We start from the raw sequence: 57,072 nt of genomic DNA, 5'->3' as shown, positions 1-57,072 counted from the left end.
CGGCCGCTTCCGGCGACCCTGAAACCGCCCTCCATCACGCGCAGTTCGTCGAGTGGATGCGATCGGTCGCGCCCTACATCCACCGCTTCAACAACAAGACGTTCGTCGTGGGTTTCGGCGGCGAGGTCGTGCATCAGAACCTGCTCAACGCGCTCGTTTCCGACATCGCGCTCTTGCAGGCCATGGGTATCCAGATCGTGCTCGTGCACGGTTCGCGCCCGCAGGTCGAAGAGCAGATGAGCCTGCACGGCGTGGAGTCCGAGTTCTCGCACGGCATGCGCATCACCAATGCGCGCGCACTCGAATCCGCGAAGGAAGCCGCCGGCGAAGTGCGCCTCGATATCGAGGCCGCCATCAGCCAGGGCCTGCCGAACACGCCGATGGCGCACGCGCACATCAGCGTGGTGTCGGGCAATTTCGTGACCGCGCGGCCCGTCGGCATTCTCGACGGCGTCGATTTTCAGCACACGGGCCTCGTGCGCAAGATCGACGCCGACTCCATCCGTCACTCGCTCGCGAGCCGCAAGCTCGTGCTGCTCTCGCCGCTCGGCTTCTCGCCCACGGGCGAGGCGTTCAATCTGTCGATGGAAGACGTGGCGTCCGCCGCGGCCATCGCGCTGCGCGCCGACAAGATGGTGTTTCTCACCGAAACGCCGGGCCTCTACGACGAAGACGGCGGGCTGATCCGCGAAATGTCGCTCGACGACGCCTACCGCCTGCTGGAAAGCGGCGCGGTGTCGGGCGACGCCGGGTTCTATCTGAAACACGCCATTCGCGCCTGCCGCGGCGGCGTGGCGCGCGCCCACATCATTCCGTACTCGCTCGACGGCAGCATCCTGCTCGAACTGTTCCTGCACGACGGCGTGGGCACGATGATCTCGTACGAGAACCTGGAGAGCCTGCGCGAGGCGTCGCCGGACGACGTGGGCGGCATCCTCACACTGATCGAACCGCTCGAGACAGACGGCACGCTGGTGCGGCGCGGGCGGCACCAGATCGAACGCGACATCGACCACTTCTCGGTAATCGAGCACGACGGCGTGCTGTTCGGCTGCGCCGCGCTGTACCCATATCCGCAGGAGCGCATCGGCGAAATGGCGTGCCTCACGGTTTCGCCGGAGGCTCAAGGCGCAGGCGACGGCGAGCGGCTCCTGAAGCGTATCGAGCAGCGCGCAAGGGCACGCGGTCTCACGCGCATTTTCGTGCTCACCACGCGCACGGAGCACTGGTTCCTGAAGCGCGGCTTCGTGAAGGCGTCCGTGGACGATCTGCCCGAAGACCGGCGCCGGCTCTACAACTGGCAGCGCAAGTCGCTCGTGCTGATGAAGCAGCTCTGAGCGGAGCCGGGACGGCGCGACTGGAACAGCGTGCAATAGTGTGCCTTCCCGCCTCGCCTTGCGCAGCGAGGCAACAGAAAACAGAAACCGGGCCGCCTCGAACACACCGTGGCGCGGCCCCTATACCGATCAACCCGATCCAACACGACATCGCGAGACCTCACCCGCGATCATTCGAATCTCAGGAAGGAGAAGCACAGCATGGCTCGTATGGTTCAATGCGCAAAGCTCGGCAAGGAAGCCGAAGGCCTCGATTTCCCGCCGCTGCCGGGCGAACTCGGCAAGCGCATCTACGAAAGCATTTCGAAGGAAGCGTGGCAGGCGTGGCTCAAGCAGCAGACGATGCTCATCAACGAGAACCGTCTCAACATGGCCGACCCGCGCGCGCGCCAGTACCTCATGAAGCAGACGGAGAAGTTCTTCTTCGGCGAAGGCGCGGACCAGGCGTCGGGCTACGTACCGCCCACGCAGGGCTGAGGGTTTCGGCGCGGCGAGCGGTGTCGTTCGCGTTTGAGGCGGGTCGCAGAGCCGCCGCACCGCGCCTGATCGTCTTCCTCCCTGCCGCCTTAATGGGGCTTACTCGCGGGGCCCCCTCGCGGACCCCACCGAGGTGTTCATCGCGCTGCGGTCCAGCGTCCGCTGGACCGCGCAAGCCTGCCTCCCGGCACGCGCCACGGCCGGCCGGTTTGCACGATCTTCTGTCATCGTGCTAACATGCACCCCGTTTTCAACAGCAATTCACCTTCATTCGCGTTCAATACGCCTACGGGTTCCGTCGCACATGCGTGCACTTCCCGTCGAGCCGGTTGAACTGTTCTTTCAACGGCGCAAGCCAGCCTCCGTCACCTGACGAGCCCGGCAGCGCCATCAAGCGTCTGTTTTCGCATCGCTCCACTGAGCGGCATCGAGCCGCCCTGATGCGAAACCAGCACCTTCGACGAGTGCAATTTCGCGACGATCCGCACGCGGCCCCGGCCACCAGGTCCGGCTTCATGAGGCATCGTTTTTCCGTTCGCTGAACGGGCCACACGCGCGCCGTGACGGCACGCCCCGGCGCGTCGCCTGCCGCAAAACCGTTCGGCCCGCGCGCGGCACTTCTCGCGAAACTGCACTTTTCCGGCAACCGTGGCGGACCGCTCACGCGCTCGGCCGCAGTCACAGGAGTTCAAGACCTTGACCGCATCCACCAACGGCTTCTGGCGAAACGCAGAACGAAACGCAGAAAGCGGCAACAGCAACACCACGCGTCTCACCGTGGACGACATCACTGTCGTCGATCACAGTCTGCTCAAACGCGCGGTCGGCGCCATGGCGCTCGGCAACGCAATGGAGTGGTTCGATTTCGGCGTGTACAGCTACATCGCCGTCACGCTCGGCAAAGTGTTCTTCCCGTCCAGCAGCGCCTCGGCGCAATTGATCGCGACGTTCGGCACCTTCGCGGCCGCGTTCCTCGTGCGGCCCGTCGGCGGCATGGTGTTCGGCCCGCTCGGCGATCGCATCGGACGCCAGCGCGTGCTCGCGATGACGATGATCATGATGGCCTGCGGCACGTTCGCGATCGGCCTGATTCCTGACTACGCGACGATCGGCATTCTCGCGCCCGTGCTGCTGCTCGTGGCGCGCCTCGTGCAGGGCTTCTCGACGGGCGGCGAATACGGCGGCGCCGCGACCTTCATCGCCGAATATTCGACGGACAAGCGCCGCGGCTTCATGGGCAGTTTCCTCGAGTTCGGCACGCTGATCGGCTACGTGCTGGGCGCGGGCACCGTGGCGCTGCTCACCGCGACGCTTTCCGAACGCGCGCTGCTTGCGTGGGGCTGGCGCGTGCCGTTCCTGATCGCCGGGCCGCTCGGGCTGGTGGGTCTCTACATCCGCATGAAGCTCGAAGAAACGCCCGCGTTCCGGCGCGAGGTCGAAGCGCGCGAAACGCGCGAGGCCGCCGACAAGGCTCAGCTGCAACCCACGTTCCGCCAGATGCTCGCGCAGCAGTGGCGCCCGCTGCTGCTGTGCGTGGGACTCGTGCTGATCTTCAACGTGACGGACTACATGGCGCTCTCGTACCTGCCGAGCTACCTTTCGGCGACGCTGCACTTCAACGAGACGCACGGCCTCTTTCTCGTGTTGATCGTCATGGTGCTGATGATGCCGATGACGCTTGCTGCCGGCCGCCTCTCCGACACGCTCGGCCGCAAGCCCGTGATGCTCGCGGGCTGCATCGGGCTCTTCGTGCTCTCCATTCCCGCACTGCTCATGATCCGCACGGGCGAGATGCTGCCGGTGTTCGGCGGACTGCTGATACTCGGCACCCTGCTCTCGTGCTTCACGGGCGCGATGCCCGCCGCCTTGCCCGCGCTCTTTCCGACCTCGATTCGCTACGGCGCGCTCGCGATCGGCTTCAATGTGTCCGTGTCGCTGTTCGGCGGCACCACACCGCTCGTCGCCGCGTGGCTCGTGGATGCCACCGGCAACCTGATGATGCCCGCCTACTACCTGATGGGCGCCTCGGTGATCGGCATGGCGGCCGTGGCGGCGTTGCGCGAAACGGCGCGCAAGCCGCTGCCCGGCTCCGCGCCCTGCGTGGCCTCGCCGGCCGAAGCACACGCGGTACTGCGAGGACACCGCGTGGCCGAGGAACTGGACGACGAGGAAGACTACGCGGTGGCGGTGCGGGTCTGAAGGCCTTGTGACTGTGAGGCGGGTTGCTCGGGGCGGTCGCGCTGGGGGCCGTCGCGTTTGGGTCGTCGCGTTTTAGCCGGCGACGTCTGAACCACCAGCGTTCGAGTCACCACCATTGGCGCCCTCGACGCCAATCCGGCTCACCGTCCACGCACGCGCTACTCGACGAGCCGCGCGAGCGTCGCCGACACGCGGCCTGCCTCGATCACGAGCATCCCTGCCGATACCGGCAGCCTGAAGCGTCGCGGCCCGGCGCTGCCGGGGTTCACGAACAGCACGCCGTCACGCGTCTCGATCACCGGCTTGTGCGAATGACCGGTGACGACGACGTCGATGGCGCGCTCGCCCAGCGCCTCGCGCGCCGCGCGCAGATCGGCGATGTCGTGGACCACGAGAATCGTCCGCTGCTGCACCGTCAGCGTGGTGTGCAGCGGCAACGGTTCCGCCCATGCGCCCACGTCGTTGTTCCCGCGCACGGCGGTGACGGGCGCGATGCCGGCGAGCGCCTCGAGCACCGCGGGGTCGCAGATGTCGCCCGCGTGCACGATCGCGTCGCAGCCCTGCAGATGCCGCAGCGCTTCGGGACGCACGAGGTTGTGCGTGTCGGAAATCAGGCCGATGCGATGGACGCGCGCGTTTCGGGTCGTAGCCATGGTTTCAGCGCAGGGACGAACGATGCAGATCAGGCGGCGTGCGCGCCACCCGGCCTCCGTGACCCAGCCAGCGCTTCGTCATACCCTGCACCAGCACCGACACGAGCGCCGCGCAACCGAACGCCGGCAGCGTGCCGGCATGCGGGAGCAGCGCCGCGGCCACGATGAAGAACGCCGCGAACGACGCCCGCCCGACCACCATGCCGCGCATCAGGCGCGCGACGAAATCCGCGCCGTGCGCGCGCTGCGCCGACACGGCAAGCACGCTGCCGAGCAGTGGAAACACCGAAAGCACGCCGCTCCACGCCGCACCGAGCGATGCCGACAGTTGCGTCACCGCGAGCGTCAACGCGGCGCCCATCGCCATGCGCAGTACGAGATCGGTGCGGGTTATGCGCGCGGCCGGCACGGTGCCGTGCGCACGCGGCAGCCACGTCTGCGATACGGTCACGGCCACGCCGGCCGCGCCCAACGCCCACGCGGCGCCGTCCGGCAGATGCACGAGCAGCGCGGCCACGACGAGCCACGCCGCAAGGCCCGCAGCAAGCGCGAGGGGCCAACGGGTCTCCCAGCCAGGACGGCGGCAGGTCCAGGCATAGGCAAAATTGAACGCTTCGGATGCGGCAATCGCCGCAACGGATGCCGCGCAGGCACGCGCGCCGAATACCGGACCGCGTTCGAGCACGAGCAGCAGCACGATGGGCCCGGCCACCACCGGCAAGCCCGCGAGCCAGCCCGCCACGGCGGGCCCCCAGACGCGTGCGGCCAAGGCCAGCGAAACGAGAAAGGCCGGAACGAGCGCGAGTTTGAGAGCGAGCATCGTCGCGATCCGCGATGAGTGAAGGGAGCGGACGATTATCGCCGATGAAGCCGGGACAGGCTCACCACGCACTCACTCCGCACTCACCCCGCCGCGCCGTGCGCGATGAAGTGCACGGCGAGCCATACGGTGGGCGAGTCCGGCGCTTCGAAGTCCGTATAGACCACGCGATGCCGGCAATGCGCCGGAATGCGCAGGTAGTCGCCGGGACGCAGCGTACGGATCGACGACTCGCCTTCGAATTCGAGCGCCGCGCCGCCCGAGAGCAGTACGACCCATTCGTCGCGCGGATTGTCGTACCAGAAGCCGGGCGGACTCGCCTGCCCCGTGGAAACGATGCGCTCGATCGTCACCTCGCGATCGTCCACGAGGGTGTCGAAGCGTTCCTCGTCGGACGGCGTAGCTGCAAGCGCCGCGAGCGCCCCAAGCGAAGCGAAGTCGAACAGATTGCCCGATTCGGGCTTTCGGGCGCGGGGCATGTCGGGCTGCATGGCGGTCCTCACGTCGGCTGTCACGTTCACTGTTCACTGTTCATTGTTCACTGTTACGTCGGCTTGCATCCCGGTTCTCAGGCAAGCGGCTCGAGTGCGCCCAGCAGCGTGGGTATAAGCTCGCTCACGGTCGGGTGAATGTGCATGGCGCGCATGAGCGCGGTGTAGGGCGCGCGCGCCGTCATCGTATCGATGAAGGTGTGGATCGCCTCGTCGCCTTCGATGCCAAATATCCCCGCGCCGAGAATCTGCCGCGTCTCGCGGTCCACAAGCACCTTCATGAAACCGTCGGTCTCGCCGCGTTCGCGCGCGCGGCCCACGCGCGACATCGGCATGGTCGCGATCAGCGCAGGCTTGCCGCTCGCGCGCACCTCGGCTTCGGAACGCCCCACGCGCGCAAGCGGCGGATCGACGAACACCGCGTAGGCGGGAATGCGGTCGTCCACGCTGCGCGCCTCGCCGTCGTTCGCGCCCAGCAGATTGGCGCGGACAATCTCGAAGTCGTCGTAGGAGGTATGCGTGAAGGCGCCGCGTCCGTTGATGTCGCCAATGGCCCAGACGCCTTGCACGTTGGTGCGCAACTGGCCATCGACGGGCACGATGCCGTGCGCGTTCACCGTGATGCCGGCGGCGTCGAGGCCGAGGTCGTCGGTATTCGGAATGCGTCCGGTCGCGAAAAGCAGATGCGATGCTTCGAGCGTCTGCCCGCCGAGCGCGATGCGCACGGCTTCACCGTTCGCGCCCGCGGGTTCGAGCCGCCGCGGCTCCACGCCGAAGCGGAACTCGACGCCCTCGCGCGCGAGCACCTCCTGCACGCCGCGCGCAAAATCCTCGTCCTCGCGAGCGAGCACGCGAGCGCCGCGCACGATCACCGTCACGCGGCTGCCGAAGCGGCGGAACATCTGCGCGAATTCGAGCGCCACGTAGCTACCGCCCACGATCGCCAGATGCTCGGGCAGCACGCTCACGTCGAGCAGCGAAGCGTTGGTGTGATAGCGCACGCGCTCGATGCCTTCGACCTGCGGCACCGCCGCGCGCGTGCCCGTGTTGATGAAGATTTCGGCGGCTTCGAGCGCGTGCACGGCGTCGCCGCCGCTGTCGTCCGTGCCTTCATTCACGCTCACCGAATGCGGGCCCGTGAAGCGCGCATGGCCCGTGAAGACGGAGACATTCGGGGCTTCTCGCAGCCACTTCTCCACGCCGCTGCGCGACTGGCCGATCACGCGGTCTTTGCGCGCCTTGACTTCGGCAAGATCGACGGTGACAGGACCCGCCACGTGCACGCCGTAATCGGCGGCGTGCCGCACGACATGCGCGGCGCGCGCACTCGCCACATAAGTCTTCGTGGGCGTGCAGCCGACATTCACACAGGTCCCGCCGAATGCGGCCCGCTCGATCACGGCCGTCTTGCGCCCGCTCTTGCCGAGTTCGACCGCGAGCGGCGCGCCGCCCTGCCCGGTGCCGATCACGATTGCATCGAAATGCTTCGCTCTGTCCGCCATGTTCACGTCTCCTCGGAATGGATCGCACGGCCCGGGGCACGCGGCCCGGGGCACGCGGCCCGGGGCGTGCGCGTTGCCCATCGCGTCGCCCATGTTACGCCCCGCTGCGCAAACCCACGCGGCCGGTGTACAGGGTGAGTCCGCAGCTAATACGACGTGCGAAACACATAGAGAGGAGCAAAAAAAGAGCCGCTGCGCGGCGGCTCACAGGGTATCGGTGAAACGACATGGGCAGCCGCTCCACCGTGGGAAGACGATGCATTCAGGCGTGGCAGTGCTCCGCGCCGAACAGTTCGCGCGAGCGTTGCAGCGCGGCGCGTGCGCCCTGCGTCGCGACCATGAAGCCGACCTGGCTCAGGTTGAAATCCGTCGAGACCATCATCTGCATGAGGCTCACCATCGGCAGTACGACGGCCGGCTGGTAAAGCTGTCTTTCGATGAAGTCCCGCATGATCTGCTCCCGATGCACTGCCCTGCGCGGCGCCCGCCCAAGGCAGATACCGCTTTTCGATGGAAGCATTGTAGGGACGCGCAGACCGCGGATAAATCGGCCAGCCGCGAAGTCACTTGTCGCGAAAAGCAAACAATCGGGGAGAGGGAGGAACCGCGAGGGGGCCTGGCCGCGACAGCCCGGAAGTTGGGAGGACCGGCCCACGAAGAGCTTTTCGCAACAGGCTGGGTCGCGTCAAGCAAGCTGCACCAGGCCGAGCCGGGACCCGGATGGCCCGCGGCAGGCCGAGCCGTGACAAGCCCCCACGCCCGACCCGCGCCTTACTCCAGTGGCGCCCCAACAAACTCCGGCAACGCTTCCGCGCGCGCCGAAAACGCCGCGAGCGCGGGATAGCGCCCCGCGTCCACGGCGCCCGGCAGGATGAACTGCGTGAACCGCCACGCCACGGCCACCGTGATGTCGGGTTGCATCAGCCGGTCGCCGGCGAGCCACGCCCCGTTGCCGCAAGCCGCCACGAGCGGCTCGAGCACGTCGTACGCGGCGTGCATCTGCTTCTGCACGCGTTCCACCCACGGTTCGTGCTGGCGTTCCGCAGGACGCAGGTTGCGCTCGTAGACGATCTGGATCGTCTTTTCCATCGCGGCGAGCGCGAAGCCGATCACGCGCAGCGCGGCGAGCCGCGCCTGCGGGTCCTCGGGCATGAGCCGGCGCGCAGCCGGCACCTTGTGATCGAGGTGGTCGAGGATCAGGCTCGAATCGATCAGCAGCGTACCGTCGTCCTCGACAAGCGTCGGCGCCTTCACGACGGGATTGACGCGCGCGAACTCGTCGAAGTGCCGGAACACCGAGACGCTGCGATGCTCGAACGGTATGCCGAGCACGGCGAGCGAAACGGCGACGCGGCGCACGTAGGGAGAATCCATCATGCCGATCAGTTGCATTCCGAGCCTCGCTTGTTGGGAGTTTGAGCGCCGTGGGTTTGAACGTCGGTTGGGTGGCACGGCGGAGGTGTATTAGACCGCACCGCCATGACAACGCGCAACGGCACGGCAGCGCGCTCCCCACACCGCCGTTCCCCACACCGCCGGCGCCCCGCTCAACCCGCCGTTTCCGGCTGAGCCTCCAGCCGATCGGCTCGCGCCTCCAGCCCCTTCGTCAATTCCAGCGCCTGACGCTCGAAGAGCCGCCGATACACGCCGCCCACCGCCCGAATCAGCATGTCGTGGCTGCCCTCCTCCACCACGCGCCCGCGCTCCAGCACGAGCAGCCGGTCCAGCGCGCGCACCGTGGAGAGCCGGTGCGCGACCACGATGGTCGTGCGGCCCACCATCAGGCGCTCCATCGCTTCCTGGATCAACGCCTCGCTTTCGCTGTCGAGGCTCGACGTGGCTTCGTCGAAGATCAGCACCGGCGCGTCGGCCAGGAACGCGCGCGCGATCGCCACCCGCTGGCGCTCGCCGCCTGAGAGCTTCACGCCGCGCTCGCCCACGAGCGTGGCGTAGCCGTCGGGCAACGCGACGATGAACTCGTGCGCATGCGCGAGCCGCGCGGCCCGCTCGATCTCGGCCTGCGTCGCGCCCGGCCGCCCGTACGCGATGTTGTCGGCAAGCGAGCGGTGAAACAGCAGCGGCTCCTGCTGCACGATGGCAATCTGCGCGCGCAGCGACGTCTGCTGGATAGCGGCGATGTCCTGGCCGTCGATCGTGATGCGACCGCCGTCCACGTCGTAGAGCCGCTGGATCAGCTTGATGAACGTCGTCTTGCCCGAACCCGAGTGGCCGATCAGCCCTACGCGTTCGCCCGGCGCGATGCGCACCGAGAAGTCCGAGTAAAGCGGGCTCGCAAGTGCGCCGTAGCGGAACGTGACGTGCTCGAAGCGGATCTCGCCGCGCTCCACCACGAGCCTGCCCGCGCCCGGCCGGTCAACGACCCCGAGCGGCTGACTCTCCAGTGCGACCAGCTCTTCCATGTCGTTGACCGAGCGCTGCAGATTGCGCACGAGCATCCCGACGTCGCGCAGATAGCCTTGCAGCACGAGGAACATGGTGAGCGCGAACGCGATGTCGCCCACACCGGCGTGGCCGCGCATCCACAGCACGAGCGCCGTGCCGAGCATGGCCGCCTGCAGCGCCGCGAGCATGACGTTCTGCACGCCGCCGTTCGCCGTGCCGCGCAGCCAGGTGCGCCGCGTGCGGTCGCGCCACTTGCCGATGATGCGCGAGAGCCGCATTTCCTCGCGCAGCTCGGCGCCGAATGCTTTCACGACAGCGTTGCAGGTGATGGCGTCGGCGAGCGCGCCGCCCATGCGCGTGTCCCACGCATTGCCGAGGCGCGCCGCGGGCGCCACCACAGCGAGCGAAAGAAACGCGGTCACCGCGATGTAGACGACAGCGCCCACGCCCACCACGAGCCCCATCACGGGCCAGTGCAGACCGAGCACGACGGTCGCGCCCACCAGCATGACGACGGACGGCAGCAGCCCAAGCAGCAGCGTGTCGTTGAGCACGTCGAGCGCCCAGATGCCGCGCGTGATCTTGCGCACCGTCGAGCCGGCGAAGCTGTTCGCGTGCCAGTCGGTGGAAAAGCGCTGCACGCGATGGAATGCGCGCGCGGCGATGTCGCTCATCATCCTGAGCGTGAGCGACGTGAGGTTGAAGAACGTCACGTAGCGCAACAGCGCCGCACCGAGGCCCATGCCGACGAGCGCCGCGAAGGCGACGAGCGCTTCATTCGCCGCGTGCAGTCTGTCGTGCACGCCGGCGTGCGCGCCCGCCGCGAGCGCATCGACGAGCCGGCCGGAGAACATGGGCGTGAGCACGTCCGCGAGCGCGGCGACGAGCGCCAGCGCCACGAGCAGCCCCGCGCGCCGCGGCTGCAGACGCCACTGCGCGAAGGTAAAGCCGAGCACGCTTCTGAAGGCGCGGCCACCCAGATCCAGTTTTTTTCGAGTCATATGGGTATGCCGAGGCGCGCGGCGCCCCGGTCCAATCGAGTCAACGGAAGATCGAAAGGCACGGCGAACACGATGCGGGCGCGATGCAGGTGCAATTGACCCACATCGGCCTACGCGTCAGCCATGCTGAATTGCGGAAAATCTTCGGAAAATGCGCGGCCGCTTTCCTGACCTTCTGGAACTTCAGGAGCGGGCCGGGCGAGCGCCGCGACCTATCGTCGTGGTCGGACTGCCGTGACCATGAAAAGGACGGCTGCGAGCGCTGTGTTCATCATCTGACGCCTCCTTTTCATGAAGTTGGGGGAGCTGCGGGAAGAACGCGAAGTGTAGCAGCGGCTGTTGAAACGAGACAAGGCAGCACTACGGCAAGTGCGGTTATTCGGCCACGGGTTCGCGCTGGTGCGCACAGGTGCGCGCAGGTACATACCCCGCACGTGAGTAAAGCGAACCGCGAGCGAGTCTGGATCGCCTGCGGTCAAACTGCGGTCCAACCGCGAGCGAAACTAGGCCGACGGCAGATCGCGCACGTCCGCGATGGGCGCCGAGCCGAACGCGTCGCTCAGCGCGTAGTCGATCAGCTTCGCGGCCGCCGCGTCCGGTGTAGAGAGCGCGCCGCTCGCCTTCAGTTGCTCGAAGCGCTCGATCATCGGAAAGCGCTCGGCGCTGCTTGCGCGGATGGTGGCCTGCATGCCGGTGTCCACCACGCCGGGCGCGAGGCTGCAAATGCGCAGCTCAGCGTTGGCGTCCTGCGCGACGGCGCGCGCATGGTGGTCAAGCGCGGCCTTGGTCGCGCAGTACACGCTCCAGCCGGCGTAGGCATTGCGCGCAGCGCCGCTCGACACGTGCACGATGCGGCAAGCCATCGCGCCGCCCGTGCTCGACGCAATCGACGCAAGCGCGCTCGACAGCATCAGCGGCGCCGCCACGTTCACGCTCACCGCGCGCGCCACCGCGGCCACGTCCTGCGTATCGAGCGGCCCGATCGGCTCCACGACGCCCGCATTGTTGAAGAGCAGCACGAGGTCCGCGCCTGCGACGAAGCGCGCGAGCGCGTCGCCGGACAGCCACGCCTCGAGGCGCGCCGTGTCGGAAAGATCCAGCTCCGTTTCGACGAAGCGGCCGCCTGCCGACTCGCTCGCGAGTTTGCCCGCAAGCGGATGACGGCTGCGCGACACGCCGAGCACGTCGATGTTCCGCTGCAACAGCTGCGTCGCAAGTGAGGCGCCGAGCCCGCGCGTGTGGCCGGTCACGATGGCGCGCACGGGTCCCACGGCCGGGACGCCCGAAGAGAGGTTCGTCATGTCGATTCGAGTCGCAAAAAGGAATGGGGGCGATTCTGCCACGCAGCAAATAAAGGTGCAGACGCAGGTGCAGAACGGCTACAGCGCGGCTGCAGAGCGCCTGCCGACAGCGCCCCGAACCATTTCGGCGATAATCGCAGCCGTTCCCGTGCCGGCTATCGTGTGTCCTGCGTCGCGCTCTGTCCCCATCGGCCGCGCGATGCAGCCACCCGTCGAGCCACTCACGTAGCAATCCAGGTCCCACCACCTTCCGCAACCGTCCGCCCTCGCCCATGAGCAAGACCGCCCGTCCGCCACGCCAGATCGACACCCTGCTGCACGAAGCCGTGGCCCTGCAACAGAACGGCGCCCACGCGGAAGCCGAGGAAATGTATCGCGACATCCTCGCGCAGCGCCCGAAGCACTTCGACGCCATGCAGTTGCTGGGCGCGCTGCTGCTCCAGTCCGGGCGTCTGGACGAAGGCATCGCGCTGCTGAAGAAGGCGGTCTCCATCAACGGCATGCAGGCGCCGCTTCATTCGAATCTCGCCTACGCGTACAACGTCCAGCGGCGCTTCAGCGAAGGGCTCGCGAGCGCCAATCGCGCGCTCGCCTTGCAGCCCGATTTCGTCGATGCGCTGAACAACCGCGGCAACGCGCTCGCCGGGCTCGATCGCCCCGCCGAGGCGCTTGCGAGCTTCGAGCGCGCGCTCGCGTTGCAGCCCGGCTTTGCACAGGCCTGGAACAATCGCGCCTGCGTGCTGCGCGATCTGGCCCGTCCCGCGGATGCCCTCGCCAGCTGCGATCAGGCCACCGCGTTGCAGCCCGCCTACGCCGACGCCTGGAGCAACCGGGCCAATGCACTGAGCGATCTGAACCGGCCCGACGAGGCACAGTCCAGCTATCTGCGCGCGCTCGAACTCTCGCCCGCCTTCGCGGACGCCTGGAACAACCTGGGCCTCACGCTCGTTGACCTCAAGCGCCACGACGAGGCGCTGCAGTCGTATGAACGCGCGCTCGCGATCAACCCGAATTTCGCGGAGGCGCACTGGAACCGCGCGCTGTGCCTGCTGCAAATGGGCCGCTTCGACGAAGGCTGGCGCGAATACGAGTGGCGCTGGCAGCGTCACCGTATCCAGGCCTCGCAGCGCCACTTCGACGCGCCGCTCTGGCTTGGCCAGTTCCCGCTGGAAGGCAAGACGATCCTGCTGCACGCCGAACAGGGACTCGGCGATACGCTGCAGTTCTGCCGCTACGCGTCGCTGGCAGCGGCGGCCGGCGCGCAGGTGGTCTTCGAAGTGCCGGCGGAACTGAAGCGGTTGCTCGCCGGGCTCGAGGGCGTGACGCAATGGGTGGACGAAGGCGAGCCCGAAGATCAACCGCTGCCGCCCATCGACTGCCACGCGCCGCTGTTGAGCCTGCCGCTCGCGTTCGGCACGAATCTCGCAAGCATTCCGGCGCCTACGCCGTACCTGCATGCCGATGAGCAAGACGCGCAACGTTGGGCCGAGCGGCTCAAGAGCCACGACGGCGGCAACGACGCACACCACCACGCCCGCCCGCTGAAAGTGGGCCTCGTATGGGCAGGCGGCCACCGCGCGCACGTCGCCGAACTCAGAAAAACCGACGCACGCCGCTCGATTGCACTCGACCAGTTGAAGCCGCTCTTCGACGTGCCCGGCGTGCAGTTCTACAGCCTGCAAAAAGGCCCGCCCGCGCAACAGCTGACCGCTGCGCCGGACCTCGCCGCACGCATCGTCGATTACACGAACGAACTCGCCGACTTCGCGGATACCGCCGCGCTGGTCGACAACCTCGATCTCGTGATTACGGTGGACACGGCCGTGGCCCACCTGGCCGGTGCGATGGGCAAACCGGTGTGGATCATGAACCGCTTCGACACCTGCTGGCGCTGGCTGCTCGAACGCAACGACAGCCCCTGGTACGCGAGCGCGCGGCTCTTCCGGCAACCGGCGCTCGGGGACTGGGCCAGCGTGATCGCGGCGGTGCGCGAAGCGCTCGTGGAGCGGGCATCGAACCCGGACGTAGCCACGCCGCCTGATTCCGCAAGGTAACGGGCGACAGAACAGGCGACGCGAGCCACGGTCGCTCCACACGCTCGCGCGGCGATGAATGGCGCGCACAGGTCGCCTGCTTGTGTCTGCTTGTGTCTGCTTATACCGGCTTACGCTCGCTTGCGCGCGCTGCGCCCTCCCTCGCGGACCTTCGCCAGACTGACCGCCGGCCTGGCCACGCCGCTCTCCATCGCCTGAAGCGGCGCGCCGTTTCTCCGCCACTTCGGCCGACGCCCCGCTGGCCTCTCTTGCGTATCCGCACACACGAAGCCGTCGTTGCGGAACGGCGGACCTTCAGCAACGAAAAAGTGGACCGACAAATCAGGTAGGGCCTTGGGTCACGCCTGGGGTCACGCCTGGGGTCACGCCTGGGGTCTCGCCTGGGGTCTCGCCTCGAGCGAGTCCTTTCCCGACGCCTGCTTCGCAAGCGCCGACGAGCACGTGAAGCCCAGTACGGAAGACGACGCCGCGAACGACATCTAGCAGGAGAGACGCACATGCGTGCGCCCAACGAGACATGAAGACAAGCACGCAGCACGCGCCGCATGGCGGCACCGCCGACTGGAAGTCGGCACAGATGGTCCGGTTCCGCACGCTTGCGGATTCGCTTCGCACGATGATCGCCGCGATCGAAACGAAGCACGATGAAATCGCGTCGCTGCGCAAGGCCGTGTGCGAATCGGCACGCGCCGCTGCGAGAAGGCAGCCGCAGATGACGGACGTCGCCGAATTGATCGAAACGACGTTCGTGCTGACGTCGCCGTGCCATCTGGGAACCGCGCGGTGCGTGGCGGCCGATATGCAGCGCGTGCTCGAACGCGCCATTGCCTGCCTGCGGGAACTGCCCGATGCAGAGGCGGCAAGCGGACCGCCCGGCAAAACGCTTGGCACAACGATGGAAGAACTGCTCGGCAACGTCGGGAAGACCGGGCACTCGCTATCGCAACTGCTCGCCAACGCGGAGCGGGAAATTCAGACACTGCAGGCGGCGTTCATTGAATTTTCAGTTTGATGGCCGGACGGAAAGCGTGAAGCAGGCGAGCCAACCCGACCGTTGCGCAGCACGGTGCAACACGTCGACTTGCGTCACGACCGCACCCTGCCTGATTCGCGCGGCGGCCTCAGTCCCTGCCCGACCAGCGGATCTGACGCGTGCGCGTGCGCAGATTGATGCGGTCCGACAGGAGCGACGCAAGAATCTGCAACGTCTGCAGCCGGGACGGCTCGGGTACCCGCGGCTTGCGGTCGATCACGCAAAGCGCGCCCAGCGCATAGCCCTCGTAATCGTAGAGCGGCGCACCCGCGTAAAACCGGATGGCGGGTTCCGCCGTGACGAGCGGATTGGATTGGAAGCGGCTGTCGGCGGTCGCGTCCTCGACCACGAACACGTCCTTTTGCAGGATCGTGTAGTTGCAGAACGCCCAGGCCCGCGGCGTTTCGGGCACCGTCAGTCCGTAGCGCGCCTTGAACCACTGCCGGTCGGGTGTCAGCAGCGTAACGAGGCAGATGGGCACGTCGAACAGGCCGGCGGTCATTCTTGCTATGGCGTCGAAGTCGGGCTCGTCCGCCGTATCCACGAGCAGTGTGCGGGCAACGGCGTGCAAGCGGGCAGCCTCGTCGGGCGGCACAGGATAAAGAGGCTGCACATCAGCCGGCTTGTTCTGAGCCGCCAGGAACAATCCCTCCGTCAGGACTTCCGGCTCGAAGTCCGTTGCCAGCACCTGGATACGCCGCTCGGCGCCCAGATCGATGCGCACCTGCTCGGCCGATGCCTCGGAGACGACCGCGATGCGACTGTGCGCGAGCAGTTGCGACGTGACGAGGCGCCGCACGAGACCAAGCCGCTCCCAGTCGGAGCGGCCCAGTTCCACGACGATCAGCGCCGGCGTGAGACGCCCGGCCGCCACCAGGCCGGAGAGCGCGTCGTGCTCGGTCGTGACGCTCACGCCCGGCAAGGATGCCAGCGCGGCGCGGCACTTGCGCGCCAGCTCTTCGCTGCCGATCACGAGCACGGGAACCGACGTGGACGATTCGCGCGCGACCAGACGTTCGCGCAGCGCGAGCACGTCCTCCCGACGCACGCGCCGATGACCGCCCGGCGTCTTCCACGACGCCACGATCCCCTGCTCTATCCACGTCTGCACCGTGCGGATGGAAACGCCCAGCAGACGCGCAGCCGCACTCGTGGTCAGGATCGATTCGTTCATGAGCGCGCAGCTCCTTGATTCGTGTAGCCGTAATAATACTGAATCAATGAGAAACGAAACAGAAAAACAACAAATTCGGCAAATTTGAAATTTTGCAAAAATCTTTCATGCTATGCTCCGCTCCGTTGCACACTCCTGCTGACACCCCGGTCAGACAGGCTTTTTTGGGCCGGCCTACACGCCGGCCCTTTTTTATGGGATCATTTTTGCGCTCATCCCAACGCCACTGCGCAGGTAAAAAATGGAAAAAATTAAAGTAACGACCACCACGGTCGATACTTAGTCATACCGTGGTTGCCGCGTCGTCCCAAGCGCCGCCCCCGTCAAGCAATACGAACGCCGACAGGCGCAAAGGAGCCGTGTGTGTCCCGCGAGTGCGAGAAACCTGCCTATTCATTCCTGGCGAGGCAGCCCATAGTCGATGCGCAATGCCGGGTGGTCGGCTATGAGCTGCTGTTCCGCAGCGGCTTCGAGAATCACGCCGTCATCGTGGACGCGGTGGCCAGCACGCTCTCCGTGCTCGCCACGTCCATGACGGGACTCGGTCTCGAGGAAACGGTGGCGGGCAAAGACTCGTTTCTCAACTGCACCGAAGAGGTGTTGCGCTCGCCGTACCTGCGCCTGTTGCCGCCTCGCCGCTTCGTGCTCGAGGTGCTGGAAAGCTGCGCGCACACCGCCGAACTCATTGCGGTATGCGCGAGACTGCGCCGCAACGGCTTCAGAATCGCGCTCGACGACGTAAGAGGCCCGTTGCCGAAGGCTGCGCCCATCCTTGCGCAGGTCGACATCATGAAACTCGACTGGCCCTTCATCGAGCGCGACGACCGGGCTTTGCTGTGCCACACGCTGGCGGATGCCGGCAAGACGGTCCTCGCCGAAAAAGTCGAGACCTGGGATGACTTCTGCGCGGCGAGAGATGCCGGCGCGTCGTTGTTTCAGGGATATTTCTTCTGCAGGCCCGAGACCCTCAGGGCCCGCAACGTGTCGCCGCGTGCGGCTCCGGTATTGCGGGTGATCGAACTGGTACTCGGCAATGCGCCGCACTCGCGCGTTGCCCTGGCGGTCGCCGACACGCCGCCGCTCCTCGCGCAGTTGCTGCGCCTCGCCTCCGCGGCCCCGACCGTGCCCGGGGCGGCACGCCATGTCGTGGATTCCATCGAGGCCGCGCTCACGATCGTGGGCATCGATGTCCTGATCCACTGGTGCGCCCTGCTCCTCTACCTCAACCGGTTGCGGCCGGAGGACGATCCGCTCGCGCAACTGGCGGCACAACGCGGGTCCGTCATGGCTTCGTACATCGGCCATCGCCATCCCGAAGACGAACGGCTGGTGCGGCAGGCGCGACTGACCGGAGCGTTGTCGCTGCTCCACGTTGCACACGACAGTGAAGCGGCTGCGTTCTGGGAAACCTTCCCCATCGACGCACGCATACGCGCGGCCATCGTGGGAGAAGAAGGGCTTCTTGGCAGCGCACTGGCTTTCGCGCGGTCGGTGGAGTCGGGAGCGTTCTAGCAAACGTGTTCCGGCGATCGATGCATGCCTTGAAGCGGCAAGCGTGTGCGCCGCGCAGTCTGACCGGCGCCACGCGCAACAACAGATGCAGAAAACGATTCGACGAAAAAATGGGGATTGCCGATATGGACTTCAAAAATCACAGCCCGGCGGCGAAGCGCGCGAGCCGCACCGCAGTGCCGAGCCGCACGCGTGCAGCGGCATCCGTGCCCGCCCTTGTTCCGCAAACCGCGAACACCGCGCATGACCGGGAACACTTCTGATCTGCGAATAAAGAAGAGCGGCATTTCGAGCGACATTGATATAGATCAATACCACTCGAAAGTTATATTCAGAATTACCTCAATAAACATTCGTGTAAATTGAATCTTTATACAAAATTCGCAAAATGCGTTTTATTCGCCGCATCAATCGATCGGTCGGCTATCCGACCATCCAGAGCCAAGGCCATATGCGGACCATGGAAAAACGGACATGGCATTCCATGCAAAAAACATAACGTCCACGAGCCATCATTTCAGATGAATAAATTTTCTTTTTCATGTCGAACAACAGAGAAAAACACCGTACCAATGCAGGTGGTCCCGGTAAAAAAATTCATACATCGCAATTCGCGAATTTTAGTAAACCGGTTTATCTGCCGACATAGTGAATATCAATACACGTAAGGAAGAAAGCATGAAATCAATGACTGTTGGCCAAAAGCTTGGCGTAGCGTTCGGTATCGTCGTCGTCATTTCGTTGATTGGCAGCGTGATCTCGATATTCAATTTTCTGAAGCTCAATCAGGCGAATGGCTGGAACATTCACAGCTATCAGGTTCTGCGCGCAAACGACGACATGCTCACCAACATGGTGAACATGGAGACCGGTGTGCGCGGCTTCGTCGCCTCGGGCGAGGACCGCTTTCTGGAGCCGTACAAGACCGGACGCGCGCAGTTCGCGACGTCGCTCGAGCTGGTCCGCGGCCTGACTGCGGACAATGCGGCCCAGCAGCAGCGCCTCGACACGTTGCGCGAGATGCATCAGAAGGTGGCGGACGTCGACGAGAAGCTGATCGCCATGCGGCGCGACGTCAATGCCGGCACGCAGCCTGCCAACGTGTTGATCGACTACTTCAAGCAGGGCAACGACAAGCAGTTCATGGACCGCTATCGTGCCGTGTCCGCTGAACTCAATCAGGCCGAGCAGTCGCTGCTCGACCAGCGCTCGAGCGAAGTGGCCAGCATGACGACGTCGACCAAGCTGACGCTCGCCGCGGCCGGCACCATGACGGTCATCCTCTCGGTCGCGCTCGGCTTCTTCATTACGCGCAGCATCACGCGAGCGTTGGGTGGTGAACCTGCCGACGCCGCCACCGTGGCAGGCCGCATTGCCGAGGGCAATCTCGAGCTGCCGGTGCCGGTGGCGCCCAACGACCGAAACAGCCTGATGGCGTCGCTCGAATCGATGCGCCGGCAACTGAGCGGCATCGTTTCCGAAATCCAGACCTCGGCGCAAGCCATCACGACGTCAGCGGGCGAAATCGCACAGGGCAACCTGGACCTCTCGCAGCGCACCGAAGAGCAAGCGGCCTCGCTTCAGGAAACGGCGGCCAGCATGGAGCAGTTGACCGCCACGGTGCGTCAGAACACGGAGAACGCGAAGCAGGCCAACGCGCTTGCCGGCAACGCCCGTGATGTCGCCATGCGCGGCGGCGAAGTCGTGGACCAGGTCGTGGAATCCATGCGTGCGATCTCGAGCAGCTCGGGCAAGGTTGCCGAAATCATTACTGTCATCGAAGGCATTGCTTTCCAGACCAACATCCTTGCGCTCAACGCAGCCGTGGAGGCCGCGCGCGCAGGAGAACAGGGTCGCGGGTTCGCCGTGGTGGCGGGCGAAGTGCGCACGCTGGCGCAACGCAGCGCGAGCGCGGCGAAAGAGATCAAGGATCTCATCACGAGTTCGGTGGAAAGCGTCGCACAAGGCTCCGAGCAGGTCGAAAGAGCCGGCACGACGATGACCGATATCGTGCAGTCCGTGCGGCGAGTGACCGACATCATGGGCGAGATCGCCTCCGCCTCCGACGAGCAGGGAACCGGAATCGAGCAGGTCAACGTCGCCGTGGGCCAGATGGACTCGGTCACGCAGCAGAACGCCGCGCTCGTGGAGCAGGCGTCGGCCGCCGCGCAGTCGATGGCGCAGCAGGCCACCGCACTGCGCGAGGTGGTCGGCGTCTTCAGGATTGGACGGGCACACAGCTAGGCGCCCTCGCCCGCGTCCTCGCGCCGCCCACGCGTTACGAGAGAGCGTTGGCGCTGACGCCGCTCAGCAACAGCGCCAGTTGCAACGCAGAGACCACGAGAATCAGGGCGATCGCACCGATCGCCACCACGCGCCCTGCTCTCGCCGAACGTATGCGGTAACGCAATGCGAGGCGGGCAAGCGTCCGGTTCGCCCCGACGCTGCCAAGACCGATCATGGCGACCGTCGTCGCGACGCCCGTTGCCATCGCGAAGGTCGCAACGACGCCGGCGGCAAGCGCGCCATTCGCCATCGACGTCACCAGCGCGAAGATCGCGCCGATACACGGCCGCATACCGGCCGCGAGCCCGAGCGTCGCGATCTGTCTGATTCGCGAACGCGCCCGTTCTTTCGAAAGCGGACGGACGTCGGCTGTTGCCCGGACAAGGGCGGGACTCGCGCCTGCTGCGAGGCGAGGCCTCTCTTGCGCTACGCGGGTCAACCGGGTTCGCAGATACGCGCCCCCGACAGCTTCGTCGCCGCCCCTCACGTCGACGGCGTCTGAAGCCGTCTGCGCCGGGCCCGCGCTTTCGTCGCGCGCGAGCCTGACGACCGGCGCTTCGTCACAGCATTGGTTACGCGCGCCACGCGACCTGATGGCCCAGGCGCTCGTCACGCAGAGCAACAGGTAGCTGACCGTCTCCATCGACGCGGCGCGCGGCATCACGCTCATGAGACCCGCGTGCGTGAACCACGCGGCGCCCAGCACCAGCCCGATCGCGCAGAACGCCTGCACCGTGGCCGTCCACGCGCTCAGTAGCACGGCGTCCGCGACGCGCGCGCGACGAGATCCGAGCCAGGTGCCGACCACGAGCTTGCCGTGGCCCGGACCCAGCGCGTGTAGCGCGCCGTAACCGAACGAGACGACGACGAGCGTCGCCCAGGCGGCCAGCGAAGCGCCGTGCGACCACTGAGCCATGAACCCTTCGATGCGGCCGTTCCAGGCCGCCTGCAAGCGCAGCCAGTCGCCGACGCCAGCCCGCACGAAATCGGGCACGTCGCTGCACCACCACGACGGGGCGGCCGTTACGCTGTCGGACACCGCGGGGGTGACTGCGGTGGTGGAAGCCGCGCCCGTCGGCTGGCCGAAGACGTCCAGCGCTTCGGCATGCGCGTGGACACAGGCCACGCACAACACGGTCATGGCAAGCAGCGAGGTAAGCGCCGCGCGTCCGCGACCGTGCACGCTGCCGCGCAGCGTCCGGCCGAAAGCGGCCGTGCGACGGGCGCACGCACCACGCAGAACCCGAGGCAGATCGACTAGCATGCGATGGCGCTCGCGTGAGGCAATACGAAGCCATTGAAGATGGGATGTGCCTTGTCGACGAAAGACCGGATCGAGCAGGCACTGGAGGCGCCAGTCCCGAGCGACACCGCCTCGCCCGAATCCATCTCGTAGTCGACGTAGTAAGACGGGTCCCACACGCCCAGCTCCACGTTCTTGCCGCGCACGTCCACAGGCGCAGCAAGCGGCAGCCGGAACGCGTAGGTAACCTTGCCGTCCTCCACCGACACCTGGAAGCCGGTAGGCGCGCCAAAGGCCTGCGCGCTACCGTCGACGAAAAGATGGGTGAAGTACGAAGCATGGGCGAGCGACACGAATGCCTCGTCATGGAAACGCTTCGTCAGCGCTGCGTCGAGCAGGCCCTGCGCCGGCATCTGCCCGACACCGACGAGTTGAACCGGAAAGCCTTCCGTAAAGCGCCAGCGTTCGTCGAGCGCCACGATGGAGGTGCCGCTCATGCGGATGCTCGCCGTGTAGGCGACCCACACGTGAGGATGGGCTTGCGCGAGGCTTGCAGAAGCCAGCAGACACGCAAGAACGGCTCGTACCAACAAGGCAGGAAAACGGCTGACGTGAGGCATCAGGTGGACGTCCGGCGATGGCGAAAAATGCTGCGCATTATCGCACTGCACCGTGACGTGCAGCGGCTTCGTCCGTCGCGCCGCATTCGTGTGTGGACGCCCGGCCGCCGCGCCGACTTCTTATGGTTCGTCGACGCCGTCTCGCCCACAGGCGGGAAGGCGCGGACGAAAAGGGACTAAAAACGGACTAAAAAGGGACTACCGCGAGCGCACCGCCACCTGGTTCGGCAAGGTAAAGAGGCGCACTGCCTCATCCAGTACGTTCGCCTGATTGGCGAGGCTTTCGGCCGTAGCGGCACCCTCTTCGACGAGTGCCGCGTTCTGCTGGGTCGCATCGTCCAGCTGCACCACCGAGTTGTTGATGCTGTCGATGCCCTGAGACTGTTCGACACTGGCATTCGCGATTTCCTGGACGATCGCATACACGCGCTGCATGTTCGATTCGATTTCGACCATGCGGCCCGCGGCCCCGGCAACGCTCTCGCCCGCCGCCTGTGCGACGGTCGCGTTGGTATCCACGATCTCCTTGATTTCGCGCGCCGCCGTGGCGCAGCGTTGCGCGAGTCCGCGCACTTCGCCCGCCACCACGGCAAAGCCCTTGCCCGTTTCGCCCGCACGGGCCGCTTCCACCGCCGCGTTGAGCGCGAGGATGTTGGTCTGGAACGCGATGCTGTCAATCGTCGTGACGATCGCGCGGATCTGGTCGGACGAACGCGAGATGCCCTGCATGGTGGACTCCGTCTGCCGGATCGCATCGCACCCGCCACGCGTCGCGGTCTGCGCGCTTTCCACGATGCTGTTCGCCTGGGTCGCCGCGTGGGAATTGCTCTTGACGGTGGCCGTGAGTTCCTCGAGCGAAGCCGCGGTTTCCTCCAGCGACGCCGCCTGCACCTCGGTACGCCGCGACAGATCCATGTTGCCCCCGGAGATTTCCTGCGAAGCCACCTTCATCTGTTCGATCTGCGTGCGCACGTCGGAGACGATCGCGACCAGGCTCACGCGCAACTGCGCGAGCCCCCGCAGCGTCTGGCTGGTGCACGTGCCCGAGGTGGCCGGCACCTCCACCGTGAGGTCGCCCGCGGCCATGCGCGCCGCGATGTGGTCCACTTCGGCAATGCGGCGTTGCGCGCGCCTCGCCACGAAGCAGGCCGGCAGCCACGTGCCGGCCGCGACCATCGCGAGCGCGGCGCTCACGAGCGTCGCGCCCGACAACCGGTCTGCGAAGGCGAACAGCGATGCGACGGCAGCCATGCCCACTGCGCCCGTCATGAAGATATGCGCAGGCAGTCCCGCATCGCGCCACAAGTCGAGCGCATGGAGCGCGCCCACATGCACGACGCGGCCACCGCGCAGACACACACCCTTCGCATGGCCGCTGCGCAGACGCGCATAAAGCGCCTCGGCTTCGCGAATCTCGGCACGCTCGGGTCGGGTACGCACACTGAGATAGCCGACCGTTTCGCCGTGCCGCACGATCGGCGTAACGTTGGCCCGCACCCAGTAATGGTCGCCGTTCTTGCGGCGGTTCTTCACGAGCGCCGTCCAGGAGCGGCCGGCCTTGATGGTCGCCCACATGTCTTCGAATGCCTGCGGCGGCATGTCCGGATGCCGGATCACGTTGTGCGGCTGGCCGATCAGTTCCTCGCGCGAAAAGCCCGAGACCTCGATGAAGGCCGGATTGCAGTACTCGATGTGACTGGAAAGATTCGTGGCCGACACCAGCATGCTCGACGCCGGATAGTCGTACTCCACGCCCGTGACGGGAAGATTGTTGCGCATTGCGTCTCCTTCGCTTCTGCCGCGCAGGCAGATCGCCTGATGCTGTTCTTTTCGCGTTGCCGCACCCCGCTCGCCCGCCATGCCTGCCGGCTGCAAGGCGCGAGGTGCCCATCTCTGAATGTCGACCTTCGCGCGCGTTGCCGAAGGGTTGGCAACGCGCGATTGCGGCACGCGTTTTCCTCGCGAAAAACGGTGAAACCGAAACGCCGGACAGCTATTCGATCTCGACGTGCCCGCCCTGCGAAAGCTGCGTGACGGCCGCACACAGGCGGTTCGCCTTCACGGGCTTGTCGAAATAGGCCGACGCCTGCACCGCCGCGGCGCGATCGCGGTATTGCGCTTCGGTGTGGCCCGTCACGAAGATCGCGGGAATGTTCGCGTATTGCGGGTTCGAGCGCATCGCGCGGCAGAAGTCGAAGCCGTCCAGCGTGCCGCCCAGCACGATGTCGAGCACCACCACGTCGGGGCGCGTCTCTTTCAGCAGGGCGAAGGCCGCTTCCGCTTCGCCCACCGCCGATACCGTGCAGCCCGCGCGTTCGAGCGCCGCGGCGAGCACCTTGCGCGAAACGGCGTCGTCGTCCAGCACCATCACCGACTTGCCGGCGAGCGGACGCGGCCGTGGCCGGCGTTCATAGCTGATGCCCGCCGAGCGGCGCGCGCCCGAGAGCGCCACGCTGCCGCTCTCGTCTTGCGCCACTTCGCCGAGCGACGCGAGCGCGACGACGTGCGGCTTCCTGCCGCCATCGATCATGCGTTCGAGAGACGTGGGCGCGCCGAGAAACAGATCGAGCGAACTGTCCGCGCGAAACTTCAAGCCGCTTGCTCGCACGAGCGCCGAAAATTCGCGCACGAATTCCGCGGGGCGCCGATCCGCGAACGCGACATTGAAGACCGTGCCCCGCCGGGCCGCCGCAACGAGCGCCTGCCATGACGCGATGCCGGCCGCAGCGCACCCCGCTTCGACCCGGCCTAGCGTGTCGCCCGTGACGCCGTACGCCGCCGGGTCTGCATCAGCGGCGTCCACGATGGGAGCGGTCTCCACCGTGGCCCTCGTGGTCGCGTGGCGCGTGGTGCTGGCCCCAGTGGTAGTTCTCATCTGGCATCTCCTTTCAATGCAATGCTCCCGGCCGCCCCGTCGCCGTGACAGCGGCAGCTACAGCGCCCGGCGACTGCGCCGCGTTGTCGAGCCACGCATGCAGCGCCGCTTCGTCCAGCGCCGCCGACCAGAGCCAGCCCTGCCCCGTCGAGCATCCGTAGGCGGCCAGCCGGTCGCGCACGTCGGCAGACTCGATACCCTCTGCCACCGTCGTCACACCCATTTCGCGGCTCAGGGTAATCAACGCACTGAGAATCCGCGCGCTGTCCATGTCGTGCAACGCGCTGCCCACGAACGCGCGGTCCAGCTTCATTTCGTTGAACGGAATTCGCAGCAGCGAAAGCATTGACGAATAGCCGGTGCCGAAATCGTCGATGGACAAACCCACGCCGTCGATGCGCAGGCCCGTGAGCACGTTGCCCACGGCAATGGAATCGCTGAGCGCGCTGCCCTCGGTCAGTTCGAGCACGAGCGACGACGGCGGCACCGCAGACTCGAGCAGACAGCCTCTGACGAGATCGCCAAACGTCGCATCGACCACCGAAGGCGACACGTTCACCGCGACGCTCACCTCCGGAAAGCGGCTGCGCCAGCGCGCGCACGCGGCAAGGGACGCCTTCAGCATGAGCGCCGTGAACGCACGCGCCTGCCCCATGCTTTCGATGACGGACACGAACCGTTCAGGCCCAATAGTGCCGTGCTCGTCCGATTGCCAGCGCGCGAGCGCTTCGACACCCACCACCCGGCCCGTGCTGAGCGACACCTGGGGCTGGAAGTACGGCACGATGCGCCCGGCGGTCAGCGCGCACAGCACGTCGTCGGAATGGCAGGGCGCGTCGTGGATGGGCTGCGCCACGGCAGCGGCATCGCGCCCGGCGCGCAGCAGCGCGGCGAGGCGGTCTTCGCAAATCGGCTTGCACAGCGAACCCGCGACGTGGACGCCGCGCGCCTCGGCGATACGCGAAACCGCATTGCGCGTGCGCTCGTCGCAGCCGCTGGCGAGAATCACGGTGCGCGGCACCGAATCGTTGCCGAGCGAGTGCAACACGTCGAGGCTCGTTCCGTCCCGCAGACGCAGATCGAGCAGCACCATGCGCACGTCGTCGTTCTGCAGATGCGTGCGTGCCTCGCTCAGGGTGGCCGCCGCCAGACCGCGCATGCCGAGCTTGCGCACCATGGCTTGCATGGTGCCGCGCTGCACGGGATCGTCTTCGATGATGAGCACGGCCCACTCACTGCCGGCTGTCGGCGCGTCAATCATGTGCGCCCCCATGAACGAGAAGGTCGGCAAGGCTCGCATGAACGCACGTGTAGACGGCTCCGATATGGGCGGAGGCCGCGTCCCTGTCGTCGGGCCGGCCCTCCCGCGCCTGCTGCCCGGTCTCCTTCATGAGCCGCGAAAAGCCCATGGCGCCGACGTAGGCGCTGCTCGACATAAGGGTGTGGGAGAGCCGCGCCACTTCCATCCAGACGCCCCCTTCCAGCGCCGTGCGTAATGCGCTCACCTGTTGCGACGCCGTGTCGAGGTAGGTGGAGACGATGTCCAGCGCGACGTCGGGGCCGTCTTCGTCCGCGAGTTCGCGCAAGGCGTCGATGCAGGCATGGTCGATGGCCGCCGCCGCGCGGACCGCTTCGCAGATGGCCGCCGGGGCCGCCAGGGTCCCCGCGGCAGCGGACAGATCGCCGTCCTTCAGATGCGCCTTCACGACCGTGGAAAAGTCCGCGAACGTGAACGGCTTGGCCATGATCGCCGTCACGCCCACGGAGCGACATTGCACGACGTTGGCCGAGGTCATGTCGGCCGTGATCGCGATGATGGGCACGCTGGCCGTGCCGCGCGCGGCTTCGAGCGTGCGGATGGCCGCGGTCGCCGCAATGCCGTCCATCTTCGGCATGTGGCAGTCCATGAGGACGAGGTCGAAGCGGTGCTGTCCGAAGAGCCGCACCGCCTCTTCGCCGTCGCCCGCCAGTTGCGCGGCCAGCCCGAGCCGGCGCAGCGAAGCCATGGCCACGGCCTGGTTCGTCGGGTTGTCTTCGGCCAGCAGGATGCGCGGCGCGTCGTGCACCGTCGTGCGCGCCGGCAAGGCCCGCGCGTGCGGATCGTTGTGGGAGGTCATGGGGTCGCCTTCGTCGCGTGCAGCGGAGGGCACGTGTGCGTGGGTGGAGGCTGCAGAGGAATGTTGGGCCAGCGTGAACGGCAGCACGACGGTAAAGGTGGTCCCTCGGCCGGGCTCGCTGTCGAGATGAATCTGTCCGTCCAGCCGTTTGACGAGTTCGCGTACGAGGAAGAGGCCCACGCCCGCGCCGTCGTGCTCGCGCGTGCGCGTTTCGTCGGCCTGCGCGAACGACGCGAAAATCGTCTCACGCGCGCCGTGCGCAATGCCCGGCCCCGTATCTTTCACGACGATGGTGAGCACCACGCCATCCGCGGCATCCGCGCCATGCACGCCGCGGGCGGCCGCCGCGGTGGACAACGCGGTGGACAACATCACGCCGCCCTCTGCCGTGAACTTGATGGCATTCGACAGCAGATTCGCCACGATCTGCCCGACGCGGTCGGGGTCGGAGAGCACGCGGCACGCTTGCCCGAAGCTCTGGTGCAACAGCGTGAGGCCCTTCGCCTCGGCTTGCCGGCGATAGTGCGCCGCGACGGCGTCGAGCAGCGCCATCGGGTCGAACGCCTCGCGCCGAATATTGAGCGTGTTCGCGCCGATCTCCGCCACGTCGAGAATCTGGTCGATCACGCTCTTGAGCGCCGTACCCGACTCGCGAATGCTCATGAGCAGCGCGTACTGCTCGCCGGTCTGGTTGAGATCGAGCAGCAGATCAGCCGCGCCCACCACGCCGTTGAGCGGCGTGCGCAGTTCATGGCTCATGCGTGCGAGAAACTGGTTCTTCGCCGCGTTCGCCACTTCCGCGACGGTTTTCGCCGCCATCAGTTCTTCGGCCAGCTGCTGCTGTTCGACAATCTTCTGCCGCAGCGATTGGTTCGCCACCGTCAGACGTTCGCGAGCATTGCGCAGCCCTTCGCGCGCGTCCACGAGACTCACCGCCGCGTTGGCCACTTCCGTCTGCATCGCGTTGAAGCTGTGGGCCATTTCGCCCATCTCGTCGCGCGAACGCACGTACACGCGGTGGATGTCGATGGCCGCGTGCGCCGCGTCCAGGTCGCCGCGTCCCAGCGCGCTCATGGCCGCGGAAAAATCGCGCAGCGTACCGGTCGCCAGCTTTTTCGCGGCCTTGCTGATTTCCTCGGCCGAGTGCGAGATCACCCCGGGCAATACGATGCCCACCGTGATGGTGAGCATCGCCACCATCACGAAGATGTCTTCGAGCACGGTGCGCCAGTGCAGATGGGTGGCGGGCAGGAGTGTCACGGCCTGCATGTAGCCGGCACCGTCCAGCGCGAGCACGAGCAGCATCGCGCCCGTGAGCCGCAGGTGCAGCGTCGGCGCAATGCCCGGCAGGCCCGCGCGCCGGCGGTCTTCCCACCGTCGCCACGCATAGGCGGCGGCGCCCGAATACGCCATCGCAAGACCGAACACGACCGTCGGCAATCCGAACTGCTCGAAGCCGAGCACGGTCGCCACCGCCCACACGCAGGCCGCCGCGAGACCCAGGCCGATGGTGTAGCGCGGCGCACGATAGACGCGCACGGCGTGCGGCGCGTCGCGGCGAAGCAGCCACACGGCCACGCTCGGCGCGGCGATGCCGATGAGGTACGTGAAGTTGGCCGCAGCCACGAGCCAGATCGGATCGCCGATCAGCAGGAACGCAATCGCGAAGCCCGCGGTGACGAGCGTCGCGTTGACGGGCACGTCGTTGCGATTGCGCGTCGAGAGAAAGCGCGGCGCGAGTCCGTCGTCGGCCAGTTGCGAAAGCGTGCGTGCGGCGCCCGCGAGCGGCTGCATCGTGCCGTGGAACATGTTGAACATCATGAACCAGATGGCCGCCGATTTAGCCAGCGCCCCGAACACGGGCGCAAACGTGGGCCCGAGCACCTGGCCCAGATCGCCGCCGAGCGGCTGCGGCCCCAGCGTGCCGAGCCACACGAGCGGCAGCACGACGAAGTAGACGGAGGCCATCGCGGCGCTCGCCTTCATGGCGCGCGGCACGTTCTTCCCGGCGTCGCGCGTTTCGGCCACGTGGCACGCCGCGGCTTCGAAAGCCGGCGCCGCGAAGCCGATCAGATAAAGCCCCGCCATCAACGACGTGACGTTGCCGAACCAGCCGGCGAACGGCGTGGTGAGATGGAAGTCGACGGCGCGATGCCAGTCGGTGGCGCCCGTGAGCACCGGCGCAAGCGCCGACACGAAAGCGAGCAAGGCCGAACAGGTCGCGATGGGCACCGCGAGCCGCGTGACCCAGCGAATGCCCAGCAGATTCACGGCGGTGAACAACAGGACCAGCGAACAGGCGAGCACGGGCACTGCAATGTCGGGCAGGTACCACTCGTGGATCGCCGTGGCCGAGAGAATCGCGGTCAACCCGCACGTGGGCACCCAGCCCCACCAGTAGCAGGTGCCCGTGAGTGTCGAGAGAATGCGGCCATACGGCGCGAATGCTTCGGTGCAGGCCGCGGCAATGCCGCCCACGCGCCGGGGCGACATCATCACGAGTTCGATCCAGCCGGGCAGCGCCGCGTAGCTGAGCAGCAGGCCCACGATCAGCAAGGGGACCGCGGCGCTGCCCTGCCCGGGAATATCACCCTGGCCCGCGAACAGCGCGGCGATCAGAAACAGGCTCTGGTTGCTGCCGCCCATGGCGAGCGCCGTCGTGCCGATCCATCCGATGCAGCGTCGATAAGGCTTCGCGGCGACGGCCTCGCCGGCGCAGGAGGCAGGCGCAATCACGCTTTCGACTCGAGGCAGGCCGGCGCCGCGGCACAGTCGCGGCGCGAGAGCACGTTGACGATCGCACGGTCGAGCGCTTCGGGGCTCACGGGCTTGAGGAGGTAATCGTCGAAGACAGCGGTGCGCGGATCGTCGAGCGGTCTCGCGTCGCCCGTGAGCGCCACGAGCGGCACCGGCGAGCCGAACTCCGTCTGCGCCTGCAATTCGCGCGCAAGCGAGACGCCGTCGAGATCGGGCATGTTGATGTCGAGCACGGCGAGGTCGAACGGCTTCGTGCGCAGCGCGGCGAGTGCATCGCGGCCGTTCGATACCGCTTCCACGCGATAGCCGAGCCGCTTCAGCAAAGCCTGGCCGATCTTGCGGCTCACGTCGTCGTCATCGGCAATCAGCACGAGCTGGTCGCTGCGGCTGAACGTGCATGCCGGGGTGGACGGGGCGGACTGGTTCGGCGGGGCGGACACCGCGTCGTTCGCGGCCACCGAGGGAATCGTGCAGGTGAACGTGCTGCCCGCACCCGGCGCGCTCGTCACGTCGATCTTGCCGCCCATGCCGGCAAGGAGCTTGCGGCAGATGGCAAGCCCCAGCCCCGTGCCGCCATAGCGGGTGCGCACGTCGGCGCCGGCCTGCTCGAAGTTGCCGAACAGTTTGCGGGCGACACACGTGTCCATGCCGATGCCCGTATCCGCGACCGAGATGACGAGATCGATGCCCTGATCGTCACGCGCGCGCGTGCTGGCCGACACGGTCACGGTGCCCTGCGCCGTGAACTTGATGGCGTTGGAAAGCAGGTTCATCAGGACCTGTGCGATGCGCGTGCGGTCACCCATCACGGCTGGGGGCACGCTCGCGTCGATGTCGAGTCCGAGATTCACCGTCTTCGCCGACGTTTGCCCCTTCACGCTCGCCACGGCGCAGCGCAGTTCGCGCCGCAGATCGAAGGGCTCGTAGTTGAACGTGAAGCCGGTTGCTTCGAGCTTCGCGAGATCCAGCACTTCGTTGAGCAGGCGCATGAGGTGCTCGGTCGAATCGCGCAGCGCCTCGGCGGCGAATGCGTCGGGCTCCGCGCCGCCCGACTGGCACATCAGCGACACGGCGCCCGCGATGGCGTTGAGCGGTGCGCGCACCTCGTGCGTCACCATGGCGAGGAAATCGGCACGCGCTTTCTGCGAGGCGAGCGCGGCCTGTTCCGCCTCACGCTGGCGCTGCAGTTCCGCTTCGAGACGCAGCGTCTGCGCGCGCAGACGAAGCTCGTCCACCACGAGCGCGGCGAAATCTTCGAGCGCCGCGGCTTCGGCCGGGCCGAACACGCGCGGCCTCGTATCGATGACGCACAGCGTGCCGATGCGTTGCGCTTCGCCGAACACGAGCGCCACGCCCGCATAGAAACGGATTCCCGGTTCGCCCACGACGAACGGGTGTTCGGCAAAGCGCGGGTTCTTCGTGGCATCGTGCACCACATAGACGCCGTCCGTTTCGAGCGCCGCCTGGCAGAAAGACGATTCGCGCGGTGCCGTTTCGATCGTCACACCCACCTTCGCCTTGAACCACTGCTGGTTGTGCGTCGCAAACGAAATCAGGCAACCCGGCGTATCGAAGTATTCGCTCACCCGCCGCACGATCCGTTCGTAGGCGTCCTCAGGCAATGTATGAAGTATTTTCAGAGAATCGAGCGTCGCCTGCCGGCGTGCTTCAGACGCGTGCGCGTCGCGTGTGCGGTCGGCGTTGCCCTCCTCCAGGCGGGGGCTCGCGCATGGCACGGTCAGTATGCTCATGGGAAATGGTCGCTTGTACGTTGTTGAAGTCTTCTGTGTAGTAACGACCACACAGTCATTAACTGAATAGCTCGACAGGCAATAAGAGCAATGTGCTCGCGCCCAATGCCGCTTCACCGTAGCTGTTCCCTTCCGCGGACCTTTTGATATGCCTCAAGCAGCCTCTCCAGGCCTTGATAGAAAAGGGTTTGGGCGCTTCTCGCCTGATCAGGAAACGCTCCATTAAGCTTTCTTCCGATCTTCGCATTGCGTGGTTTTTTCCTCACGTCGCGCACTGTGTAAAAGAAACCTCACGCAAAGCCGCCGGGCAACGCTCATTGCATGTCGGGCCATTAGCCTCGTGCAAACCCTGATGCAAACGATTTGCGCATGCATCGCAGTTCAGCAACGCCCGCCGCGGACGACATAACAAAAGATCGATCAATACGAATCACGGAGGGAACCGCATGAACTTCAGACAAATGACGGTGCGCGCCAGGCTCACCTTGACCTTCGGCCTGCTGGCCGGCCTTGTGCTGCTGGTTTCGGGGCTTGCCCTGAACGCGCTCGGTAGCGCCAACGAGCGCTTCGCCGAATACGTGAGCGGCGCCAGTGCGCGCGCCCAACTGGTTGAGCAGGTTCGCACCGCAGTGGATCGGCGTGCGATCGCCGTGCGCAATCTCGTGCTCGTGACGACGCCCGCCGACATCGACATCGAAAAGGCAGCGGTCACCCAGGCACATGAGGACGTGCAGACGCGGCTCCGCCAATTGAAGGACGCGGTGACGAACAACGCTCGCGCGACCGAAAAAGCGCGCAGCCTCGTGGCCGAGATCGACCGCATTGAAACGCAGTACGGTCCCGTCGCGCTCGCGATCGTCGACGCCGCCCTGCACAATCGGCGCGATCAGGCTGTCACGATGATCGACAACCAATGCCGCCCGCTGCTCGCCCAGCTCATCGCCGCTGCCGACGCCTACGGAAACTTCGCGCGCGCTCGCGCCGCGCAGCAAAAGCAGGAGTCGGCCGAACAGTACGCCAGCCAGCGCAACCTCCTCGTCGGCATCAGCCTCGCCGCCGTTGCCGCCGCCGTCATCGCCGCATTGCTGATCACACGCTCGCTCACGCGCGCACTCGGCGCGGAGCCGGGCGATCTCGGCGACGTCACCCGCCGCGTCGCGGCCGGCGACCTGAGCCCGGTTCAGGGTGCCCAAAGCGCGCCAAAGGGCAGTGTGCTCGCCTCGATGGGCGAGATGCAGGCGAGCCTCGTACGATTGATCGCCCAGGTCCGCACCGCCGCCGACAGCATCGCCACCGGATCGAGCGAAATTGCTTCGGGCAACCAGGATCTGTCCCAGCGAACCGAACAGCAGGCCTCGGCGCTGCAGGAAACGGCTTCGAGCATGGAGGAACTCACCTCCACCGTGCGTCAGAACGCAGAGAACGCGCAGCAGGCGAGCGCGCTGGCCGGCAATGCGTCCGAGGTCGCGCACAAAGGCAGCACCGTGGTGGGCCAGGTCGTGGAGACCATGACCGACATCAGCCACAGCTCGTCGAAGATTGCGGAGATCACCGGCATCATCGAAGGCATCGCATTCCAGACCAATATCCTCGCACTCAACGCCGCCGTGGAAGCCGCGCGTGCCGGCGAGCAGGGCCGCGGCTTCGCCGTGGTGGCCAGCGAAGTGCGCAGCCTTGCGCAACGCTCCTCGAGCGCCGCGAAGGAAATCAAGGATCTGATTGCCGCCTCCGTGCAGAAGATCCAGGACGGCTCGCGCCTTGCCGACGACGCGGGCAGCACCATGGTCGAAGTCACCCAGGCCGTGGCGCGCGTAACCGACATCATGGGCGAGATCGCCGCGGCCTCCACCGAACAGAGCCGCGGCATCGAGCAGGTCAACGTCGCGATCACGCAGATGGACGAAGTCACACAGCAGAACGCGGCGCTCGTAGAGGAAGCGGCGGCGGCGTCGAAGTCGCTCGAAGACCAGGGACATCAACTGACCGAAGCCGTATCGTTCTTCCGGCTGAGTTCGGGTGACGACATCCGGCACAGTCGAACCGCTTCGGCCACGCACGCATCAGCCGCAAGCACCGCTGCAAGCCCCGCCGCGCGCAAACCGGCGGCGACCCGTGCGCGCGTCACGCCACCCGCGGTATCGAAACCTGCCCCGGCTGCCAGGCCCACCGCTGCACCGGCGCTCGCGAGCGCGGATACGGGCCGCGACTGGGAAACCTTTTAATCCACCCCGTGCCGCTTCACTTCAGGAGAACACCATGAATGCAGTAGTCGAACCCGCGCTGCCCGCACGCGCTCGCGGCGAAGTTGCCGAGGCCGAAGCCGGCGCCCAGGAATTCGTCACGTTCCGGCTCGGCAACGAGGAGTACGGCATCGACATCCTGCGCGTGCAGGAAATTCGCTCCTACGACGAGCCCACGCGCATCGCCAATGCACCGCCGTTCGTGAAGGGCGTAATCAACCTGCGCGGCGTGATCGTGCCGATCGTCGATCTGCGGCTGAAGTTCGCGCTGGAACGCGCGGACTACGACGACTCGACGGTCGTCATCGTGCTCAACGTGGCGGCCCGCACGGTGGGCGTGGTGGTGGATGCGGTAAGCGACGTGCTGGAACTCGGTCCCGGCAACCGTCGCCCGGCTCCGGCCTTCGGGGCGTCGGTGGATGCGAGCTTCATCACGGATCTCGCCACGGTCGCGGGCGATGACGGCGAGCGCATGCTGATCCTGCTCGACATCGAACAGCTCATCGTCGCCGCAGATATCGGGCTCGTTGCCTGACGGCACGCAAGGCCGCGGCTCAGGGCTGCTGCCCCGCATAAAAACGCGCCGCCGCCTCGATCTCGTCGCGCGTCATCTGCCGCGCCACGTTGCGCATCTGCTCGCTCGTGTCGTTGTGACGGTCGCCCGCGGCGAATGCCAGCAATTGCGCGCGGATATAGACGAGCGGCTCGCCTTCCAGCCACGGCGCACCCGGCTTGTTGTCCGCCGGGCCGTGGCACGAAGCACAGGGCGCGATGTTGCGCATGGGCGAGCCGGTCGCGACGATGGCGGGCATGGGCAGCGCGGCCGTGCCCGTGCTGGTGTTCATGCGCGGCAGCGACGCGTAATAGGCCGCCAGGTCCTTCATGTCCTGCTCGCTGAGATTGGCGGCCATCGGGCTCATCACCGCGTTCACGCGCGCGCCGCTCTGGAAGTCCTTCAACTGCTTGTAGACCACGCTCTCGTACTGGCCCGCCAGATTCGGCGAGTTCGCAAAGCTGAGCCCCTGCGGGCCGTGGCACATCGTGCAGCGCAGCGAGAGCGTGGCGCCGCGCCCGATGGAAAGCGCATCCGTGCCCGCGAAGGTCTGCGGCGTGAGCACCGCCGTGCTCGTCTTCACGGACGACACCACCGGCTGCTCGACGAGCCACTTCTGCGGCACGCCGGCCGCGCTGCAGATCGCGTTCCAGAGCCCGGTGAACTGCGGGTCTTTCTGCACCGAGGGCAGCCACACGAACCCGATCAGGATGGAGACGACGGCAATCGCGAGCGTGAGCCCCACGCTCACGGTGAACCACGGGTTGCGCAGCGAGAAAAGACGCGCTTCGGGAGGCCGCGGCGTGCTCATCGCTGCGCTCCCATCCAGACGGCCGGCACCGAGGTCTGCTTGAGCACCATCAACTGCGCAATCGGGTAGCCGTAGTTGACCACGGTGAGGCCGATCATTAGTGCGATCCAGAGCCCGAAGCTGTTGAGCGCGACCGGCAGCGTGCGCGGCGGATGCACGGCCACGCTGAACTCGAACTTGCGCGCGGGCTCGGGGGCACCCTGATGCCCCCGCGCGAGCACGATGAAGAACAGCACCGCCGAGGCCACCAGAATCAGCGCGCCGAAGAACGAGATCACGACGGTGATGGCTTCGGGCGCAATCGCGGGATTGCTGTAGTCGAAGAACGCCATGCGGCGCGGCATGCCCAGAATGCCCGCGTAATGCCACGGGAACGTCGTGACCATCATGCCGATGAACCAGAGCCACAGCTGCCAGCGCATCAACCTCACGCTCGCGAGCGCTCGGCCCGTCAACTGCGGCCAGAGTTCATAGGCAATCGCGAAATACATGATGACGATGGCGCCGCCGAAGATCAGGTGGAAGTGCCCCGTGATCCACTGCGTGTTGTGAATGGTCGAGTCGAGCTGGTAGCTCATGTTGATGAGGCCGCCGGCCCCGCCAAAGCCCAGCATCACGAACGAGAACGCCACGGCCAGCATCATCGGTTCGTGCCAGGGCAGCGCGCGTATCCAGCCGAACACACCCTTGCCGCCGCGCAGCCGCCCCGCAATTTCCACGGAGGCGCAGATCGTGAAGACGGTGAGGAGCGTGGGCACCGCAACGAGCGCGGTGAATACCGACTGCAGGAACTTGAAGCCCGAGCCCACCTGCGGATCGGCAAAGAGATGGTGAATGCCGATCGGCATGGCCACCACGAGAAACAGGATGAACGAGATGCGCGCCATCTCGTCGCTGTAGAGCCGCCCGCCCACGGCGCGCGGCACGAGCGTGTAGTACGCGATATAGGCCGGCATGAGCCAGAAGTAGACGATGGCGTGCAGCGTCCACGAAAAGAACACGCGCGCGAGACCCGAATCGATGGTGGATGTGAGGCCCAGCGCGACGGGCAGAATCTGGAACAGGATTTCGATGGCGGCGCCCACCGCCGTCCAGGCCCAGAGATACGAGCCCGCGACGTTCGCGAACATGGGCAGCGGCACGGGCTTGCCCGGATTCGCCTTCTTCCAGACATGCAGGTTCACGGACATGAGCGCCACCCAGATCCACGAGCCCACCACCACGAGCACCACGCCGATGTAGTAGAAGGGGCTGCCGATCATCGGCGGATAGAACGTGTAGAGCACCGAGGCACGGCCGAGCGACACCGGCACCATCGCCACAATCGAGCCCACCACCACGAGCCACCAGCCCGCCCACGCCCAGCGCCGGCCGACGAGCCTTTGCTCGAGCGAAAGTTCGGTGATCGCGTAGCCGAAGCCCATGGCGATCAGCGTCGGAAACACGTAGGCCATCACGGACCCGTGCGCCGTCACCGAACGGTAGTACAGCTCCGGCGCCGAAAGCCACGCATGCAGCGGACTGCGCACGTACATCTGCCAGGCGCCCAGCAGCAACGCCACCCCGAAGGTCGCAAAAGCGAACCAGAAATGCGCGAGCACGAGTCGTCGGTTATTTAACACAGCTGAGCCTCCGCGCGCCGGCCGCGAGTTGGTCGAACTGGGCCGCATCGATCACCTTCACATGTGCCCACATGCCTTCGTGGCCCGTGCCGCAATACTCGTGGCACGGCATCAAATGGTCCGCCGGTTCGTTGAACGTGGTGCGGAACGTGGCAACGTAGCCGGGCTCCACCATCGAGTTGATGTTCGTGTCCGCAATCAGGAAACCGTGCACGACGTCGGCGCTCGTGGCACGGAACGTCACGGGCGTACGCGCGGGAACGAGGATGCACTGCGGCGTGAACGAATACTGCTGGGCGACGATGCGCACCGTAACCGAGCCGTCCGCCTCGCGCGCCGTGCCGAGATTGCTCTCCACGAATTCGCCGGAGACGTGCAGCGTGGTGGGGTCGATGGTTTCGACGCGCGAGGGCGGCATCATCGCCCAGTGCAGGCCGGTGAAGATCACCATCGCCACGAGCAGCAGCAGAATGGCCACCGCGAAGATGGCCCAGCGCCGCTCGGTGCGGGCCGCGACGTCGTGGCCATCGTGGCCATCGTGGCCGTCGGCGTGGCCCGGCAGCGGACTGTTTGGAGTGTTCGGGACGTTCGACATGGGCGCAGGTTTACTGGATAACGCCGCGAGGCAGGAACACGAGGAAGTAGAACGCGAACCAGAGCGCAATCACGATGGCCGTCGCAATGCCGGCGAGCGCCACGGCGCCTTTCGGGCCGGCGCGCACGATGTCGGCCACGCGCCGTTCGTCGTCGGCGGGACGCGGGCCGCCCGCCCCCGGTGGTACTCGTTCGCCAGTCGACTCGCTCATGGCTTCCCCTCAGTACAACGGCGCCGAACGCAGCGCATTGGCATCTTTGGCCGACACCGGCGTGCCGTGGTTGCCCCACGCCGTGCGGATGAACGTGACGACCGCCGCTACCTCGTCGTCGGACAGCGACTGGGCGAACGGCGGCATGCCGTAGGGCATCGGGTTCTTCGCCGTGCCCGGCGCGTAACCCCCGTTGAGCACCATGCGGATCGGATTCACGGCCGAGGTCATCTGGATGGACTGGTTGTTCGCGAGCGGCGGGAAGTCAGGCAGCTTGCCCTCGCCGTTCTTGCCGTGGCAGGTGGCGCACTGCGCGTCGTAGATCTTGCTGCCTAGCTTGAAGAGCAGATCGCGCTCGTCGCGCGACATCGCCGAGGTTGCCGCAGCCGCGCCCTCGCCGCCGTGCTGCGGCAGCGACTTCAGATAGACGGCCATGGCGCGCACGTCGTCGTCGGAGAGGTATTGCAGGCTGTCGTACACCACTTCGGCCATCGGACCGTACACGGCGCCGCGCCGCGACACGCCCTTTTGCAGCAGGTCCGCGATCTCGTCGATGCTCCATTCGCCGAGACCCGCTTCGCGGTTCGACGTGAGCGACGGCGCGTACCAGTCCTGCATGGGAATCAGCCCGCCTTCGAAGGCCTTCGACTCCGAACTGCCGCCCAGCGCGTTGATCGCCGTATGGCACATGGAGCAGTGCCCAAGGCCCTGCACGAGATACGCGCCGCGATTCCATTCCACCGACTTCGCAGGATCGGGCTTGTACTCGCCTTCGCGGAAATACAGCGTGCGCCAGCCGAGCAGCAATTGCCGGTTGTTGTAGGGAAAGCGCATCTCGTGCGGACGATTCGGCTGCTTCACGGGCGGCACGGACTTGAGATACGCGAAGATCGCGTCGCTGTCTTCGCGCGTGACCTTCGTATAGGCCGCGTAGGGCATCGCGGGATAGAGCAGCGAGCCGTCGCGCGAACGGCCGGTGTGCATCATCGCGTAGAACTCGTCGGCGCTCCATTGGCCGATGCCGGTTTCGTCGTCGGGCGTGATGTTCGGCGAATAGAGCGTGCCGAACGGCGTGGGCATGGCGCGGCCGCCCGCGAAGAGCTTGTCGCTCGGCTTCGTATGGCAGGCGATGCAGTCGCCCGCACGGGCCAGATATTCGCCGCGCTTGATGACGTCGGCCTGGCTGGAGCCGCCCTGTGCCAATGCGAGCGGCGTGCTGGCTATCACACCGAAACCCACGCAGACACCCAGCGCGAACGCGGCACCGAGGCGAACGGCCAGCGTCTTCGCCACGCGACGAACCGGAAAGGACCGGAAGGACCCCAAGACCCGGGGGGACGGAAAGGACAGGATGCGCACCGTGGGCTCCGTCATTGGGGTTCGCTTCCGCAGGCGATGGGCAGCTTCAGGCTTCGCGCAGGCGCGGGCGCCGGATTCGCCGGCCCGGGCGATGCGGCGAGCCAGGCGGCAACCGCCGTGATGTCGTCGTTGCCGAGACGCGAGGCGACGTCGTGCATGCAGTCCGGCGCAATCGAGCTACGTGTGCCGTAGCGCCATGCGCCAAGCTGGGCGCTGATGTATTGCGCATGCAGACCGAGCAGGCCGGGAATGGCCGGGTCCATGCCCGTGAGCGCGGCGCCGTGACAGGCGGCGCAGGCCGGAATGTTGCGCGTGCGGTCGCCCTCTTTCACGAGTTGCTGGCCGCGCCGCAGTAGTTGCGGGCTCACGGCCGGCGTCGAAGCAGGCGGGTATGGCGGACGCTGGCGCGCGAAGTAATCGGCGATGGTTTTGAGATATGCGTCGGGCAGATACGCCAGCAGATAGTTCATCGGCGGATATTGCCGGCGGCCATCGCGAAACGCTGTCAGCTGATTGTAGAGATAGCCGGCCGGCTTGCCGGCAAGCCGCGGGAAGTAATCGTTATCGGTACCCTCGCCCTCTTTGCCATGACAGGCCGCACACGCGAGCACGCGCGCCTGCAGGGTGTCGGGCGCACGCTCGGCAGACGTCCCCTGCCCGAAGACGAAGCCCCAAGGGAAAACGCACAGCAGGATGGCAACAGCGGTTCTTCTCAGCATCGGTGGCAATGCCCGTTGTTATGGCTGTCCGACGATTGTAGTCAATGAATCGGAAAGTAAAAGGTTTGAAAGTGAATACGCCGCACGCGCCGCGAAGCAGCAAGGGGTGTACCCAACGCGCCGGCTCGCTGCTGGCCCTGTCGAATCGGTCGAAACTGGCTCTGTAAGACGGCCAGGTTTGCCGCCAGAATGCGCACTGTCGCCTGCGATTGCGCAGCCCAATCCGTGGAAGAACCATGTACGTACCCGCCCATTTCGACGAACCTCGCACCGAGGTTCTGCATGCGCGCATCGCGCAACATCCGTTCGGCACGCTCGTTACGCACGGCAAAGGCGGGCTGGACGCCAATCACCTGCCGTTCGAGCTGGCCGCCGCCGAAGGTCCGCTCGGCGTGCTGCGCGCGCACGTGGCGAGAGCGAATCCGGTCTGGCAGGACGTGGCGAACGGCGACGAGGTGCTCGTCATGTTCCACGCGGGCGACGCCTACATCTCGCCCAACTGGTACCCGAGCAAGCAGGTGCATCACAAGCAGGTGCCGACGTGGAACTACAGGGTCGTCCACGCGTACGGACGCATAACGGTGCTCGACGACGAACGGTTCCTGCGCGGCCTCGTCGGCCGGCTCACGCGCACGCACGAGGCGGCCCAACCGGCGCCCTGGAAGATGGGCGATGCGCCGGCGGACTATATCGACACCATGCTGAAGTCGATTGTCGGGCTGCAGATCGACATCACGCGCCTCGTGGGCAAAAGCAAGATCGGCCAGAACAAGGATGCGGAAGATATCCGCGGTGCTGGCGAGGCGCTCAAGGCAGGCGGCCACACAGAGTTGGGCGAGGCCATGCTGGCAGTGGCGGCCGGGAAATCCCGATGACGCCGCGCGCGGGCATCGCGTAGTTCGTCGTCGATATCAGGCCACGTCGCATCACGCTTTTCATTCGAAGAGGTCCGATCCCCATGTCAGGCAACACGCTCTTTTCGGCCAACCTGCTGCTCGCCTATACGGCGTATCTCGTCGGCGTCGCGAGCCCCGGGCCCAGCAATCTCGCGATCATGTCCATTGCCGCGCATCATGGCCGCAAAGCCGCCCTCGCCTTCGCACTGGGCGTGATTTCCGGATCGATGTTCTGGGCGACGGTGGCCACAGCCGGCATCTCGGCCGCGCTGATTGCGTGGTCGCAATTCATCGTCGCAGTGAAGGTTTTCGGCGGCGTGTATCTGCTCTGGCTAGCCTTCAAGTCGGCGCGCACTGCGCGCGGCGCACAGCCCGCTGCCGCGCCGCGCGACGCGCAGGCCGAGCCGCTGAAGCGGCTCTACACGAAAGGCGCGCTGCTGCATCTCACGAACCCGAAGGCGATTCTCGTCTGGGTGTCGATCGTCGCGCTCTCGTCGAATCACGTGGGGCCTGCCCACGACGCCGTGGTGCCGGGCTGCGCGGTGATCGGCATGGTGGTGTTCAGCACGTATGCGCTCGTGTTTTCCACCGCGACGGCCAGAGCGGCTTACGTGAGGACGCGCCGCGTGCTGGAAGGATGCCTCGCGGTCGTGTTCGGAGTGGCCGGCATCCGGCTGCTGGCGTGGTCGTCCCGATAGCCTTCGCGTGCGCCCGCCTCAGGCCGGCACGTCGTCCACCTCGCTTCGCGCATAGCGGCCGGGCGGCATGCCGACGTGCCGCGTGAACGCCACGCCGAAGGCACTCACCGACCCGTAGCCCACATGGGCGGCGATCTCCGCAATCGACCGGTCCCGTTGCCGCAGCAGCCGCTTCGCGAGCGCCATGCGCCACGTGAGCAGGTATTCCATGGGCGCCACACCCACCGCGCGGCTGAAGCGTTCGAAGAACGCCGAGCGCGACATCGCGGCCTCGCGTGCCAGTTGAGCGATGGTCCAAGGCTGCGCGGGATCTTCGTGCATGCGCCGTAGCGCGAGCGCGAGCTTTGCATCGGCAAGTCCGCGCACGAGGCCAGGTGACGCCGCCGTGCTCGCGGTCGAGCGCAGCGCCTCGATCAGCAGCACTTCGAGCAACCGGGCCATCACGATTTCGCGCGCCGGGCGGTCTGCGCGCGATTCGTCGCCCACCAGTTGAACCAGCGTGGAAAGGCGCGACGCCCCGCGCACGTGCACCCATTGCGGCAGAAGCGAAACCAGCAGCGCAGAGTCCGGCGAGCCGAACACGCAGTGGCCCACGAGCATGCGCACGTTGATGGGCTCATCGGGATTGCCCACGCGCGCGCCGCCGGGAATCGGCGTGATGGGTGAAGCAACGGCGTCGCCTTCGTCAGGCGGCGGCCCATTCAGGCTGGATGTCGCGAAGCGGCGCGCGGCGGGAAGCAAGGCGAAGTCGCCTTCGTTGAGCGTGATCGTTTCGCTGCCTGTCGCTCCGTCTATGGTCAGACGGCAGCCGCCTTCGAGCACGGCGAGATAAAACGGACGACCGGTCTCGCTGCGGCGCACTGCCCACGTGGCGGAGGCCACGACGAGTTTCGAGAACGGCGCGCCTGGCTGCAACAACGACACGACTTCGGCGAGGGGGTCGACCATTCTGGACGATCTCAACAAAGAAATGGATCTCGAAGTATAGTTCGTCCGAAATCGGGCCGCTATCGTACAGGCATTGCCAACCGATGGAGTTCCCGATGTCCCCTGTTTCCACCGTTCTTATCACCGGCTGCTCGTCCGGTTTCGGACTTGAGACCGCGCGGCTTTTCCTCGACCAGGGCTGGCGCGTTATCGCAACGATGCGCACGCCGCGAGAGGACCTGCTGCCGGCGTCGGAGCGGCTTCGCGTGCTGCCGCTCGACGTCACCGATATCGAGAGCATCCGGCGTTGCATCGAAGCGGCCGGGCCGATCGACGCGCTCGTCAACAACGCCGGCGTCGGCATGGCGGGACCGCTGGAAGGAATTGATCTGAACCACGCCCGCACCGTCTACGAGACCAACACGCTCGGCACCATTGCGATGACGCAGGCCGTGCTGCCGCAGTTCCGGCAGCGGCGTGCGGGCGTGGTCGTGAACGTGACGTCGACCGTGACGCTGAAGCCGTTGCCGCTGCTCTCGGTCTACACGGGCAGCAAGGCGGCCGTGAATGCGTTCACTGAATCGCTCGCGCTGGAGCTGGCGCCCTTCGATGTGCGCGTGCGACTGGTGCTGCCCGGACGCTCGCCCAGCACGAGCTTCGGCAACAACGCCCGCCGCCTGATGAGCGAAGACGTGCCCGAGCCGTACGCCGCGTTCACGCAAGGCGTCTTCGCCTCGATACGCGACACGAGCACGCCGGTCACGTACGCCGAGGACGTCGCCGCAGCCGTGTGGACCGCCGTGACCGATCCCGCCGCGCCGATGCGCCTGCCCGCCGGAGCCGATGCCATCGCAACGGCGCTCGCGGCGCAGTGAACGTCCTCTTCGTCGCTTGCCGTTACGAAAGCGACCGCAGGTGATTGCGCAGCCTGTCCACCTCGCCTTGCGCGAACGGCTTCTCGATTTCGGTGTGCGTCTGCTGCCACACCGGGAACGCGCGGGCGAGCAATTGCTCGCCCGCGGGCGTCAAGCGAAGCCGACGGCTGCGCCTGTCCTGCGCGTCCTGCTCGACGACGACCAGTTCGCGCCGCTCCAGCGGCTTGAGCGCAGCCGTTAGCGTAGTGCGATCCATTGCCAGCAGCGACGCCACGTCTTTCATTGCCGGCGGCTGAGGCCGATTGAGCGACATCAGAAGCGAGAACTGCCCGTTCGTGAGATCGAACGGGCGCAACGCCTCGTCGAACAGGCGCGCAAGATTGCGTGCTGCCCGCTGCATGTGCAGACACAGGCAGCAGTCGCGCACCATCAGCGTGGTTTCGAAAGGAAGAGACTTCGGAAGCTTTTTCGCGTGTGCCATGTTGCAATTATGTTGATATCAACCTATATTGTCAACGCCGGGCCGCAACATCCCGTTGCGCCCGTCAACAGAAGGAGGAGGCATGAGCGATCAAACGTTGTTTCTCGCCGTTTTCCTCGGCAGCAAGGACAATCCGCGCATGAAGACATGGCTGGCGCTTTCCGAAGAAGAACGGCGCGCCAGGGAACGGGAAGGCATCGCCGCATGGGGCGCGTGGGTCGACAAGCACAAGGCAGCCATTGTCGAGATGGGTGGTCCACTTGGCAAAACAAAGAACGTGAGCGAACAGGGCATCAAGGATGTGACCAACGCGCTCGCCGCGTTTACGGTCGTACGGAGTACTTCGCATGACGAGGCGGCCAGAATATTCGAGGGCCACCCGCATTTCACCGTTTTCCCGGGTGAGTCGATCGACGTGATGCCCGTTCTACCCATCCCTCACATGTGAGAGGCGCTGTCTCGCGGTATGGAAAAACATCGATACAGCCGCTTGTTCATGAGCGACAGCGGTTCTTTGGAGGAAGATGATGAGACTTTACGGATTTGCTGGAACGCGCTCGCAGCGCGCGCTTTGGGGCCTCAAGGAAGTCGATGCCGACTTTGAATTCGTGTCGGTGAATCTGCGCGAAGGCGAGCACAAGCGGCCCGAATTCCTGCGCATCAATCCTGCGGGAAAGGTACCGGTTCTGATCGACGGCGACCAGATCATTCCGGAATCCGCAGCAATCGTTCTGTATCTCGCGGACAAGTATCCCGAGAAAGGGCTGATGCCCGACGACCTGCGCGAGCGCGCACAGGCGTATCGCTGGACCCTGTTTGCAGTGACCGAACTCGAGCAGCCGCTCTGGCGAATCACGCGTCACACCTTGCTTTATCCGCCCGAGAAACGTTCCCCCGCCGATATCGAACTCGCGCGCGAAGACTTCAAGACGATGGCCGCGATTCTCGACAGGCATCTCGATGGGCGCCAATTCATCGTCGGCAACGCGCTCTCGGTGGCCGACTGCGTAACTGCGTATCTGATCGACTGGGCCAACGAACTGCATCTGATCGATACGTTCCCGCAGTTGCAGGCCTACCTGGAACGTCTGTATGCGCGTCCGGAAGCGCCGCAGCGTATCGCCGAGGCACGCATGGCCGCGTGAGCGTGCCTCGCCGTCATAGCGGCCAGCGTTTGCGCGAGACAACGGCGAAACTCACTGCTATCGCCCCACCCTGCCCGGACGTCGCGTCTTCCGGGGGCGTCATGTCGAAGCGTGGCCGACGCACGCGCGCGTTGCGACTGGAAGAAGCGCCTGGCAACGGTTCGGCCTGAGACGCCGAGCCGTTGCCGGCTGCATCGGTTCGCGCTGCCTCGTGCAGGCAGTCGCAGATCTCTTTGGAAGCCATGAGGCGTCGCTCGTAAAAGGGCATGTCCGTATTGAACACGCCGCGCATCGATCAGTAAAATGAATGATTCGATCGATACGATAACGTACCGGAATGGAACTCAAGCTACTGAGAGCGTTTTTGACGGTCGCCGAGCTACGGCATTTCGGACGCGCGGCCGACGCCCTGCATATGAGCCAGCCTGCCTTGAGCAAGCAGGTAAATGCACTGGAAGCGAGCCTGGGCGGAAAACTCTTCGAACGCGGGCGGCACGGTGCTGCGTTGACGCGCTTCGGCGAGGGCTTCCTGCCCGACGCGAAGGCACTCGTCTACGACGCCGATGAAATACTCGGGCGTGCGCGCGAAGCCAGCAGCGGCACGCGCGGACACTTGCGGGTGGGCATCTGCCTGTCCGTGCTGACGCTCGCGCCGCAGATCATCGCGGACTTTCGCCAGCGGCGTCCGGGTATCGCGGTCGCACTGAGCGACCTGTCCTCCGACGAGCAAATCCGCCGCATTCAGGCGGGCAAGCTGGACGTGGGCTTCATGCGCCTCTCTCGTACCGAGGGCCTTTCTTCCCTGAACGTCGTCGACGAGCGGCTCGCGCTGGCGTTGCCGCCCAGCCTTGCGCGCGTGCGTCTTCCGTCCGACTTCGGGAAGCTGAACGAAATGGGCTTCGTGGCCTTGCGGCGCACACGCGGCCCCGGGCTCGCAGCGCAAATCGAAAACTGGTGTCGCGAACATCGGTTCGTGCCGAACGTCACGCAGCAGGCCGACGATGTGCAGTCCGTTCTCGCGTCAGTCGCTGCAGGCGTGGGTGTCGCGTTCATTCCGTCGCGGGCCGAGCACCTGTTGCGGGACGCCACCGTTGTGCCGCTGCGCGGCAAGCATGCAACGTGGCGCGTGGGGCTGGTATGGGCCAGCGGAGCGCACAACCCGGTGACCTCGCAGTTCGTGTCGTTCGTTCGCGCGGCCTTGAAAAAAGGCTGACCGAAGCGGTGGCCCCCAACAATGGGCCCACCGCTTCGCGCAGAACCATCTCAGCCGCGCTGCCCCGCCGCTTCGAGAATGAGCTGCGAGATCTCCTCAGGATGGGAGATCAGCGAGAGATGGCTCGACTTCAATTCGATGGTTTTAGCGCCCATGCGCTTGGCCATGAAGCGTTCGAGGTCGGGATTGATCGTGCGGTCTTCCGTGGAAACCGCGTAGAAGCTCGGTTTCGACCGCCACGCCGCCTGCGTCGTCTTGCCGGTGAGCAATGCCTTGTGGAACGGCTCCTGCACTGCAAAGAGCAGCTTGGCCTTCGCTTCAGGCAGGTCGCCCGCGAAGTCGCGCAGGAAGGCTGCCTCGGTCAGGCGCCCTTCGTCGCCGTCGAAGACGATTCCAGCGGAGGCCGGCGGCGTCGGATAGGTCCGGGCCAGCGCCGTGTAGTCCTCGCCCGCATCCGGCGCACGCGCGGCCACGTAGACAAGCGCCGAGACGTTGGGATGCACGCCGGCTTGCGTCACGATCATGCCCGAGAACGAATGCCCGACCAGCACCGTGGGACCATCCTGCCGGTCCAGCACGCGCTGGGCCGAGGCAACGGCTTCGGGCAGCGTGGTCAGCGGGTTTTGAACGGAGGTGACATTGAGACCCGCGGCCTGCAATCGCGGGATCACGTCCGACCAGCACGACCCGTCAGCAAAGAGCCCATGCACGAGCACGACATTGCGTGCCTTCGCAGGAGCCGGCGTGGCGGCCATGCCGCGCGAGGATACGAGCGAGGCGGCGGCGCCTGCAATGAGTGCCGCCGAGAAGCTACGTCTGTTCATCGTCATCGTGCGTCTTCCTTCCTGGTGGGTTGCGGTGTGTGCAATAACGAACTAGCGGCCTTTGTATTCCATGGCGGGCCGGGGTTGGCCGGCGCGCGCGGCCTTGATCGCGGATGCGAGCCCTGCCGTCGCGTCCTCCGTGTCGAAGAGCGGCATCGCGATATCGAAGAGCGCCTCATCTGCGGCATCGATACCGCCCACGGCCCACGTACGAAGCAACGCCTTGTGGGCAGCGTGCGCGCGTGTCGGGCCTCGAGCCATCTTCAACGCGAAAGCCTCGGCTTGCTCCAGCAGTTGCGCATCGGGCACCACGCAATTCACCACCCCGAAGCGCTCCATCGTGGCAGCCGGTACCGGCTCCGACGTGAACGCCCATTGCGCGGCGCGAAAGCGCCCCGCTCGCTCCGCAACGCGATAGATGCCGCCCAGCATCGTGGCGATGCCCAAGGTCTGTTCGGGATGACCCAGGCGTGCGGACTCCGCGGCGAAGACCACATCCGCGCGTAACGCGAGTTCCAGACCGCCGCCGAAGCAGAGCCCCTGCACGGCGGCGACGACAGGCAACGGCAGTCGCTCGAAGCGATTGAACGCGTTCATGTAGCGCTCGAAGAGCGAGCGCAACGCGGCGCGGGACATGCCCTCCCACGGAAGAATGTCGCCACCGAAGCTGAAGTCGGGGCCTGCTGCGCGAAGCAGCACGGCACGCGCGTCGCTCTGGCCGATGGTCGTCAACGCATCGTCCAGTTCGCCGATCATCTGCTCGGCAAGACGGTTCTGCGGCGGATTGTCGAGGCGGATCGTCGCGACCTGGTTCGAGATGTCGAGCAAGAGATGAGCCATGTTCAACCCTGCGGTGATGAGAGATGCTCGCGGAACCATTCGACAGCCGCACGGCTCGCTTCGGGGAAATACTGCTGGTACGCGTCGAAGTGTCCGCCCGGAATCATCGCGAGCCGCTTGGGCTGCAATGCTTTCTCGTACGCGGCGAGCGCCAGATCGGTGACGGTGATGGTGTCGTGCGAGGCGACGACCATCAGCAGCGGCGTGGGCGAGACGCGCGAAACCCACACGCCCGGCTCGTACATGCGAGCGGCACGCGTGGAGCGCACGGTTACGGAATTGTCCCAGGTGCCGTCGGGAACGGGCTGTTGGTAGAACGCGAGCGCGTCCTGCGTGCGGTACGCCGCGGGCACGGCCGGATCGTCGCTCACGACGGCCTGGCGCATGGGCGCCTCGCCGCGGGCCTCGCCGCGCTCGTCGTTCGCAAAGGTCTCCTCCATCGACGCAACGAATTCCGGTGCCACGCGCCGCAGCCCCTGCTCGTAGCCGCTGATGGTGGGCACCTGCGCCACCACGCAGCGTAAGCGCCGATCCGTCGCGCCCAACACGATGGCATGGCCGCCGGCGTAACTCGTGCCCCACAGACCGATACGCGCCGCATCCACGCCCTCGTACGATTCCAGAAACGACAGCGCGCGACGCCAGTCGCCAATCTGCCGCCACGGGTCGATGTCTTGCCGCGGCTCGCCTTCGCTCGCGCCAAAGCCGCGATGGTCGTGAAGCAGCACGATGAAACCCGCTTGCGCGAACGCACGCGCAAAGCGCTCTATGCCGTGCTCTCGCGTGCCCGCATACCCGTGGGCCATGGAGATGGCAGGCAAGCGCGTGCCATTGCCCGCGGGCACGAACAGCCACGCCCGCAGCGTGATGCCGCCTTCTGCTTCGAATTCGACGTTCAAACGTTGGACCACGGTCACGCCTCCTTGCTTCATCGGGTGAAACGAGCCGCTGACCCGATGCAGCAGCGGGTCAGCAGCCTCGTTCGGGAAAGACCACGTCGCCGCATGGTGCGCGGCGACGGCAAGAGAAACGACGGGTTCCAGCTACTTCGTCGGCACGGGAACAATCGCCGAGATGCGCCAGCCGTCTGCTGTGCGGATCGCGATTTCGTTGACGAGAAACTGGAACGTGGCCGCTGGTTGGCCTGCGGCGCCGGCCGTGATGCGCGTGGGGGCGTAGAGGTGGGCTGTGTCCGGCCCGAGCGGAATCACGCGCATGGCGTCCTCGTCCGGTTCGAATTGCCACGTGCCGGCGAAAACCGCGCGGAAGTGATCAAGAACAGCCTCGCGCCCCCAGAAGGTGTAGGCGCGCGCGACGAAGTTCACGGGGTCGGGCTGGCCGGCAGGCGGGCGCGCGAGGATCGAGTCCATGACCTCGATGTCGTGGGCCGTTTCGGCCGCCGCCTGTCGCAGGAACAGCGCGCGAACGTCCCGTAGGTCCTCGGGGCTCATCGTCGAAAAGGCACGAACGTTCACAGTGACCTCGCAAAGCGGATTTTTCAGGAAGCAGGATGGACGCGTGACGCCGGCGCGCGGCGCGGGCGGCGTGCCAAACCAGGCTGGATGCCAAGCTGGATAACAGGCTACACAACGCAGGCTGTACGTCTGACTCGAAACCCGGATGGGCTGGTCACTATGCTAGCGGTTGCGAGGTCAGTGCAGAAGCGGGTTTCGGCGCGGTTTGGTACGGGAATGATGCTATTTCCTGTGGCGGCCGCGAGCGGGCTTTCACCTTGCGCGGCCCGTGTCTCCGGCCTCTATGCCGGAGTTTTCGGCGAACGGCTTCGCGCCCGAAGGGCCGTCGGGCTGTCCGTCTTCAGAGAGAGTTGGCCGGTATCGCGACGCTATCGAGATGGAGGCGCTGCCAGGCCCGCGGACTGATGCCCGTCAAGCGCTTGAACCATCGCCCCAGATGGGACTGGTCCACAAAGCCGCATGCGAGCGCAATGGCCGGCAACGCAAGGCCGCCTTGCCGCAGCAGGTCCTTTGCGAGCGCGACCTTGTTTTTGAGCGCCCACCGATGCGGCGGCAAGCCTGTCGACTGCTTGAACTCCCGCGCAAAGTGACTGGGCGAGAGCCCGCACGCCTCGCCGAGCGCCGCGAGCGTGACGCTGTCGTGATCGCGCACCGACAGCATGGTCTTGGCAAGCTGTAGATGCGCAGGGGACAGGCCGCCGCGAACGCGTCGCAGGGCGCCTGTCGGGTGCGTGTGGCCGCAGTCGTCGAGCACGTAGGCACGAACGGTGCGCGTAGCGAGGTCGAAGAAGAGCGCAGGCGCGGCGTTCTGTCGTCTGTCGTCGGGTCCGTCGCCGCCGGCACTCACCTGGACCGCACACACCTGAACCGTGACGAACGATGGCGCGACGAAGACCGCAGCGGATCGCCCCATCATGACGCAGCCCTCTTCTTTCTCGCCAACAACCGAAGGTCTGCCGACGGCGTGTCGGCAAGCAGCCGGTCCAGCGCGGCGGTCAGGTGTTCCACGGGCGCGACGCCGCGCACCACGACCGGAGGCCGTGTTCGTGCCTCGTCGCTGGTATGCGAAAGCATCACGAACGGCAGTCCGGTTACGCCGAGGCGGCCGGCCCTGGCTTCGTCGTCCTCGATCGCCGTCTTGAAGCGCTGCGCGGCGAGCGATGCAGCCAGCGCCGCGCGATCGACACCGCATTCGGCGCCAATATCGAGCAGCACGTCCGCACGGCCGATATCGCGGCCATGCTCGAAATAGGCCTTGAACAGCGCACGATGCACGGCGTTGAAGCGTCCCACCGTGCGACTGAAGAAAGCCGTTTCGAACGCAAGACGGCTGCGCGGCGCAACGGGCGGCAACTGAACTTTCACGTTGCGTTCGGCCGCGAGCGGATAAACCGCATTGAGCCAGATGTTGGTGATGTACTCGCCGTCGGGTTCGATCAGCGCAATGGGCTCGGGACGCAGTTCGAACGCGTGCCATTCGAGCACGAACGGCACGCGCGACGCTTCGATGAACCGGTCGAGCACACTCATCTGCAAATAACAGAAAGGGCACACATAGTCTGCCCAGCAATCAATGCGGACGGTCGGCATCGGAATCATGGAAAGCCTCTCGGCGTTTTCCGAGAGTGGAAGTGTGCGTCGACGTGGCGTTTGTGTCGACCATAATACCCGCGTGCTTATCTTGTGTTGCGCACGCCCGGTCGCTTCTGGTACGCAAATGCTATTTCTTTCGCGCTGCCCTGACGGCGTCGGTCCGTTTCCTGCTGATGAATCCGCGGCGCCGCATGCGGGTTGCGCACAGATGCCGGGCGCGAGCCTTCTATGACTGCGTCCCCGCATACGCCGCCTTCAGCGCCGCGACGTCGAACTTCGTCATCTGCATCATGGTTGCGGCGACCCGCCCCGCCTTGACCGGATCCGGATCCGCAATCATCGCGATGAGGTCGTCCGGGACGATCTGCCACGATACGCCGAAGCGGTCCCTCAGCCAGCCGCAGCCGTCGGCCGTGCCGCCGTCCATGAGCGCGCCCCAGTAGCGGTCCAGCTCCGCCTGATCGCCGCAACTGATCATCAACGATATCCCGTGATTGAAAGCCTCGCGCCGTTCGTGGCTCATGGCGATGAAGGGCTGCCCGAAGAGAACGAACTCGACCACCTTGGTGGACGCGGTGCCCTGCACCGACGTGACGCGATTCACGCGCGAGTCCGGAAAAATACCCGCGTAGAAAGCCGCGGCCTCTTCGGCTTCGGATGAGTACCAGAGAAACGGCGTGATCTTTTGAATCGACATCGCATGTCTCCTTTTAATGTTGGCCTCTCGCGAACACGGGCGCATGCGGCCACCGGGCCCGGGAAGTACGCCTAACCCACCTCGACGCGATTACGGCCCAATTGCTTGGCGCGGTAGAGCGCCCGGTCCGCGCGTTTCATCAGCGCATCGACGTCGCGCTCGCCTGCTTCGCGCGTGACGACGCCGATGCTCACGGTAAACGGAATCGCCTCGAGACGCCACGCATGCTCGAAATCGTGCTGCTCGATACGCTGACGCAGTTGTTCCGCCACCTTATGCGCGACGTTCGCATCTGCGCCCGGCAGCGCCGCGACGAATTCCTCGCCGCCCCAGCGCGCGAATACATTGGAATCCTGCATCACCGATAGCCCCACTTTCGCGAGCACGCGCAGGACCTCGTCGCCGGCATCGTGACCATAGCTGTCGTTGATCTTCTTGAAGAAGTCGATGTCGAGAATGAACGCTGACAGAATGTCGTCGGCGCCGAGCGCCTTATCGACGAAATCCAGAAACTCGCGGCGGTTCGGCAGGCCCGTCAATGCATCGGTACCCGCCTGCTTCTTCAGCTGTTCCATGAGTTGGGCACGATCCGTGATGTCGCGCACGACTGCCGTGAACTCGGTTACGCCGTTCACATCGATTTTGGAGATCGCGATTTCGACCGGAATGACGGAGCCATTCCGATGCCGTCCGTACACACTGTTGCTGCCGTCCATGCGCGGGGGCGTGACCTGCCGCTCGCTCATCTGCACGGTGTTCGCAAACTGTCGTACGCGCTGCGAGTGGCCCGCGCGAAACCTTTCGGGCAACAGCATTTCGATGGGTTGCCCGAGCACCTCGGCCGCCGTATAGCCGAACAGGTTCTCTGCCGCGCGATTGAAGAGCGTGATGTTGTGCTGCTGATCGATCGCCACAATCGCGTCGTAAGCCGAATCGACTACTGCCCGGTAACGCGAAGCGCTGGCCTCCATTTCGCGTGCGAGCGGCGAGGTCGGCGCGGCCCTCACGCCCGTGACCAATATTTCGCGCGCAGCGCCGCCGCCATGGGAACGTGCGACCGGTTTGAATGAAAGGTGCCAACGCAGCGCGCCGTCGTGGACGTCGTGAAATTCGCACGCCTGCTTCTGCGGCGCTGCGTCGGACTCGAGGCAGGTTTCCAGCGTCTCGCGCAACGCTTGCCACCTGCCGTCGGTACTCAGCGAATCGAATGGCACAGGAAATGTCTGCGTGTCTGGCAGCGCTGCGCCAATCATCTGCAAGAAAGGGTCATTGCATGCCGTGACAACAAGCTCGCCGCGCTCGTCCCGCCCGACGATGGCAACGCTGACCGCCACGCTGTCCTCGAACTCATGAGGGGTGTTGGGGCAATTGGACATAGTCGTACCTTGCTGGAGCGTTACACCGTTTCGATCCAGGTATGGTACGAGAAATTGTTGCCCGCGAGTCTTACGGGATTTTCGGGAGAAGGTTCTGCCGCCTCGTCGCTCGCAGGCTGTCTGAAAGGTTTGGGAAACCGCCGCCCACCGTGCCCGCAATTACAGTTGCGTCTCGATGGCCGTCTTGTCGATCACCGACCATACCTGCGCGATCTTCCCGTCACGGAACGTATAAAACACGTTCTCTGCGAAAGAGATGCGCCTGCCGTCGATGGGTAACCCGAGGAAACGATGCCGGGGTCTGCAGTCGAACGCCAGACGACTCGCGACGACAGGCGGCTGCGTCACCAGGAGTTCGACGACAAAACGAAGGTCCGGTATCTCATGCACATCCCGTTCCAGCATGTCGCGATAGCCGGACAAGCCGATGCGCCGACCGTTGTGAACGACGTCGTCGGCCACGAACCGGCCAAGCGATGCCCAATCCCGACGATTCAGGCAATCGAGGTAATCGCGATAGATATCGCTCAGGTTCGGTTCGCTCACCATGACCTCCCGTCGCCTCGCAGTGCAGATCAATCGCCATCGTAGACCAGAATCCGGCTGCTACGCTTGCTTCGAGCGTCTACGCACGATCGACACGAAATACCGCAATGGCGGCGTCCAACTGCCCCGCCTGCTCTTCCAGCGACCGCGCCGCCGCTGAAGCCTCTTCAACGAGCGCCGCGTTCTGCTGGGTGGCCCGGTCCATTTGCGCCACCGCCTGATTGACCTGTTCGATACCCTTCGACTGCTCGTGCGACGCCGCCGCAATCTCGCCCATCAGGTCGCTCACGCTTCGAACCGAAGCCAGAATCTCGGTCATCGTTTCCGTTGCGCGATGGACCTGCCTCGCGCCGGTTTCCACGCGATCGAGCGAATCCGTAATCAGGTCCTTGATCTCTCTCGAGGCGGCCGCGCTGCGTTGAGCCAGCGAGCGCACTTCGCTCGCCACCACCGCAAACCCGCGCCCCTGTTCGCCTGCGCGTGCCGCTTCCACCGCGGCGTTCAGCGACAGGATGTTGGTCTGAAACGCGATGCCTTCTATCACGCCGATGATCTCGGACATCTTGCCGGACGACTCGGAGAGGCCGCGCATCGTTTGCACCGCTTCCAGCGTCGCCTCGTTGCCCCGCTCCGTCAGCAAGGCCGTACTGCATACCACCTGATTGGCCTGCTTCGCGTTGTCCGCGTTCTGGCGAACCGTCGAAGTAAGTTCCTCCATTGACGCAGCGGTTTCTTCCAGCGACGCGGCTTGATCTTCAGTCCGTCGCGACAGGTCCACGTTGCCGGCCGAGATTTCATGCGTGGCGGTGCCGATGGACCGTACACCGTTGCGCACCACGCCGATCGTTTGAACGAGCTTCGCCTGCATCGCCTGCAGGCCGCTCATCAACTGCCCCATCTCGTCGCGTGAATGGACCTCCACGTGCGTCGTCAGATCGCCGTTCGCAATCGCGCTGAAATGACCGAGTGCCTGCGCAAGCGGCGTGCTGATCGACCTCTGCAGCGACCACCATGCGAGCGCCGCCGCGGCGAGCGCGATCAGAATGCCTGCAACGGCGACTTCGACGAACCCGTGAAAGCGGGCCTGCGCAGCATCGAACGTGGCTCGCGCCGCATTCACCTGGATGCGGTCGAGCGCATCCATGCTGTCTGACACATCGATGAAGAGCGACGGCGGCATCTGGCGCCAGACGTCGACGATCTTCGCGGCATCGCCCGTGGCAATCGCGCTGAACATCGGCTCAAGGCCGTTCTCGACGAGCGCATCGAACTTCGTGTTCGCATCGGCCGCGCGCTGCGCTTCGTCAGCGCTGGAAGGCGGCAGTGCGCGATACACGTCCCACGCTTTCTTCGATGCCGCGAGCAGATCGCGGGACATCTGCGTTTGCTGGGCCACGTCCGGCCCCGTGGGATCGAGCGCAATGCGATACAGCCAGAGACGGGTTCTCGAAAGCGCTACGTTGGCCTGCCCCAGCGCCTCCGAAGAGGCGAGCCGGCTGGAATACAGATCGCTCATATCGTTGTTGCTCATGGACACACCAACAACACCCATGAGGCCACCGACAACGAGCAATGCACCGAGAAAACTCATTGCCAGCGCGAGACGTACGCGAATACTTATGTTCTTGATCATGATGACGGAGGCGTTGAGCAGGAGGACGAAGAAGTTGAGCGCGCCAAAGCTCTGGGTAGGCATGCGCGGCTCGTTGCCTCACTAACGGCCAAAAATTCCAGGCATTTATGCGGGATCAGGAAGAGACCTATCCGGACGAATGACTTGATCAGCCATCCTGAATTCAGGGCGATGCCTGCGACACGTCGGAGATCTGTCCCAAGAAATGGTGGAACAAGACGGACACGGCACGCAGAGAACGAAAGTCCGGCGCCTTGTCTCTTGTCGGTCCACCCACGGTGCCGGTCGGACGAATGGCCCGCCGATAAAGTGCGCAACCTCTGCATTCACTGCCGTAGTGGCGCGCGGGCTGTGTCGATGACCGGCAGGATTGTCGACATGTCGAGTCCGAGCACACCGGAGGCCAGTTTCACGCGCTTCGCCGCCTCATTCGCTTCGGCACGGCCCACGAGTCAGTTTCAGAAAGGAGGATATGACGGGCCCCTTCAGCGGTCCGCACCGTTCGCTCCAACCGGGAATGAGTTCATTGAGGGCGAGTAGGCCCATGATCGCGCCCGCGAGGATAAACAATGCGCCGATAAATCGCCTGGTCATACAGATACGTCCGTTTCGACAAGTGGTACTGAATCACACCGCTCACCCCCACCGCGCACCAGCTTTGTACACATCGATCTTCACATCACTAACCGTATGGGCTGTATTCGTATGGAGCAGCATTGCCAGAACACTGCCAAGACGATAATGCGCACCAAAACCAAAGGGGTCGTTCTGGTGGGAATGCCGCGCAATATGGCATAGTCCCATACTTGAACATGGATAAGGAGGTCTAATGGCCACGCTCGAAAGCATCCAGGCACGAATCGCGCAATTGCAGGCACAAGCACAGGAACTGGTTGCAAAGCAATCTACGGTCGTTCTCGACAAAATCCGTGAACTCATGACGAAGCACGGCATAACCACTGCCGAGATCGAGGCACATGTCGGCAAGCGGCGCGGTCACAAGCCTGGAAAACACGCAACGAAACAGGCAACCATTTCGAAGCACGCCGCAGGCGCGCCGAAGTACCGCGACCCCAAAACCGGTGCAACGTGGACCGGTCACGGGCGGGCACCGGCCTGGATTGCCGCTGCGAAAGACCGCAACAAATTCTTGATTTCAGGCACTCCCACAGGGGCGGCGCATACGACGAAGAAAGTAGCGAAAGCCGGAAACTATGTACGCGGCCCCCAGCCCGCGATGTACCAAGACCCGAAAACCGGAGCCACCTGGAGCGGACGTGGTCGTGCGCCGGCGTGGATGGCGAACGCCAGGGACCGCACGAAGTTTTTGATCGAAAAGGTCGAAGCGCCCGCGACCCCGCGAAAAGCGAAAGCCGAACAGGCCACGCCCGCCAGTAGAACGGTAACGAAGAAGACGGCAGCGAAGAAAGCACCGGCCAGGAAGGTTGCTACGAGGAAGGCGACAGCGCCGGCGCGCAAAACGGCTTCGAAGAAGAGCGCGGGCGCTAAATCACCGGTCGTTCGAAAAGCACGCGTGGCAAGAACCGTGAAGTCTGCGAAGTCCATTGACGCTGCAGTGCCACAAGCCGCGCCCGACGCTGCAACCGGAACACCGGCCTGAGTTGTCGGCCAGCCGAACTCTGGATGCCGTGGTTGCAGATATCTCAGCAGTCACAGTCCTGATAGAAAGGACTTGCGCCGCCGCCACGATTGAACCGTGCCGAAGTCTTATCGTGCTGACCAATTGGCACGTGGGTCTTGCGCGCGTTCAGTCAGTGAGCGGCATGGTGGTATCTCCCGATCGAGATGACAGAGATCCAGGTTGATACCACCCAAAACACCGCCCATTGCCAACGCACACACATCCACCAACCCGCAACGTGTCGAAACAGAAAAGGCCGGAAGGCCTTGTGCCGCAGCGAGTCCGTGAACATGTGCGGAACTTGTCGGAAGATATTCTGGTGCCGGGGACCGGACTCGAACCGGCAAGCCGTTAAGCGGCGGATTTTCTTCACACCACGTCTTTCGACGCCGTCGGCGAAAAGCTTCGCGCTTTCCGCCAACGTTCGTGCGCTGGACTATGCCTTCGCCATCGCTCGCGCGCCGTCGCCCGCAAGGGTTGACTGGCGCACGGCCT

Annotated in this window: 52 protein-coding genes (1 of these 52 only partly in view); 18 read left to right on the top strand and 34 right to left on the bottom strand. The window is 65.5% G+C overall.

What is annotated here, in order from left to right; genetic code table 11:
* The 3 genes from argA to proP form a co-directional block, all read left to right on the top strand.
* Positions 1–1,337: the 3' portion of an amino-acid N-acetyltransferase gene (gene argA / locus P2869_RS06385; RefSeq protein ID WP_026122080.1), read on the top strand. It extends 43 nt beyond the left edge of the window; 1,337 of the gene's 1,380 nt are visible here — the last part of the coding sequence; its start codon lies off the left edge, out of view; it ends in the stop codon at positions 1,335–1,337.
* A gap of 201 nt (positions 1,338–1,538) precedes the next feature.
* On the top strand, positions 1,539–1,814 hold the full coding sequence (locus P2869_RS06380; RefSeq protein ID WP_042301091.1) for an oxidative damage protection protein: 276 nt from the start codon (positions 1,539–1,541) through the stop codon (positions 1,812–1,814).
* A gap of 696 nt (positions 1,815–2,510) precedes the next feature.
* On the top strand, positions 2,511–4,013 hold the full coding sequence (gene proP, locus P2869_RS06375) for a glycine betaine/L-proline transporter ProP (protein ID WP_277597794.1): 1,503 nt from the start codon (positions 2,511–2,513) through the stop codon (positions 4,011–4,013).
* A 158-nt stretch (positions 4,014–4,171) separates the two neighbouring features.
* Here proP and P2869_RS06370 read toward each other — a convergent pair whose 3' ends face one another.
* The 8 genes from P2869_RS06370 to P2869_RS06335 all read right to left on the bottom strand — a co-directional run bounded on the left by P2869_RS06370 (position 4,172) and on the right by P2869_RS06335 (position 12,184).
* Complete coding sequence (locus P2869_RS06370) at positions 4,172–4,666, bottom strand: metallophosphoesterase family protein (protein WP_277597793.1); 495 nt, start codon at positions 4,664–4,666, stop codon at positions 4,172–4,174.
* Between the two features lie 4 nt (positions 4,667–4,670).
* Positions 4,671–5,486 (bottom strand): hypothetical protein, encoded by an 816-nt coding sequence (locus P2869_RS06365; protein ID WP_277597792.1) that lies wholly within the window; start codon positions 5,484–5,486, stop codon positions 4,671–4,673.
* Between the two features lie 83 nt (positions 5,487–5,569).
* Positions 5,570–5,965, bottom strand: coding sequence for a cupin domain-containing protein (locus P2869_RS06360; RefSeq protein WP_277597791.1), 396 nt, complete (start codon positions 5,963–5,965; stop codon positions 5,570–5,572).
* A gap of 89 nt (positions 5,966–6,054) precedes the next feature.
* Positions 6,055–7,479: an FAD-containing oxidoreductase gene (locus P2869_RS06355; RefSeq protein ID WP_277597790.1), complete on the bottom strand. Its 1,425-nt coding sequence runs from the start codon at positions 7,477–7,479 to the stop codon at positions 6,055–6,057.
* 262 nt (positions 7,480–7,741) lie between these two features.
* Complete coding sequence (locus P2869_RS06350) at positions 7,742–7,930, bottom strand: hypothetical protein (protein ID WP_017777947.1); 189 nt, start codon at positions 7,928–7,930, stop codon at positions 7,742–7,744.
* 320 nt (positions 7,931–8,250) lie between these two features.
* Positions 8,251–8,871, bottom strand: coding sequence for a glutathione S-transferase (locus tag P2869_RS06345; RefSeq protein ID WP_017777946.1), 621 nt, complete (start codon positions 8,869–8,871; stop codon positions 8,251–8,253).
* Positions 8,872–9,026: 155 nt separating this feature from the next.
* Complete coding sequence (locus P2869_RS06340) at positions 9,027–10,883, bottom strand: ABC transporter ATP-binding protein (RefSeq protein WP_277597789.1); 1,857 nt, start codon at positions 10,881–10,883, stop codon at positions 9,027–9,029.
* A gap of 503 nt (positions 10,884–11,386) precedes the next feature.
* A complete protein-coding gene (locus tag P2869_RS06335; RefSeq protein WP_277597788.1) occupies positions 11,387–12,184 on the bottom strand; it encodes an SDR family oxidoreductase in 798 nt (265 codons plus the stop codon).
* 272 nt (positions 12,185–12,456) lie between these two features.
* Here P2869_RS06335 and P2869_RS06330 point away from each other — a divergent pair, with 272 nt between their 5' ends.
* From P2869_RS06330 to P2869_RS06320, 3 genes are all read left to right on the top strand, one after another.
* Positions 12,457–14,238: a tetratricopeptide repeat protein gene (locus P2869_RS06330; RefSeq protein ID WP_277597787.1), complete on the top strand. Its 1,782-nt coding sequence runs from the start codon at positions 12,457–12,459 to the stop codon at positions 14,236–14,238.
* Between the two features lie 333 nt (positions 14,239–14,571).
* Positions 14,572–14,721, top strand: a complete 150-nt coding sequence (locus P2869_RS06325; RefSeq protein ID WP_277597786.1) for a hypothetical protein — start codon at positions 14,572–14,574, stop codon at positions 14,719–14,721.
* A 34-nt stretch (positions 14,722–14,755) separates the two neighbouring features.
* On the top strand, positions 14,756–15,250 hold the full coding sequence (locus P2869_RS06320; RefSeq protein WP_017777941.1) for a hypothetical protein: 495 nt from the start codon (positions 14,756–14,758) through the stop codon (positions 15,248–15,250).
* Positions 15,251–15,359: 109 nt separating this feature from the next.
* On the opposite strand, the gene P2869_RS06315 is transcribed toward P2869_RS06320, so the two are convergent.
* Entirely contained in the window at positions 15,360–16,445 is a 1,086-nt protein-coding gene (locus P2869_RS06315) for a GAF domain-containing protein (protein ID WP_277597785.1), read from the bottom strand.
* Positions 16,446–16,808: 363 nt separating this feature from the next.
* Here P2869_RS06315 and P2869_RS06310 point away from each other — a divergent pair, with 363 nt between their 5' ends.
* From P2869_RS06310 to P2869_RS06300, 3 genes are all read left to right on the top strand, one after another.
* Entirely contained in the window at positions 16,809–17,957 is a 1,149-nt protein-coding gene (locus tag P2869_RS06310) for an EAL domain-containing protein (RefSeq protein ID WP_277597784.1), read from the top strand.
* A gap of 20 nt (positions 17,958–17,977) precedes the next feature.
* Positions 17,978–18,220: a hypothetical protein gene (locus tag P2869_RS06305; RefSeq protein ID WP_277597783.1), complete on the top strand. Its 243-nt coding sequence runs from the start codon at positions 17,978–17,980 to the stop codon at positions 18,218–18,220.
* Between the two features lie 415 nt (positions 18,221–18,635).
* Positions 18,636–20,201, top strand: coding sequence for a methyl-accepting chemotaxis protein (locus tag P2869_RS06300; RefSeq protein ID WP_277597782.1), 1,566 nt, complete (start codon positions 18,636–18,638; stop codon positions 20,199–20,201).
* A 34-nt stretch (positions 20,202–20,235) separates the two neighbouring features.
* Here P2869_RS06300 and P2869_RS06295 read toward each other — a convergent pair whose 3' ends face one another.
* The 7 genes from P2869_RS06295 to P2869_RS06265 form a co-directional block, all read right to left on the bottom strand.
* Entirely contained in the window at positions 20,236–21,507 is a 1,272-nt protein-coding gene (locus tag P2869_RS06295; protein WP_277597781.1) for a hypothetical protein, read from the bottom strand.
* On the bottom strand, positions 21,501–22,106 hold the full coding sequence (locus P2869_RS06290) for a DUF1007 family protein (RefSeq protein ID WP_033351952.1): 606 nt from the start codon (positions 22,104–22,106) through the stop codon (positions 21,501–21,503). Before P2869_RS06290 ends, P2869_RS06295 begins: the two co-directional genes overlap by 7 nt.
* Positions 22,107–22,304: 198 nt before the next feature.
* Positions 22,305–23,885, bottom strand: a complete 1,581-nt coding sequence (locus P2869_RS06285) for a methyl-accepting chemotaxis protein (RefSeq protein ID WP_277597780.1) — start codon at positions 23,883–23,885, stop codon at positions 22,305–22,307.
* Positions 23,886–24,099: 214 nt separating this feature from the next.
* Positions 24,100–24,981 carry a response regulator gene (locus P2869_RS06280; protein ID WP_152495166.1) on the bottom strand — a complete coding sequence of 294 codons (882 nt, stop codon included), beginning with the start codon at positions 24,979–24,981 and terminating at the stop codon, positions 24,100–24,102.
* Positions 24,982–24,994: 13 nt separating this feature from the next.
* Positions 24,995–26,242, bottom strand: a complete 1,248-nt coding sequence (locus P2869_RS06275) for an EAL domain-containing response regulator (RefSeq protein ID WP_017777932.1) — start codon at positions 26,240–26,242, stop codon at positions 24,995–24,997.
* Positions 26,235–29,834 carry an ATP-binding protein gene (locus P2869_RS06270; RefSeq protein WP_277597779.1) on the bottom strand — a complete coding sequence of 1,200 codons (3,600 nt, stop codon included), beginning with the start codon at positions 29,832–29,834 and terminating at the stop codon, positions 26,235–26,237. The genes P2869_RS06275 and P2869_RS06270 overlap by 8 nt, the downstream gene beginning before the upstream one ends.
* The gene (locus P2869_RS06265; protein ID WP_277597778.1) at positions 29,831–31,606 is read right to left on the bottom strand and encodes an ATP-binding protein; all 1,776 of its coding nucleotides are present in this window, start codon (positions 31,604–31,606) and stop codon (positions 29,831–29,833) included. Before P2869_RS06265 ends, P2869_RS06270 begins: the two co-directional genes overlap by 4 nt.
* A 446-nt stretch (positions 31,607–32,052) precedes the next feature.
* On the opposite strand from P2869_RS06265, the gene P2869_RS06260 reads away from it, so the two are divergent.
* Positions 32,053–33,828: a methyl-accepting chemotaxis protein gene (locus tag P2869_RS06260; protein WP_026122073.1), complete on the top strand. Its 1,776-nt coding sequence runs from the start codon at positions 32,053–32,055 to the stop codon at positions 33,826–33,828.
* 34 nt (positions 33,829–33,862) lie between these two features.
* On the top strand, positions 33,863–34,381 hold the full coding sequence (locus P2869_RS06255; protein WP_017777928.1) for a chemotaxis protein CheW: 519 nt from the start codon (positions 33,863–33,865) through the stop codon (positions 34,379–34,381).
* 19 nt (positions 34,382–34,400) lie between these two features.
* Here the strand turns inward: P2869_RS06255 and P2869_RS06250 are convergent, their stop codons facing one another.
* The 6 genes from P2869_RS06250 to P2869_RS06225 form a co-directional block, all read right to left on the bottom strand.
* Positions 34,401–35,210: a c-type cytochrome gene (locus tag P2869_RS06250; protein ID WP_277597777.1), complete on the bottom strand. Its 810-nt coding sequence runs from the start codon at positions 35,208–35,210 to the stop codon at positions 34,401–34,403.
* A complete protein-coding gene (locus P2869_RS06245) occupies positions 35,207–36,832 on the bottom strand; it encodes a b(o/a)3-type cytochrome-c oxidase subunit 1 (RefSeq protein WP_277597776.1) in 1,626 nt (541 codons plus the stop codon). Before P2869_RS06245 ends, P2869_RS06250 begins: the two co-directional genes overlap by 4 nt.
* Positions 36,822–37,427: a cytochrome C oxidase subunit II gene (locus P2869_RS06240; protein ID WP_277597775.1), complete on the bottom strand. Its 606-nt coding sequence runs from the start codon at positions 37,425–37,427 to the stop codon at positions 36,822–36,824. Before P2869_RS06240 ends, P2869_RS06245 begins: the two co-directional genes overlap by 11 nt.
* Positions 37,428–37,437: 10 nt before the next feature.
* Complete coding sequence (locus tag P2869_RS06235; protein WP_277597774.1) at positions 37,438–37,638, bottom strand: hypothetical protein; 201 nt, start codon at positions 37,636–37,638, stop codon at positions 37,438–37,440.
* Between the two features lie 9 nt (positions 37,639–37,647).
* The gene (locus P2869_RS06230; protein WP_277597773.1) at positions 37,648–38,931 is read right to left on the bottom strand and encodes a cytochrome c; all 1,284 of its coding nucleotides are present in this window, start codon (positions 38,929–38,931) and stop codon (positions 37,648–37,650) included.
* Between the two features lie 77 nt (positions 38,932–39,008).
* Positions 39,009–39,716: a c-type cytochrome gene (locus tag P2869_RS06225; RefSeq protein WP_017777923.1), complete on the bottom strand. Its 708-nt coding sequence runs from the start codon at positions 39,714–39,716 to the stop codon at positions 39,009–39,011.
* 236 nt (positions 39,717–39,952) lie between these two features.
* Between P2869_RS06225 and P2869_RS06220 the strand changes: the two genes are divergently transcribed.
* A complete protein-coding gene (locus P2869_RS06220; RefSeq protein WP_277597772.1) occupies positions 39,953–40,591 on the top strand; it encodes an FMN-binding negative transcriptional regulator in 639 nt (212 codons plus the stop codon).
* Between the two features lie 83 nt (positions 40,592–40,674).
* The gene (locus P2869_RS06215) at positions 40,675–41,310 is read left to right on the top strand and encodes a LysE family translocator (RefSeq protein ID WP_277597771.1); all 636 of its coding nucleotides are present in this window, start codon (positions 40,675–40,677) and stop codon (positions 41,308–41,310) included.
* Between the two features lie 18 nt (positions 41,311–41,328).
* Here P2869_RS06215 and P2869_RS06210 read toward each other — a convergent pair whose 3' ends face one another.
* Positions 41,329–42,258 carry an AraC family transcriptional regulator gene (locus tag P2869_RS06210; RefSeq protein WP_017777920.1) on the bottom strand — a complete coding sequence of 310 codons (930 nt, stop codon included), beginning with the start codon at positions 42,256–42,258 and terminating at the stop codon, positions 41,329–41,331.
* 95 nt (positions 42,259–42,353) lie between these two features.
* On the opposite strand from P2869_RS06210, the gene P2869_RS06205 reads away from it, so the two are divergent.
* Complete coding sequence (locus P2869_RS06205) at positions 42,354–43,112, top strand: SDR family oxidoreductase (RefSeq protein ID WP_277597770.1); 759 nt, start codon at positions 42,354–42,356, stop codon at positions 43,110–43,112.
* A gap of 22 nt (positions 43,113–43,134) precedes the next feature.
* Here the strand turns inward: P2869_RS06205 and P2869_RS06200 are convergent, their stop codons facing one another.
* A complete protein-coding gene (locus tag P2869_RS06200; protein ID WP_277597769.1) occupies positions 43,135–43,593 on the bottom strand; it encodes a MarR family transcriptional regulator in 459 nt (152 codons plus the stop codon).
* A gap of 82 nt (positions 43,594–43,675) precedes the next feature.
* On the opposite strand from P2869_RS06200, the gene P2869_RS06195 reads away from it, so the two are divergent.
* From P2869_RS06195 to P2869_RS06185, 3 genes are all read left to right on the top strand, one after another.
* On the top strand, positions 43,676–44,041 hold the full coding sequence (locus P2869_RS06195) for a hypothetical protein (protein WP_277597768.1): 366 nt from the start codon (positions 43,676–43,678) through the stop codon (positions 44,039–44,041).
* A 79-nt stretch (positions 44,042–44,120) separates the two neighbouring features.
* Positions 44,121–44,738: a glutathione S-transferase family protein gene (locus P2869_RS06190; RefSeq protein ID WP_026122071.1), complete on the top strand. Its 618-nt coding sequence runs from the start codon at positions 44,121–44,123 to the stop codon at positions 44,736–44,738.
* A 337-nt stretch (positions 44,739–45,075) separates the two neighbouring features.
* Positions 45,076–45,951 (top strand): LysR family transcriptional regulator, encoded by an 876-nt coding sequence (locus P2869_RS06185; protein ID WP_277597767.1) that lies wholly within the window; start codon positions 45,076–45,078, stop codon positions 45,949–45,951.
* A 50-nt stretch (positions 45,952–46,001) separates the two neighbouring features.
* Here the strand turns inward: P2869_RS06185 and P2869_RS06180 are convergent, their stop codons facing one another.
* From P2869_RS06180 to P2869_RS06135, 10 genes are all read right to left on the bottom strand, one after another.
* Positions 46,002–46,781 (bottom strand): alpha/beta hydrolase, encoded by a 780-nt coding sequence (locus P2869_RS06180; RefSeq protein WP_277597766.1) that lies wholly within the window; start codon positions 46,779–46,781, stop codon positions 46,002–46,004.
* A 45-nt stretch (positions 46,782–46,826) separates the two neighbouring features.
* The gene (locus P2869_RS06175) at positions 46,827–47,615 is read right to left on the bottom strand and encodes an enoyl-CoA hydratase/isomerase family protein (protein ID WP_126875793.1); all 789 of its coding nucleotides are present in this window, start codon (positions 47,613–47,615) and stop codon (positions 46,827–46,829) included.
* Between the two features lie 2 nt (positions 47,616–47,617).
* Entirely contained in the window at positions 47,618–48,526 is a 909-nt protein-coding gene (locus tag P2869_RS06170; protein WP_199541415.1) for an alpha/beta hydrolase, read from the bottom strand.
* 132 nt (positions 48,527–48,658) lie between these two features.
* Positions 48,659–48,985 carry a nuclear transport factor 2 family protein gene (locus P2869_RS06165; RefSeq protein WP_277597765.1) on the bottom strand — a complete coding sequence of 109 codons (327 nt, stop codon included), beginning with the start codon at positions 48,983–48,985 and terminating at the stop codon, positions 48,659–48,661.
* A gap of 445 nt (positions 48,986–49,430) precedes the next feature.
* Positions 49,431–50,006 (bottom strand): AraC family transcriptional regulator, encoded by a 576-nt coding sequence (locus P2869_RS06160; RefSeq protein WP_277597764.1) that lies wholly within the window; start codon positions 50,004–50,006, stop codon positions 49,431–49,433.
* Complete coding sequence (locus tag P2869_RS06155; RefSeq protein WP_277597763.1) at positions 50,003–50,620, bottom strand: DsbA family protein; 618 nt, start codon at positions 50,618–50,620, stop codon at positions 50,003–50,005. Before P2869_RS06155 ends, P2869_RS06160 begins: the two co-directional genes overlap by 4 nt.
* Before the next feature lie 289 nt (positions 50,621–50,909).
* Positions 50,910–51,380, bottom strand: coding sequence for a VOC family protein (locus P2869_RS06150; RefSeq protein WP_277597762.1), 471 nt, complete (start codon positions 51,378–51,380; stop codon positions 50,910–50,912).
* 71 nt (positions 51,381–51,451) lie between these two features.
* Positions 51,452–52,756 carry a diguanylate cyclase gene (locus tag P2869_RS06145; protein ID WP_277597761.1) on the bottom strand — a complete coding sequence of 435 codons (1,305 nt, stop codon included), beginning with the start codon at positions 52,754–52,756 and terminating at the stop codon, positions 51,452–51,454.
* 159 nt (positions 52,757–52,915) lie between these two features.
* Positions 52,916–53,302, bottom strand: a complete 387-nt coding sequence (locus tag P2869_RS06140; protein ID WP_026122067.1) for an ester cyclase — start codon at positions 53,300–53,302, stop codon at positions 52,916–52,918.
* A 79-nt stretch (positions 53,303–53,381) separates the two neighbouring features.
* Complete coding sequence (locus P2869_RS06135; RefSeq protein WP_277597760.1) at positions 53,382–54,998, bottom strand: methyl-accepting chemotaxis protein; 1,617 nt, start codon at positions 54,996–54,998, stop codon at positions 53,382–53,384.
* Positions 54,999–55,764: 766 nt separating this feature from the next.
* Between P2869_RS06135 and P2869_RS06130 the strand changes: the two genes are divergently transcribed.
* Positions 55,765–56,556, top strand: a complete 792-nt coding sequence (locus tag P2869_RS06130) for an H-NS family nucleoid-associated regulatory protein (protein WP_277597759.1) — start codon at positions 55,765–55,767, stop codon at positions 56,554–56,556.
* Positions 56,557–57,072 lie beyond the last annotated feature (516 nt).

Source organism: Paraburkholderia sp. SUR17, from assembly GCF_029536165.1.
GTDB classification, from domain to species: domain Bacteria; phylum Pseudomonadota; class Gammaproteobacteria; order Burkholderiales; family Burkholderiaceae; genus Paraburkholderia; species Paraburkholderia kururiensis.
Note: the sequence above shows the minus strand (reverse complement) of the source record. Positions and strands in the feature narration are given on the sequence as shown.

Bases quoted from the DNA above. Each gene is read 5' to 3' on its own strand.
- P2869_RS06380 (WP_042301091.1), top strand. From the start codon at position 1,539: ATGGCTCGTATGGTTCAATGCGCAAAGCTCGGCAAGGAAGCCGAAGGC.
- P2869_RS06370 (WP_277597793.1), bottom strand. From the start codon at position 4,666: ATGGCTACGACCCGAAACGCGCGCGTCCATCGCATCGGCCTGATTTCC.
- P2869_RS06365 (WP_277597792.1), bottom strand. From the start codon at position 5,486: ATGCTCGCTCTCAAACTCGCGCTCGTTCCGGCCTTTCTCGTTTCGCTG.
- P2869_RS06360 (WP_277597791.1), bottom strand. From the start codon at position 5,965: ATGCCCCGCGCCCGAAAGCCCGAATCGGGCAATCTGTTCGACTTCGCT.
- P2869_RS06355 (WP_277597790.1), bottom strand. From the start codon at position 7,479: ATGGCGGACAGAGCGAAGCATTTCGATGCAATCGTGATCGGCACCGGG.
- P2869_RS06350 (WP_017777947.1), bottom strand. From the start codon at position 7,930: ATGCGGGACTTCATCGAAAGACAGCTTTACCAGCCGGCCGTCGTACTG.
- P2869_RS06345 (WP_017777946.1), bottom strand. From the start codon at position 8,871: ATGCAACTGATCGGCATGATGGATTCTCCCTACGTGCGCCGCGTCGCC.
- P2869_RS06340 (WP_277597789.1), bottom strand. From the start codon at position 10,883: ATGACTCGAAAAAAACTGGATCTGGGTGGCCGCGCCTTCAGAAGCGTG.
- P2869_RS06335 (WP_277597788.1), bottom strand. From the start codon at position 12,184: ATGACGAACCTCTCTTCGGGCGTCCCGGCCGTGGGACCCGTGCGCGCC.
- P2869_RS06330 (WP_277597787.1), top strand. From the start codon at position 12,457: ATGAGCAAGACCGCCCGTCCGCCACGCCAGATCGACACCCTGCTGCAC.
- P2869_RS06320 (WP_017777941.1), top strand. From the start codon at position 14,756: ATGAAGACAAGCACGCAGCACGCGCCGCATGGCGGCACCGCCGACTGG.
- P2869_RS06315 (WP_277597785.1), bottom strand. From the start codon at position 16,445: ATGAACGAATCGATCCTGACCACGAGTGCGGCTGCGCGTCTGCTGGGC.
- P2869_RS06305 (WP_277597783.1), top strand. From the start codon at position 17,978: ATGCATGCCTTGAAGCGGCAAGCGTGTGCGCCGCGCAGTCTGACCGGC.
- P2869_RS06300 (WP_277597782.1), top strand. From the start codon at position 18,636: ATGAAATCAATGACTGTTGGCCAAAAGCTTGGCGTAGCGTTCGGTATC.
- P2869_RS06295 (WP_277597781.1), bottom strand. From the start codon at position 21,507: ATGCTAGTCGATCTGCCTCGGGTTCTGCGTGGTGCGTGCGCCCGTCGC.
- P2869_RS06290 (WP_033351952.1), bottom strand. From the start codon at position 22,106: ATGCCTCACGTCAGCCGTTTTCCTGCCTTGTTGGTACGAGCCGTTCTT.
- P2869_RS06285 (WP_277597780.1), bottom strand. From the start codon at position 23,885: ATGCGCAACAATCTTCCCGTCACGGGCGTGGAGTACGACTATCCGGCG.
- P2869_RS06280 (WP_152495166.1), bottom strand. From the start codon at position 24,981: ATGAGAACTACCACTGGGGCCAGCACCACGCGCCACGCGACCACGAGG.
- P2869_RS06275 (WP_017777932.1), bottom strand. From the start codon at position 26,242: ATGATTGACGCGCCGACAGCCGGCAGTGAGTGGGCCGTGCTCATCATC.
- P2869_RS06265 (WP_277597778.1), bottom strand. From the start codon at position 31,606: ATGAGCATACTGACCGTGCCATGCGCGAGCCCCCGCCTGGAGGAGGGC.
- P2869_RS06260 (WP_026122073.1), top strand. From the start codon at position 32,053: ATGAACTTCAGACAAATGACGGTGCGCGCCAGGCTCACCTTGACCTTC.
- P2869_RS06255 (WP_017777928.1), top strand. From the start codon at position 33,863: ATGAATGCAGTAGTCGAACCCGCGCTGCCCGCACGCGCTCGCGGCGAA.
- P2869_RS06250 (WP_277597777.1), bottom strand. From the start codon at position 35,210: ATGAGCACGCCGCGGCCTCCCGAAGCGCGTCTTTTCTCGCTGCGCAAC.
- P2869_RS06240 (WP_277597775.1), bottom strand. From the start codon at position 37,427: ATGTCGAACGTCCCGAACACTCCAAACAGTCCGCTGCCGGGCCACGCC.
- P2869_RS06235 (WP_277597774.1), bottom strand. From the start codon at position 37,638: ATGAGCGAGTCGACTGGCGAACGAGTACCACCGGGGGCGGGCGGCCCG.
- P2869_RS06225 (WP_017777923.1), bottom strand. From the start codon at position 39,716: ATGCTGAGAAGAACCGCTGTTGCCATCCTGCTGTGCGTTTTCCCTTGG.
- P2869_RS06220 (WP_277597772.1), top strand. From the start codon at position 39,953: ATGTACGTACCCGCCCATTTCGACGAACCTCGCACCGAGGTTCTGCAT.
- P2869_RS06215 (WP_277597771.1), top strand. From the start codon at position 40,675: ATGTCAGGCAACACGCTCTTTTCGGCCAACCTGCTGCTCGCCTATACG.
- P2869_RS06210 (WP_017777920.1), bottom strand. From the start codon at position 42,258: ATGGTCGACCCCCTCGCCGAAGTCGTGTCGTTGTTGCAGCCAGGCGCG.
- P2869_RS06205 (WP_277597770.1), top strand. From the start codon at position 42,354: ATGTCCCCTGTTTCCACCGTTCTTATCACCGGCTGCTCGTCCGGTTTC.
- P2869_RS06200 (WP_277597769.1), bottom strand. From the start codon at position 43,593: ATGGCACACGCGAAAAAGCTTCCGAAGTCTCTTCCTTTCGAAACCACG.
- P2869_RS06195 (WP_277597768.1), top strand. From the start codon at position 43,676: ATGAGCGATCAAACGTTGTTTCTCGCCGTTTTCCTCGGCAGCAAGGAC.
- P2869_RS06190 (WP_026122071.1), top strand. From the start codon at position 44,121: ATGAGACTTTACGGATTTGCTGGAACGCGCTCGCAGCGCGCGCTTTGG.
- P2869_RS06185 (WP_277597767.1), top strand. From the start codon at position 45,076: ATGGAACTCAAGCTACTGAGAGCGTTTTTGACGGTCGCCGAGCTACGG.
- P2869_RS06180 (WP_277597766.1), bottom strand. From the start codon at position 46,781: ATGACGATGAACAGACGTAGCTTCTCGGCGGCACTCATTGCAGGCGCC.
- P2869_RS06175 (WP_126875793.1), bottom strand. From the start codon at position 47,615: ATGGCTCATCTCTTGCTCGACATCTCGAACCAGGTCGCGACGATCCGC.
- P2869_RS06165 (WP_277597765.1), bottom strand. From the start codon at position 48,985: ATGGACTCGATCCTCGCGCGCCCGCCTGCCGGCCAGCCCGACCCCGTG.
- P2869_RS06160 (WP_277597764.1), bottom strand. From the start codon at position 50,006: ATGATGGGGCGATCCGCTGCGGTCTTCGTCGCGCCATCGTTCGTCACG.
- P2869_RS06155 (WP_277597763.1), bottom strand. From the start codon at position 50,620: ATGAGTGTGCTCGACCGGTTCATCGAAGCGTCGCGCGTGCCGTTCGTG.
- P2869_RS06150 (WP_277597762.1), bottom strand. From the start codon at position 51,380: ATGTCGATTCAAAAGATCACGCCGTTTCTCTGGTACTCATCCGAAGCC.
- P2869_RS06145 (WP_277597761.1), bottom strand. From the start codon at position 52,756: ATGTCCAATTGCCCCAACACCCCTCATGAGTTCGAGGACAGCGTGGCG.
- P2869_RS06135 (WP_277597760.1), bottom strand. From the start codon at position 54,998: ATGCCTACCCAGAGCTTTGGCGCGCTCAACTTCTTCGTCCTCCTGCTC.
- P2869_RS06130 (WP_277597759.1), top strand. From the start codon at position 55,765: ATGGCCACGCTCGAAAGCATCCAGGCACGAATCGCGCAATTGCAGGCA.